The sequence below is a fragment of the Streptomyces sp. NPDC059832 genome (assembly GCF_042731715.1).
In the GTDB taxonomy this organism is placed as follows: Bacteria; Actinomycetota; Actinomycetes; order Streptomycetales; family Streptomycetaceae; genus Streptomyces.
Map to the genome: position 1 here is coordinate 9,823 of NZ_JBHWIY010000028.1, position 57,671 is coordinate 67,493.

A 57,671-nucleotide genomic window follows, 5' to 3' on the forward strand; every position below is an offset into this window, starting at 1 on the left:
CGGGGGCCGGGCTTTGGGGGGAGGAGGGGGTTGAGAGGGGAACACAACAGAAGGCCTGGTTTCTTCGTTCCCCCCCCCTTGTCCGTTGCTTTGGGGGTAGGGGGCGCCGACGGCCAGGGTGAGCGGCAGCGCGGCCGAGCGCCGTGCCGCCGCGGCCACTTGGGCCAGACTCATCGGATTCTCACCACTTCTCCCGCCCGCGCCGAGGTCGGGCGGCCATCTCTTGCCGCGATCCGCCCCGCCACCACGACAGTATCGATGCCCTCGGGTGCCAGCAGGGGGCGGTCGAAGTCGGCGGTGTCGCGCACCGACGCCGGGTCGAGTACGACCAGATCGGCGACGGCGCCGTCGCGGACCACGCCGCGGCCGGTGAGGCCGAACCGCCCGGCAGGCAGTCCGGTCATCTTGTGCACCGCACTCTCCAGCGGGAGCAGTTGCTCGTCGCGGCTGTAACGGCCGAGCACCCGGGCGAAACTCCCCGCCCAGCGCGGATGCGGCCGACCGGGTTTGGGGACGCCGTCCGAACCGATCATCGACAACGGGCTGGCGATGACCCGGCGGACGTCGTCCTCTCGCATGGAATGGCTGATGATGGTCACTTCGCCCTGCTCGGCCAGCAGGAGATCGCACGCCTGGTCGACCGGATGGACGCCGCGCTCGGCCGCGAGGTCGGCGATGCTGCGCCCCTCGGCCTCGGGGTGCGTCTGCGCGGCGGCCACCGAGATGAGGTCCCAGCCACCGTTTCCCACGGTGTTCTCCCACCCCTCGACGCCCCGGGCGATGTCCGTTCTGATCCGGTCGCGCGTCTCGGGGCGGCGCAGCCGTTCCAGCAGGGCACCGACGCCGCCCTCACTCGCCCACGGGGGCAGCATGGCGTGCAGGACGGTGCTTCCCGCCGTGTACGGATAGACGTCGCACAGCACGTCCACGCCTTCGGCGCGGGCCCGTTCCAGCCGGGGCAGGGTGCGCAGCGTGGCGCCCCAGGCGTGCCGTCCCGCGGTCTTGTGGTGGGAGATCTGCAGCGGGGCGCCGGAGCGTACCGCGATCTCCAGGGCCTCCTCCAGGGCGGACTCCACCTGTGACATCTCGTCGCGCAGATGAGTGACGTAGGGCTTGCCGTGCCGGGCGGCGACCCCGGCCAGCGCGACGATCTCCTCGGTGTCGGCATAGGTGCCGGGAGGGTAGATCAGCCCGGTGGACAGACCGGCCGCCCCCTGGGACAGCGCCCGGTCCAGCAGCGCGCACATGGCGTCCAGCTCGTCGGGCCGGGGCGGCCGGGCCTCGAAGCCCATCACTCCGGCGCGCAGCGTGCCGTGGCCGACCAGCGAGGCGATGTGGGTGTGGCGCAGAGCGGGGTCCTGTCCGGCGACGAACGCGTCGAAGTCCACGGCGGGCCGCACCGGTCCGAGCCCGAACGTCACCCTGAGATGCTCGGCGAGCTCCGGCAGCCGCCCGGGGAGCGAGGGGAACAGACTGGTCCCGCAGTTGCCGCAGATCTCCGTGGTGACGCCCTGGAGCAGCGGAGCGAGGCGGAGGACGTCGATCGGCTCCGTGGCACCGCCGGCTCCGTGGGGCGCCGCGAGGGCGTCGGAGTGCGTGTGCACGTCGATGAAGCCGGGTGCGACGACCAGCCCGGTCACGTCCAGGGTCTCGACGGCCGAGGCAGGGGCACCGGCGGGGAGCACGGCGATCCGCCCGTCCACCACCGCGATGTCCGCTTCCCGGGCGGGTGCGCCGGTTCCGTCCACGAGCGTGCCGCCGCGCAGCAGCAGATCGAGGGGGCGGCCCATCACAGCACCGTCGACAGGAAGGCCCGCGTGCGGTCGTGCCGCGGGTCGGTGAACAACAGGTCGGGGCTGCCGGCCTCGACGACGGCACCCCGGTCCATGAACAGGACCCGGTCGGCGACCTCGCGGGCGAAGCCCATCTCGTGGGTGACCACGACCATCGTCATACCGCTGCGGGCCAGGTCGCGCATGACGCCGAGCACCTCGCCGACGAGTTCGGGATCGAGGGCGGAGGTGGGTTCGTCGAAGAGCATGAGGGCGGGTTCCATGGCCAGTGCGCGGGCGATGGCCACGCGCTGCTGCTGCCCGCCGGACAACTGCCCCGGGTAGTGGTCCGCCCGGTCCGCGAGACCGACGTCGGCCAGCAGCTTGCGGGCCTGCTTCTCGGCCTGCGCACGCGGCCGTCCCTTGACGGCGACCGGCCCCTCCATCACGTTCTGCACCGCTGTGCGGTGCGGGAACAGGTGGAACCGCTGGAACACCATGCCGATCCGCTCGCGTTGGCGCCGCACGTCCCGGGCGCGCCGCTCGCGCAGCACCCGGCCGGACGGGCCGTGCTGTTCGTAGCCGACCAGCTCACCGTCCATCCACACCCGCCCCGCATCGATCCGCTCCAGGTGGTTGAAGCAACGCAGCAGCGTGGACTTCCCGGACCCGGAGGGGCCGATGACACAGAGCACCTCACCGCTGCGGACGTCGAGGTCGATGCCCTTCAGTACCTCGGTGTCACCGAATCGTTTGCGAACCCCGCGGGCTCTGAGGATCACGTCGTTCATGCCGCTGCTCCCTTCTTGGCGCGTCCGGGCAGGAGATTGGCCAGGATTCTGCTCCGCAGCACGGGAGCGGTACCGGGGTTGTAGCGTCGCTCGACGGCGTGCTGGCCGATGCTGGCGATCGTGGTGAGCACGAGGTACCAGATCGAGGCCACCAGGAGCAGTGCGACCACTTCGAAGTTGGCGAGATAGAGGTGCTGGGAGACGGTCATCAGATCGGCGCCGGCGATGACCGAGACCAGCGAGGTCGTCTTGAGCATGGAGATGAACTGGTTGCCGAACGGCGGGATGATGACTCGCATCGCCTGCGGGAGGATGATCCGGGACAGGATCTGGCGGTTCGACATCCCGATGGAGGCTCCCGCCTCGCGCTGGCCGGGATCCACGCTCTGAATACCGGCCCGCACGATCTCGGCCATGTAGGCGCCCTCGTTGATGGAGAGACCGAGGAGCGCGGCCACGAATCCGGTGATCACCTGGTTGGACTGCCAGCTGATGAGTTTGGGGCCGTCGAACGGGATTCCGATGCTGATCACGGGGAACAGCAGGGCCAGGTTGAACCAGAAGATGAGCTGGACCAGCAGCGGGGTGCCCCGGAAGAACCAGGTGTAGGCACCGGCGGTGAGACGCAGGACGGGGCTGTCGGACAGCTGCATCACCGCGATGACGACCCCGATGGCGATGCCGAGAGCCATCGAGACGAGGGTGAGCTGAATGGTCACCCCGAGGCCCTTGAGGATCACGCCGTCGAACTGGTACTTGGCGACGATGTCCCAGTGAAGGTTGGGATTGACGATGATGGTGTAGGCGAGCCACACCGCGAACAGAGTGGCGGCGAGGACCGCGAGCCAGCGCCCGGGACGCGGGCGTCCGGTCACCTGGAGGGAGAGATCGTCCTCCTGCGGCGTCCCGTCGGCGGGGGTGGCATCCGGCGCCCGGCCGAGGGCGGCGCCGGGTATTTTCTGGTGGTTCATGTCTGTTCTCACCGCCCGTCGTTGACGGTGGCCTCGGGCACGGCGCTGTCGCCGACTCCCCAGGTGTCGAGGATCTTCTTGTAGTCGCCGTTGTCGATGAGTTCCTGCAGGGCCTTGTGGACGGCGTCGCGCAGTCCGCCCTGGCTCTTCGCGGACGCGATGCCCCAGGGGGCGGTGCCGTACTGGTCCGGCAGGACCTCGTACGCGCTGCTCTTCTTGGTGAACATCTTGGCGACGGGATAGTCGACGATGGTCGCGACCGCGCGTCCGCTGTCCAGTTGCAGCAGCCCGGTCGGTGCGTCCTCGCTCTGCGAGATCCGCATCTTCTCCTGGCACTTGGCGTTCTGTTCCTCGCCGATGTGGAGGTTGGAACTGCCCTTGGCGAGGACGACGGTCTTTCCGCAGAGGTCCGCGAGGGACTTGATGCCCTGCGGGTTGCCCTGCTTCGTCATGATGACGCCGCCGGTGCGGAAGTAGTCGACGAAGTCGACCGCCTGGCGCCGCTGCGCACTGTCGGTCATGGACGACATGACCAGGTCGAACCGTCCGGACTCCAGACCGGGGATCAGTCCGTCGAAGGCGGCATTGGTGAGTTCCAGCTTCAGCTTGAGCCGCGCGGCGAGCGCCTTGGCCAGATCGGGGTCGACACCGGTGAGCCGGGTGGTGCCGGGCGCGTACATCTCCATCGGCGGGTAGCCGACCGCGGTGGCCACCCGGAGCACACCTTTCTGCCGGTGCTGAGCGGGCAGCAGCTCGGCCGCGGTGCGGCCGGAGGCGGCCTGTGACGCGGCCCCGGACGGGGCGTCGCCCTGACCGGAGCGCCCACAGGCGGTGGCCGCGAGAGCCACCACGGCCAGGGCTGCCAGGCAGCGCAGAGAACGGGGACGATTCATCGGATTCTCCCTCACGGGGTGGCGGTGCGCCGATGCTGGCAGTCGCGCCCCGGTGAATGGAAGATGATGAAGCTATTCATGCCTGACCATCGAAATCTGTACGGGTCCGAGTCCGACGGCTGAGCGAGACCCACAACGGGACGGGGCATGGCATGCGACGACCGTTCGGCCGACGTGCACTGCTGCTCGGCACCGGTGGAGTGCTCGGGGGGATGACGGGCTGCCCGGGGGAGACGGGGAAGGCATCCAACGACCCTGACTGCGAGGCGAAGAAGGCCCGTGTCGAGCACCACTGCGCGGTCGCCGACGGCGAGGTCGTACCCGAGCGGAGTGAGCCCGAACTCATCTTGTGCCCGGACGAGTTCGGGCCGCGCAGCCTTCAGTCCCACCCGGGTCGGCAGTGGGCCGAACGCGGCGGCAGGGGCAGGGACCCCGAGCGGGACCCGAGACCGCACCGCCGCGCCATCCACCCCTCCTCACGGAGTGCGGCACCTGTTCGCCGCGCAGGGCCCTGGGCCGAGGCGAATAGTGTCGAGATCGCGTACGCCCCGACCAACTCCTCGTGGCTGAACAGGATCGAGGCCCAGTTCACCGCCCTGTGCTGCTTCACCCTCGACGGCACCGACCGCACCAGCCACAAGAAGCAGCGCAGCATGATCCGCCGCTACGTCATCCGGCGGAACAAGCACGCCGCCGACGAACGCCTTCGGAAGGTCGTCGACCGGGCGAATGTGGCCTGGGCTGCCCTTGCCGCGAGCAGGTTGCAGGGCCCACCGGATCAGCAGGAAATGTTGCCGCCGCCCACGTCGGTTCCGAGAACACCGACGAAATTCTTGTACAGGTTGATCCGGTCGTTGCGCTCGTCCGGGTTCTGACCGTTGCACTCCAGTGCGCCGTTGATGCTGCGGATCGTCTCGCCGAAGCCCTTGCCGTTGACCAACGCGTCGTGCGGGGTCATCGTCCCGGCGCCGCTCTGGGTGTCCCAGAACCACAGGCCGGTCTTCCACGAGACCGCGGCGTCCCGCTCCACCTGGTACGGGTCGTTCAGCAGGTCGATGTGCAGGGCGTCCCCGGCCGCCTTGTAGTTGAAGTTCCAGCTGAGCTGTAGTGGCCCGCGCCCGTAGTAGGCGCTCTGCCCGGCCGGGCAGCCGTACGGCTGCGAGGCGTCGCAGTAGTGGCTGTAGTTGGCGGTGTTCTGCTCGACGACGTACTTCAGGCCGCCGGTCTCGTGGCTGACGTTGGCGAGGAAGGCCGCCGCCTCCCGCTTGCGCGTCGCGTCGTCGCCGGTAGTGGTGAAACCCGGGTACGCGCTCAGCGCGCTGACCAGGCCATCGTAGGTGTAGAAGGGGTTCCGGTTCGGGAACATCTGGTTGAACTGCGCCTCGCTGACCACGAACGACCCGGCGGCGGAAGCAGGCACTGCGGGAGCGGCGACCGCCAGTCCGCTCGCGACTGCTGCGGCGCTCAGCACGGCCAGAACACGGGACCGGGTTCGGGACACGGGACGGGATACGGACATCTGTACTCCTTGGGTGGCGCGGACCGAGCCGCTTGAGTCTCCGGGACTGCTGACTCGGACATTCAGAGAATCGAGAACGAAGCAACGGCCGCAGCGTTGCGCTAATTCGGCACAAATAAGCCTTAAGTGATGAGAAATCGCCTGCTGGAAGAACATCTCATTCACGAGTTGACGGCCCGGCGGTCCTCGTCCCACCGCCCGGACGTCGAGGTGGAGCCGGTCCGTGCTTCGGCGACCGGCGCGCGCAATGCCGTCGCCCCCATCTGCTTCCGCCGACTCACCGAACGCGATGGCTCAAGGAACAAACGGCGGTGCCCTCGGGCGGAACAGGTTCGCTACTCACCGGGCCGGCGTATTGCACGTCGCAGACGCCCTGACCAGGGCCGGAGCCCCGGCACGCGAATGGGGACAGCCCTTAGCGGATATCGGACAGCTGTTCAGCGAAGAATGTGGTCAGCTTCGCGACCGCAGGCGTGACGTATTCGTCCTTGTCGTAAAGGTCGTTGTGCACCGCGCCATCGATCCACAGCAGCTCCTTCGGGCCGCGGGCCTTGCGGAAGGCTTCCACGCTCATCCAGGAGGTCACCGCGTCGCGTCCGACGATCACGAGCAGCGGGCGCGGGGCGATCAGTTCGAGAGCGCAGAAGGCGTCGAACGCAGCGATGTGATCGATGCTGGACCAAGTCAGTGTCCTGGCCGAGCGGGGATGCTGCGCGCGCGGGGTGCAGTAGTACTCCCAGCCCTCGAAGACGTGCGGGCCTCCTCGGCGGGCCTCTTCCTCGGTGTCGGGGAAGAGCTTGAAGCCCTGGACACCCGCACCTCGGGCCTCGGCGGAACGCGCTGCCGCGGCCGACCGGAGCATGCCCTGGATGACGGCCGGATCCTGGGTTCCGTCGGCTCCCGCACGGAACTGCCGGGCGATGTCGACGGCGCTGACAGTGGCGACCGCCCTGATCCGCTGGTCGGTCGCGGCTGCGGCGAGGGCGTACCCACCGGAGGCACAGATGCCCAGCGCGCCGATACGGTCCGGGGCGATCCCCTGGCGAGTGGTGAGGAAGGAGACGGCGGCCTTGAGGTCCTCGACCCGGTGGGCCGGATCCTCCAGACCGCGCGGCTCTCCCTCGCTCTCCCCCTGATAGGCCGCGTCGAAAGCCAGGGTGACAAAGCCCTGCTCGACCAGGCGCCGTGCGTACAGACCGGAAGCCTGTTCCTTCACCCCGCTCCCGGGATGGGCGACGACGATCGCCGGACGCGGACCGGTGGCCGCGCCGTCGGGAATGTACAGGTGACCGGCGAGCTTCAGGCCGGCGCTGAGAAAGGCGACGTCAGTCCGCATGATGGATGCACTCCAGTGGCACGGGGAGAAGGGGCTGATCGGGGCGAACCCGGTGGCCGCCGGGTCGGCCGGCCACCTCCCCACCGTCGTCCCACCGGGCACCCGCTTCCAGGGAGGGCCCTGCCTATGCAGACCAGTACCAGGCGCACAACCATGGCCAAGCGGACACTGGAGCCATGGACCACCGTGCCACTCCCGCCAGAAGCAACGAGCTCGGCGCCTTCCTGCGCTCGCGCCGCGCCGCCGTCGATCCGCACCAGGCCGGGATCCCGGACGACGGACGGCTGCGCCGCGTGCCGGGCCTACGCAGGGAGGAACTGGCCCAGCTCGCGCACGTGAGCGTCGACTACGTCGTCCGGCTGGAACAGGGACGCACCCGCCGCGTCTCCCGCCCCGTCCTCGACGCACTCGCCGACGCCCTGCGGCTCGCGCCGGACGAGCGGGACTATCTGCTCACCGTCGCCGACGCCGGCCCCGTTGCAGCGGCGCGCCGGGCCGGTCGGCCAGAGGTCGACCCGCGCCTTCGGCAGCTGCTGGACACGATGCCCGGCATCCCCGCGATGATCCTCAACCGCCGCACGGACGTACTGGCCTGGAACCGAGGCGCCGCCGCCCTGCTGACCGACTTCGGCACGCTGCCCCAGGAAGAGCGCAACCTGATCCGCCTGACCTTCCTCGACGACAACTTCCGTGCCCTGTACGCGGACTGGCCCCGGGCCGCCCGCGAATGCGTCGCCGTGCTGCGGATGGAGGCCGGCCGTACGCCTCACGATCCCGAGCTGAACGCACTGGTCGACGAACTCGGCGTCCGCGACCCGGACTTCCGTACGTGGTGGGCCGGCCACCAGGTGCGCGGTCCACGGCAGCTGACCAAGACCTACCTCCACCCGGTCGCCGGCGCCCTCACCCTCGACGTCCAGCAGTTCTCCGTCGACACCCACCCCGACCAACAGCTCATCGCCTACACTGCGGAAACCGACTCGGCGTCCCATGAGGCCCTCCGATTCCTCACGCAGTGGTCCGCAGCCGGCCCGGTTCTTCGGGCGGCTCCGGTGGTGCTGTGCCGGGCGAAGCCTCGGGTGGAGGACTGAACCAGGCGTCCCAACAGAACGAGAACGCGCGGGTGACCAGCGTCTGGCGGCGGCGGATGGCGGTGGCGGAGCGGACCTGGAAGTCGGCCCACCCGAGTTCGTCGTCGACCTGAAGAACCGCAGCCGCTGCACCGAGCGGTTCTGGGTCCGACCACCGGTTCCGTCACCGGTTCCGTGCCGCGGTGTGGAGAGCAGGTCATCGAAGCGTGCCGCACAGGCTTCCAGCGGCCCCCGAGCGGGCGGACACGGCAGACGACGGGTCATCACAGCCCCGGGCGGCGAGGTGACGTTCCTTTGCCACCGGCCTACTACGACCCTGCCCCCGTCAGCAAACCGCCGCTAGTGCTCTGACCGCAATCGTTCGCCGGGGTGATCAGCGTCGTCGACAAGGCAGGCGCGACAGCGGCTTCCCGTGCGGATCAGCATGGGCACACACTGGTGTCGATTAGTGTCGAGTCTGTGGAGACGACACATCGGCCCGCCGCGCGGGTGATCTGCCTGGACGCCGCCCACCGCCTGCTTCTTCTCCACTGGCGTGATCCATTTGATGGGGCATGGCTCTGGGAGCCGCCTGGTGGGGGCATCGAACCGGGCGAGACCCCGCTTACGGCGGCGCGGCGTGAACTGGCCGAGGAGACCGGACTGGACCCGGCCATGGTCCTTGACCGTTCGGTGCCGGTCGAGCGTGACGTGTGGTGGAACGGCAAGCGGTACGTCGGGCCGGAACACTTCTTCGTGGCCTATTTCGCCGAGGAGCAACCGGCATTGGTGCGAACCGGATTGCTCCTCGACGAACGGGCCAACCTCCACAAGTACGCCTGGGTCGCGTGGTCCGACCTGGACTCGCTGTCGGATCGGATTGAGCCGCCGCAGCTGTCGGCCGTTCTCGCCGCCCTGGTACCGGAGGGACCTTGGCGCGATCTCGTTTTCTGATCTGGAAGGTTGCCGGATTTCCTGGTCAGGCCACGTTGGCGAGTGGGCGTCCTCCCCAGCGGATGCCCTTCTCGGAGCGGATGCGGGCGCGTTCCTTGCGCTGGGCGGCCGGTCACACTCCGATGAAGCTCACTGTTTCTGTCACGTCCGCCCGTCCGGTGCGCAGTTGTGGCATACCTTCCTTCTCGAATCCCACCGCGACACCGCAGAACAGTACGAGCCCGTCGTCGGCACCGACTGATTGGCTGACGGTCTTGCGATACATCGTCCACATCACCTGGGGGCAGCTATGCAATCCTTCTGCCCTTAGCAGCAGCATGACCGTCTGCAAGTACATCCCCACGTCCCCCCACTGTCCGGGCCCCATGGTCCGGTCGAGGTAGCAGAACAGGACGACCGGCGCTCCGAACGCCTCCGAGTTCAAGGCGGCGATCTTCATGGGCCTGTCGGGATCATCGCGCTCGATTCCCAGCGCTTTGTACCGTTGGGCGGCCGCGGCGGCGAAGCGGTCCATATACGGTGAGGCCAGTCCGGCCGGGTACATCGGATACTCCCTCTCGTCACCCGGGTCGCCCGCCAGTGCTCTGGCCGTCGCGCGCCTCTTCAGTTCGGCCAGGGGCTCGCCGGTCACGACGTACACGTGCCACGGCTGGAGGTTCCCACTCGACGGAGCCCGCGTCGCCGCAGCCAGCACTCGTTCGAGTATCCCTTTGGATACCGGCTCATCGCTGAACGCCCGCACAGCCCGGCGACTGTCCACGGCTTCGTACACATCCACGTCTTCTCGTCCTCTCGCTCAACGGTAACCACCTCTCTACCGTCTCCAGCACGCGCAAGCTGCCAGGCCGAGCGCCGGCGGTGCGCCACGCCGCCGCGGTGGGCTGTCACGGTGTCGGTTCACGGGCAAGACATCCTCGCTAGTGCTCTGACCGGCAACGTTCACCGGTTTGCCATGGATGAACGGAAGGCCAGGCAGGGCGGAACCGATGTCTGGACTACTGCGCACTACTGCGCTGAGGGAGCGCGCTGTGCGGTGAGCACGGGCTGGTAGTACCCGCTGGAGGCCGGACTGTGCCAGGTGATGTTGGTGAAGCCGGCTTCAGCCACGAACTTTGTCAGCTGTGGCGTCGTCAGCGCCCAGCAGGTGCTCCGGCGGACTCGGACATGCCAGGTGTTCTCCGCGGGGATGAGCTGGAAGTGCTCCTGGTCATAGCGCTCGCCGTCTTCGTGCCAGCGCCACAGCTGGAAGGTGATCGCTTGGCCGTCGCGTGTTTCCGTGACCTGGGGAGGTGTCGCCGTGGGTCTGGTCTGGCGCGTCTCGTCGTAGGCCCGGACTGTGATCATCAACAGTCCGTCGTCTCGGAGCACCCGTCTCATGCCGAGGAGTGCCGCCCGGAGATCTTGCCCGGAGAGCAGGTGCGTGAGCGAGTTGTCCGCGCAGAGGACGACGTCGAATGATGTTTCTTTGAAAGGCAGTTGGCGCATGTCGGCCGCAGCGGCCGGAAGCCGGCTGCCCCGGGCCGCCGCCTCGGCGGCGGCGCGCGCGGCGGCGACCGGGCTCAGGTCGCTGCCGATGACCTGGTGCCCGGCCAGGGCCAGGCCGATGGCCTGGGTACCGATCCCGCACGAGCAGTCCAGGACGCTGTGCGGTCCTGCGCCGAGAGATTGGCGCAGGAGCCCGCCCAATACCTCGGCCTGGTAGGCGATGCTCGCGTCCCAGTCCCGGAACATCAGGTGGTAGTCGTGGGCCAGATCGTCGTAGAAATCCCGCACGGAGAGCTCGGACATGTATCCCACCGTAGTGCGTGGCCGCCGGGGGTGCGGGCAGTTTTAGGCAGCGGCTGCCTGTCTTCGGCCACCCCAGCGGATGCCCTTCTCACTGCGGATACGGGCGCGTTCGCGGCGTTGGGCGGTCAGCACGTCGAGGTGGCGGGTGTTCGCGTTGCGCCAGCGGAGGTAGGCGTGCAGGACTCGGGTCTGTGCGGTGTGGTTGGGGTGGTTGGAGTTGGCGATGGTGAACTGCCGCAATGGTCCGAAGTGGGCCTCAATCGGGTTGGTCCAGGACGTGTACGTCGGGGTAAAGCACAGCTCGACCCCGGCGCCACCTGCGCGGGCTTCCTCACCCGCGCAGCCGAGTTCTTCCACGCCCGCGGCATCACCCGCATCGAGCGGGTCATGACCGACAACGCCAAGAACTACCGGCTCTCCCACGACTTCCAGGCCGCCTGCCAAGCACTCGGCGCACGGCAGAAGTTCACCCGCCCGCACTGCCCATGGACCAACGGAAAAGTCGAACGCTTCAACCGGACCATGCAGACCGAATGGGCCTACCGGAAGGTCTTCACCAGCAACGCCCAACGCGCCCGAGCACTCGCACCCTGGCTCGACTTCTACAACACTGGCCGCCGACACACTGCGCTCGGCGGCCAGCCACCGATCAGCCGACTGTCACCAATGTCATGACCGAGTACACCTAGAGCAGCCCGAGTTGCCGTAGGTCGGTGACGTACTTGCGGATGAGGTCGTCCGACAGGTGGGGAATGTCCGTGCCGGGGCCGACCTCGGCGGCTTGCATGGCGGCGCGGAACCGCTCGGCGGGGAGTGTCGGACCGGGGACGCCCTCCTCGGGTTGCGCCACGGCGTGCAGCAGGGGCAGGAGCGAGTGCCGACGCTGCTTCTCCGGCAGGGCACGGAGTGCGGCCGTGAAGCGGGCGAGCCATTCGCCATGGTCGTCGATCCGCTGAATCGGGTGGCCGGCCTCGGTGAGCCAGTCGACGAAGGTGTCCAGCGAGACGCCGTCGTCATGCGGGTTCAGTACGTTGAAGGTCCGGTGACCCTCGGTGGCCCGCCCGCCCAGCGCGGTGATGGCCTTGGCGGTGAAGTCGACCGGCAGACCGTCGTAATGGGCGCGTGCGCCACCGGTCCGGTAGAACGAGCCCGGCGCGATGCCGGTGGCGATCAGGCTGAGCAGCAGGCGGGTGAACATGTCGGGAGCGTTCACCTGCCCGGGATACCTGCTGTGCGCAAGGACCATGTTCGGCCGGAAGGCGACGACCGGCAGGCCGCACAGGTCGTGTGCCTCCCGGAGCAGGACCTCGCCGGCCCACTTGCTGGTCGCGTAGCCGTTGGCGTAGCTCTGGTCGAGGTGCCGCACCGCGCTGGCGCTGCGGATGTCGGCGTCCTCGTCGAGGGCCGCCCGCGCAGCTCCGAGGTGCACGGCGACGGTGGAGACGTAGGTGACGGGCTTCATCCGCGTGGTGAGCGCCAACCGGATCAGTTCGGCGGTGCCGGCGACGTTGGGGCCGAACAACTGGCGGTAGGGCAGCACGTGGTTGACCAGGGCGGCCGGGTGGACGATCAGGTCCACGGAGTCGGCCAGCCCGCGCCAGGTGTCCTCGTCCAGCCCGAGATGCGGCTCGCCGATGTCCCCGGCGAGCACTTCCAGGGTCCCATCGGCCAATTCCCGGTAGCGCCGGAGCAGTTCGCCGTCGCCGCTGTCGAAGGCTGCGTTCAAGCGCCGCGTCGCGACGGCCGTGCTGCTGCCGCGGACGACGCAGACCAGCTTGCCGCCCGAGGGCGCCAGGCGCTCCAGCCATTCCAGGCACAGGAACCGGCCGAGGTAGCCGTTGGCTCCGGTCAGCAGGACGGTTCGCACGGCACCTTCGGGGCGGGGCAGTGCCGGGGCGGCGGCGAGCGTGGCCGCGTCGAGGAACTTGTCCAGGGTGAGGTCACCGGCGCGGACCGCGATGCTGTGCTCGCCGTGCACGGAGGCGAACGTGGGCCGCCGCGCCCCGGAACGCCGCTCCGCCGCGATGTACCCCGCCACCCGTGCCAAGTCATTGGCCGGGCTGATGATCACCCCGACCGGAACCTCGACGTGGAAGATCTCCTGCAGGATCCGGGAGAAGGACAGGGCGGACAGGGAATCCCCGCCCAGGTCGGTGAAGTGCGCCTCGGTGCTCGGGTCGGCGTGCGTGCCGCCCAGCAGTGCCTGGGCGGCCCGGCCGACCGTTTCCACCACGGGCCGGTCCGGACCGGCTTGCCGCAGTGCGCGCAGCTGCTGCGCTTGTCTCTCGGCGAGTTCGGCGTAGCGCCGTTCCAGGGCCTCGCCGTAGCGTTCCTTGAGCCTGGGGCGCAGCAGTTTGTGGCTGTCGGCGAGCAGGCCGTTCTCGGGGCTGAAGGGCTCGGTCTCGATCAGGAAGTCGCGCGGGATTTCGTACGAGTTGAGTCCGGCTTCCTTGGCTACGTGCTGGAGCGATGCGCTGAGCAGCGGCTTGAGCGACTCGACGGCCCCGCCGCACCCGGCCGTTGCGTCCGGGGCGGGCACCACCACCGCGAGCAGGTGGGCGCGTTCGCTGTTGCCGTACACGTAGATCTGCCGGACGAGGGGACTGCCGAGAAAGACGGCCTCCAGGCGTGATACGGCCACGAACTCACCCTGCGACAGTTTCAGGGTGTCCTTGGTGCGGTCGACGTAGACCAGCCGGTCGGGTCCGATCTCGGCCATGACGTCGCCGGTCCGGTAGTAGCCGTCCTCGTCGAAGATCTCGGCCGTGAGCTCGGGGCGCTTGTAGTACCCGGGGACGAGGGTTTCGGACTTCAGTAGCAGTTCGCCGCGCGGATACGGCGTATCGGTGCGGTGGTAGCCCAGTTCCGGGACGTCCGCCAGCTTGTAGTCGATTACCGGCGGACGCTGGACCACCGTGTCCAGCAGCACCCCGCCGGCTTCGGTGGAGCCGTAACCGGTGTACAGATGGACGCCGAGGCAGGACTCGATGAAGACCGTCAGCTCGGCCGACAACGGGGCGGTGCCGACGAACGCCTTGGCGACGCGCCCGCCCAGGAAGTTCTCCCGCAGGTCGGTCTTGACCGCCGTCTCGATGTCACCCGGTTCGCCGGTCCGCCGGTCCAGTTCGCTCCGGTACTGCTGGAACAGCATGTCGCAGACGCGGGGAACCATGGTCAGTTCCGTGGGGCGGACCAGGGCGATGTCCTCGAAGAGGGTGGACAGGTCGCTCTTGGCGGTGAAGTATCCGACACCGCCGCGGACCAGCGAGCCCATCAGCGCGTAGCGGCCGGCGAGGTGGCTCTGCGGCATGTAGAGGACGCTGACGGCGGGCACGTCATCGGTCCCGTAGCTGAACCCGTACCACGCGGTGCCGACCAGCCGTTGCGTGTACATGGCCCCCTTGGGCGCCCCGGTGCTGCCGGAGGTGTAGATGAGCAGGGCCAGCGGATCGTCGCCCGGGGCGGCGGTGAACAGCGGAGGGGGCGGCAGGTCGGACCCGCGGTCGATCAGCTCCGCCAGCGAGTCGACGACCACCGGGCTGCCGGCCTCGGCCAGGCGCCGCCGGGCGGACGCCAGGACGTCGTACCGGTGGGCGTCCTCGGAGTGGTGACCGAACACGATCAGACGCTGGATCGAGGGTGCCCCGAGAACAGCTGCGACGGCGGTGTCCAGGTGCTCGGCGCTCGCGGCGAGCACGCGCGGCTCGGCCTCCGCGATGATCGGCCCGAGTTGGGCCGGCGGCGCGCTGTACTGCAGCGGCACGGCCACGACGCCCGTGTGCAGGCACGCAAGGTCGAGCGTGGCGTAGTCGATGCCGGCGAAGCCCAGGGTGCACAGTCGCTCGCCCGCGCTCAACGGGTACTCGGGGTCGTGGTACCACCGGCCGGCGAGCGCACGGACGCGCGCCCACAGCTCGCGGTAGCTGAGGGTGTCGAACCGCGGGAGCAGGCGCCCCGTCGACGGGTCCTTGGCACGTTCGCCGAGAGCCGGCCGGTCCCCGTGGCCCTCCATGACGGTCGCCATGACCTCGGCGAGTTGCTTGCCCGGCTCGACGGCCGCGAGGGCCTGGGCAAGTCCCGTGCCCGGATCGGGCACCGGCGTGGTGCCCGCCTCCCGTGGTTCGGCCATGGTCAGCCCTCCTGATGGCGTCCTGGTGAGGTCGGCGAGTGGTGCAGGGGCGGGGTGCCGTTGGTGTCGTAAGGCCACATCACCAGCTGACCGGAAGCGCGGCCACCCCGCGGATGAGGCGCTCGGTCCGCCAGGACAACCGGTCGGCCGGAACGGCGAGTCGGAGACCGGGCAGACGGTCGATCAGGGTTTCGAGCACGACGCGCAACTCCGTCCTGGCCAACTGCGCGCCCAGGCAGTGGTGCACACCGTGCCCGAAGGTGACGTGCGGGACGGTCCCGCGGTGGAAGTCGATCTCGTCGGGGTGGTCGAAGACCTCGGGATCCCGGTTGGCCAGGCCCAACTCGGCCACCACCGCGTCGCCGGTGCGGATGAGCTGCCCACTGAGCTCCAGGTCCTCGGTGGCGATCCGGGTGAAGCCGGCGGTCGCGCTGATCGGGATGAACCGGGAGAGTTCCTCGACCGCATCGGGGATGAGCGCCGGATCGGCGGCGAGTTCCCGCCAGAGGCCGGGATGGGTCAGCAGCGTGTAGACGAAGTTGCCGATCTGGTTGGCGGTGGCCTCCTGACCGGCGGAGAGCAGGCTGACCCCGAGGCTGACCAGGTCCTCCTCGCGGAGCCTGTCCTCCTCGTCCCGTACGGCGACCAGTTCACCGAGCAGGTCGTCGGTGGGGTCGGTGCGGCGCAGTGCGATCAGACCGGTGAGGTAGTCGCCGAGGTGTCCGCGGGCCTGCGCGGCCTGTTCCGGGTCGGAGAGCATCAGCAAGCCGTCCACCCAGACGGTGAACCGGTCGCGGTCGGCCGTGGGCACGCCGAGCAGTTCGCAGATCACCGTGATCGGCAGCGGCCAGGTCAGGGCCTGCGTCAGGTCGGCCGGCGGCCCGCCGGCGACCATGGTGTCCAGCAGACCGTGCACGATCTCCTGGATGCGCGGGCGCAGCGTCTCCACGCGGCGCACGGTGAACGCGTTCGCCACCCGGCGCCGCAGCCGGCTGTGCTCGGGCGGGTCCATGCTCAGCATGGAGGTGCGTGGCAGACCGACCGCGACCGTCCGGGGCACGTCGTCGCCCACGGCGGCGGCACGGCTGAACCGGGCATCGGCCAGCACCGTCTTGACGTCCGCGTGCCGTGTGACCAGCCAGGCGTCGCCCCCGAAGGGCAGAGTGACGCGCAGCACCGGCTGTTCGCCGCAGATCTCGACCAGCCTCGGGTCCACGTCGAGCCGGTCGGGTGCCGGACCGAACGGGTAGGCCCGCACTCCGTCCCCTGCTTCGGTCATCGCGTCAGTCCTTCCGGTACGGGCAAGCGGTTGGTTACTGATCCGGCAGAAATACGTGCAGCACAGGACTGCGAGGTCACCTGCCTGCGGGCCTCATCCGGCACCGAGCACCTGATTGCCTCCGTCACCAGCTGACCGGCAGTGCTGCCACCCCGCGGATGAGGCGGTCGGTCCGCCAGGGCACCTGGTCGGCAGGGACTGCCAGACACAGATCGGGCAGACGGCGGGCCAGGGATTCGACCACGACGCGCAGCACCATCCTGGCCAGCTGCGCGCCGAGGCAGAAGTGCGCGCCGTACCCGAAGGTGAGGTGCGGGTTGCTCGGCCGGTGGAAGTCGATCTCCTCAGGGTGGGCGAACACCTCGGGATCCCGGTTGGCCACGGCGTACTCGACGGCCACGGCGTCGCCGGCGCGAACGGTTCGCCCACTCAGTTCCATGTCCTCAAGGGCGACACGGGTGAAGCCGGCCGAAGCGCTGCTCGGGATGATCCGGGAGAGTTCCTCGACCGCATCGGGGATGAGCGCCGGATCGGCGACGAGCTCCCGCCAGTGATCGGGATGGGTCAGCAGCGTGTAGACGAAGTTGCCGAGCTGGCTTGCGGTGGCCTCGTAGCCGGCTGACAGCAGGCTGGACGCAAGGCTCACCAAGTCCTCGTCGCCGGGCCCGTCCTTCTCGTCCGACGCGGCGACGAGAGCGCCGAGCAGGTCGTCGGTGGGGTCGGTGCGGCGCAGTGCGATCAGGCCGGTGAGGTAGTTGTCGAGGTGTTCGCGGGCCCGCGTGGCCTGTTCCGGGTCGGAGAGGATCAACAAACTGTCCACCCAGACGGTGAACCGGTCGCGGTCGGCCGTGGGCACGCCGAGCAGTTCGCTCATCATCGTGATCGGCAGCGGCCAGGTCAGCGCCTTGGCCAGGTCAGCGGGCGGTCCCGCGGCGATCACGGTGTCGAGCAGGCCGTTCACGATCTGCTGGGCGCGCGGGCGCAGCGCCTGAACACGTCGTGGAGTGAAGGCCTCGGCCACCGGGCGCCGCAGCCTGCTGTGCTCCGGCGGGTCCATGCTCAGCATGGTGGTACTGGGCAACGCGGCAGCGACCGCACGGGGCACGTCCTCGCCCGCGGCGGCGGCACGGCTGAACCGGGGATCGCCCAGTACCGTCTTGACGTCCGCGTGCCGCGTGGCCAGCCAGGCGTCACCGTCGCCGCCGTAGGGCAGGTTCACGCGCAGCACCGGCTGCTCGCGGCACATCTCGGCCAGCCTCGGGTCGACGTCGAGCCGGTCGGCCGGACCGAACGCATAGGCCCGCGCGCTGTCCCCTGCTTCGGTCATCGCGTCAGTCCTTCCAGTACGGGCGAGCGGTTACCTGACGAACAACTTGGTGGCCGACCAACTGGGTTGCCGACCCAACAGAAGTTCGTGATCTTGCTGGTAGGCAGCCGCCAGAAGGGCCGGCGTGGCCCATCGGGCGTCACAGTTCACAGGGCCGCGCTCTGCCCGCCATCAATGGAGAGAGTGCTGCCGGTGATCCACGTGGCGCGTGGGGAGACCAGAAAACCAACCGCCTCGGCGATGTCATGTGATTGACCGATCCGCCCGAGCGGAATATCGCCGACCCACGTTTCCGAATCCAGCTCCGTGCTGTCGCCGAGATGCGCACTCATCTTTTCGAGTGCTTCGTCCGCCCCTGGTGTCGCCACCCTCCCCGGAGAGACGGCTACGACACGGATACCTTGCGGTGCCAACTGGACGGCGAGCCCCTTGCCGTACACCACGAGTGCGGACTTGGCGGCGGCATAGTGCAGGAGCAGCGGATGGGAAGAAAGGGTGGCAATGGACGAGAGATGCACAATGACCCCACCTCCGCTCGCGATCATGGACGGCACCAGTGCGGAATTGAGGCGGACAGCAGCGAGGAAGTTTATATCCATCGTGTACTGCCAGTCTTCCTCAATGTCCAGCGCATTAGGAAAGGCGCGGACCCCTCCCGCATTGTTGACGATGATGTCCACGCCACCGAGGATTTGCAGCGCGGCATCCGCGAACTCGCGCACACCGCCGGACGTGCTGAGGTCGGCTCTCACGAAATTTGCTTCGGACGGAGCATCCGCGGTCGGATTGCGGGCAGCGGTGACAACCGTGGCGCCGGCATCGAGCAGGCGCTGTGCGATTGCGGCGCCGATACCGCGACTGCCACCGGTGACCACGGCTCGCTTGCCTTGCAACTCGTCGGAAATCATTTCGGTAAGGCGGCTCTGGTTCACTCCGGACTCCACTTCCTGCCTTGTCCTCGACAACGACGTCCGCGACGCGGATCGGCAACGGAAACCGACTCTCCCGTTGCGGCTCACAACGAGAGTTTCTCTCCAGTCGGCAGTGACGGCGCGGAACCACTATTGGTGATCCCGTTGGCACGGTCAAGCTGATTATTTCGATCCACTGAATCGCATAAATAGATTCATCGGGGTGACGTCTTTCGGAGCGAAAGATATCGGTCACGATGATGGGGGTGATGGTGTCAGGTCGAAGGTGCGAGCGGTTCGAGCCCCTTTCGTCCGCCGGCTGGACGGCTGAAGCGTCGTACCGCGGGACGTTCGACCAGCATGTAGAGGGCCGCCGCGAGGGAGATACTGATCACGACGGTGAGCAGAATATTGATCAGTCTCGTCGATACGGATGCGGTCACTTCGCCCGTGGCGTGCAGGGCGTCGACCGGGCCGTACTGGACGACGAGGTAGTGCACCATGTAGAGGGCGTACGAGATCTCACCCAGCCAGACCATGATTCGGCCACTGAAAGGTGTTCGCGCACCGCGTATGTCGGCGCTGGCGCTCGCTGCGATCGCGAAGGCGACGGCAAGCGCGGTCGGCCCGGAGCGCAGGTGGAACACACCGGGCAGGTAGGACTGGACCACCACACAGGTGATCGTCAGGAGAAATGCCGGCGTCATGCCGAGGCGGATCCATTTCCCGGTGATGACGATGCGTGCCATCAGGATGCCGAGGACGAATTCGAGCATCCTCGGGAGGGGGAAGAGGTAGGCGAACCAGCTCTGCCACTCCGAAGACGTCGGATCCCACGATGTGAATGGCTGCGCCGGCAGCAGTTGGGAAATGAACGGGACAGCGGTACTGGCCGTGACGACGACTGCCACCCATAGCCACAACCGTGAGGGGCGGATACTGCCGATGAGACGGATCAGCCAAGGGAACGCGAGGTAGAACGCCATCTCGCAGCCTAGGCTCCAGCTCACCGCGTTGCTACCGGTAAACCCGCCATTGGGTTCCAGGTAAGGAATCCAGGGCTCGATCAGAAACAGCGCCGGAAACGTATTGATCGCCACGATCTGCACACCGGCGGCGACCATCAGGATCCTGGCGGCCACAAAGGTCACCAAATGGTTCGGATACAACTTCACCAGGCGTCGACGCCAGAACAGCCTCGCGGTGTCGTCCGGATCGGCAACCCAGGTGAGAATGAATCCGCTGAGCACGAAGAAGAAAGCCACCCCGGCCGGCCCGAGGGTCGTGATCACCCGATACGGCGGGTCAGGATGGAATGTTCCTACGATTTGACTGTCCAGGTGAGAGATCAGCACGGCGAATGCCGCGACGAATCGCATGCCGGTCAATGATGGCAATCGGTTCGGACGGGCGGACGGTTCCAGTGTCTGCATATCCGTCTTCCTTCAGTTTTTTGGGTCATGAGCTCGTTTATGGACCCTCAACCGGCAACAGAGTGATCATTGGCGCCAGCATGGAACCGTTGAGGACTACTGTTGGTGATGCCGCTGGTGTGGTCAAACTGATTATTTCGATCCACTGAATCGCATAATTCGATCCAGAAGGCTGGACATATCGATCGGCAAGGTCGATGATTGTGCGCTGTCGATGTCCGGCCGCAGTGGTTTCCATACGACCTCGAAGTGCATTGCCGGGTTGGAAGACAGGCGCACATGGAAGATCTGTGCATGAGCGCTGCCGAAACTAGGGAGGAATAATGGCCAGCCTGGGCGAGCCGTTCATCGTGGGCGATCTCGTGGTCCCCAACCGGATCGTGATGGCCCCGATGACCAGAACGGCGTCCCCCGGCGGCGTGCCGGGCCCGGATGTCGCGGAGTACTACGCCCGCCGGGCGGCGAACAAGGTCGGGCTGATCATCACCGAGGGCACCTACGTCAACCGCGCCGCGGCCGGCGCGTACGAGAACGTGCCCCACTTCCACGGCGAGCAGGCCCTTGCCGGATGGGCCCACGTGCTGCGGCGGGTACATGAGGCCGGCGGCAGGATCATTCCGCAGCTGTGGCACACCGGAGTCGTACGCACCGCGACCGATCCGCCCGCCGAGGGCCCGTCCGGGATCGGGCTGGACGGCGCCCCGGCCGGGAAGGCCATGACCCAGCAGGACATCGACGACACGGTGGCCGCTTTCGCCGAAGCCGCCGCGGCCGCCGAACGACTCGGGTTCGACGGCGTCGAACTGCACGGCGCACACGGCTACTTGATCGACAGCTTCCTGTGGAAGAGCACCAACCGACGCACCGACCACTACGGCGGCGACCCGGCTTCCCGGGCCCGTTTCGGCGCCGACGTCGTGCGGGCCGTCCGCGCGGCCGTCAGCCCCGGATTCCCCGTCTTCTTCCGGCTCTCCCAGTGGAAGCTCAACGCGTACGAGGCACGCACCGCGGAGAACCCGGATGAGCTGGCGCAGCTGCTTTCACCGCTGGCCGACGCGGGTGTCGACGTGTTCCACGCCTCCACCCGCCGCTACTGGCTGCCCGAGTTCGACGGCAGCACCCTCAACCTGGCCGGCTGGGTGCGCAAGCTCAGCGGCAAGGCCACTGTGACGGTCGGCTCGATCGGCCTGGACAATCAGTACGGTGAGGGCGAGTTCACCCAGGGCTTCACCCGGCAGGCCGGCGTGACCGGAATCGACGAACTGGTGGCCCGACTGGAGCGCGACGAGTTCGACCTGGTCGCCCTGGGCAGGACGCTGCTGGCCAACCCGGACTGGGCCGCACTGGCGCTCCGCGGCGAGCTGGCCCGGTCCGTCCCCTACGACCCGGCCGTGCTCACGACCCTGGCCTGACAACAACCTCGGCGGCGTACCGGAACAGCCCGAACCGGATCAGATCACCGTCAGGCAGCGCAGCGTTCCTCGACGGCGGTGCACGCGAGAGTTCATTCTTCTCCGACACTCGGGCGGCAGGCCGAAATCATGACTCCTTGTCCGTCGGCACGGTGTAGACGGCCTCCTCGATCCGGTCGATGAGGCCGCCCTCGAACCGGAAATACACCGCAGCGTGCGCCTCGCGGCGAGAGCCGTCGGCCATGTCCAGGCGGAGCACTTGCTGCTGGAGCACCTCGTTCGCATTCTGGAACTGGCGGATTATGTCGTACCGCAACGAACCGACGGTAGCGGCAAAGGACTTGAAGTGTTCCAGGCTCTCGCCGATCGCCTGCGCTCCCTTGCCGTCGTTCTGCCACACAGCGGCCGTGTCGGTGCACATTTCCTGGGCGCTGGAGAAGTCATAAATCTCCAGAAACCGCAGAAACTCAATCGCCTTGTCGCCGATGTTCTGCTCCACGCCGATTCCTCATCTCTCTCATGGGTACCTGGGGTCTTTCGTTTTCGGCATCGCCCCGGCTTCCGCGGGCGGGCGTTCCGGGCTGCTGGTGCCACGACTGGTCCGGCCCGCCCGCGTCCACGGTGTCGAAGCCGAGCCCGTCGACGAGGACGCGCACGATGCGCTTGGCCGCTGCGTCGTCGATGGCGACGATCCTGCTGTCGCGCTGCTGCGGGTAGTAGTTGCCGGTGTCGATGACCACGGCGCCCGGCGCCGCGCCGTCGAGGAACCCCGAGAGCGGATCGGGTACCGCTTCGAGGGGATGGTCACCACGAAGACCTGAGTGTCCTGTGCTGCCTCCGACGCGGCGGCCGGGGTGGCGCCGGTCTTCTCGGCGAGTGCCGTGAGTGTCTGCGGCCCGCGTGAATTGGCCACGGATATTTCGTGCCCGAGCACGGCGAGCCGCCGGGTCGGGTTGCCGCCGATGTTGCCTGCTCCAATGACGCCGATCTCCATGGATTCGCTCTTCATCGGCGGGTGGCATCGACAGAAATGGCCCCTTGTTGCATGCCCATCTCATTCTGGACGGTCGTATGCCACTCGTCCATCATGTGTCGCGCCGTGGCTTCGGTGAATACGTTTGCGTCGTATTTGAGGAATACCTTGTAGCCTTCACCCTCCCGATAGAATTCCAGGGAAAGTACATACTCCCCGGCATATGGCAGGTCATCGAACGGGCGCAGGTCCAAATCGCCCTCCGCGGCCGGTGAGTCATCGGTGAGCAGTTCGGCGCCCTCGAAGTTCTGGAACAGGAAGTTCGTCAGGACCAGCGGTTCGTCGTCGGTGCCCAGCGCTCGGGCGATTTCCCGCAGTGGGTAGGCGCCGTGTTCGATACCGGCCACCATCGTGCGCTGCACGGACGCGAGCAGCTCGGGGAAGCTGCCGGTGGCTGTGCACCGAAGGGGCAGGCAGTTCGCGAACTGGCCGACCACGTCCCGGAACCGCTCCTCGTAGCGGGCAGCCGCAGTCATGCCCAGGACCAGGTCGTCCTGTCCGGTCAGCCGGTGCAGGAACCGTACGAACGTCGTGAACAGCACCGTGGCGACACTGACCCGGTGGTCCCGTGCCGTGCCGGCGAGTGCGGCGGCCAGCGCCGGCGACAGCTTCTCCCGCATCACCTCCACTCGGGGCAGCCGCTTTGGGTCGTAAGGACGGTCGTAGGGCAGCGCGAGCGCCGTGCGAGGTCCCGCCAGCTCACGGAGCCAGTAGTCCCGGTGCGGCGCTGCCCGTACACCGTCGAGCAGCGCTTCTTCCCAGGTGACGAAGTCGCCGTAGGGGGTGCGGCCCGGCCCCCCCTCGCCCCGGTAGGCCGCTTTGAGCGTACGGATCAGGACGGCCGTCGACGTGCCGTCCAGCAGGATGTGGTGCGCGGTGAGCAGCAGCAGCCGTCGTCGTCCGGGGAGGGAGACCAGGTGGGCCCGGACCAGTGGACCGGTCGCCAGGTCGAACGGGACGTCGGCCAGGTCCCGCAGCGCGGCCAGTTGAGCCTCGCGCGAGGTGGCCGTGAGGGTGACCCGGTCGAACGACGGGGCCCTGGTCGGGACGATGTCCATGTACGGCATGCCGTCCCGCTCACCGAAGAGTGCACTCAGCACCGGGTGGATCTCCGTCTGCGCGCGGACCGCCCGTTCCAGGGCCGTCTCGTCCAGGTCGCCGTGGAGCTCGAAGAGCAGCGGGAGGTTGTAGGCGGCCGACTCCGGTTGGCGTTGCTGGTCCTGGTACATGGTCAGCTGACCGCGGGAGAGGTTCCACCGTTCGCTTGCCGGGCCCGCGAAGTGGGAGGTCAGGCCGTCGATGGAGACGATGTCGAAGAGCAGGGTGGCGGGGATGTCCGCGCCGAGGTCCTCGCGCAGGGCGCTGGTGAGTTGGAGGACGAGGAGGGAGTCCAAGCCGTAGGCGGTGAGTGGGGTCGAGGGGTCGATCCGGTCGGCGGGGATGCCCAGGACGGCGGCGGCCTTGTCGAGGAGGAGCGTGCTCAGGCCGGATCGCGTCGTCGGTGCGGGGGAGGGGGCGGGCCCGGTCCGCTCGGTCGGGGGGCTCACGGCCGTGCCGCGGGGCCCGGACATCGGGGCGGCCGCAGGACGTGTGGACGGGGGATGCGGCGAGGGAGTCGCGGCGGGTGTGGGCTGCGGTTGCGGCGCCGGCCGCTCCGCGCCACCGGCTGCGGGCCGCGCGCTTCCCTCCGCCACGGCCCGGCTCCGCTGCCGGGCCACCCCGTCGCTCTCCGCCGCGATGATCTGCTGCCCCAGGGGGAGCGCCTGCGACAGCGGGAACACCACGGTGCGGAAACCCTCGCCGGCCAGCACCTCCCGCCAATTCTCCGGCGAGAGCGCGGGGGAGCCCGGAATGCGCAGCGACCGGTCGTCGAACAGCCACCAGCCTTCGAGCAGTCCGAACGTGACATGGCTGAACAGGTCGAACGCCGACAGCTCGTTCAACAGCAGCCATCCGCCGGCCCGCAGGGCGGCCTTGGCGTTGCGCAGGGTGGTGCGGGTGTCCCTGGTCGCGTGCAGCACGTTGGCGGCGATCACGAGGTCGAAACGCCCCTCGGCGATGTCCTGCCCGGCCAGCGGCTGTTCGATGTCGAGCAGCCGGCAGTCCAGGTACGGCACGTCCGGCCCGTAGGTGGCACGCGCGTGGTTGAGGAACGCCTTGGACAGGTCCGTGTAGAGGTAACTCTCGATGCTGTCCTGGTACGGCTTCAGCGCGGCGAACATCCCCGCGCTGGTCCCGCCGGTACCGGCGCCGATCTCCAGGATCCGCAGCCGCGCGCCGGGTTCCCGGTGCAACCGCTCCGAGACGACGGTGACGGCGGCCCGTGCCATGGCACGGTTGAACACGTCGGCGACATGATTGTCCCGGTAGCAGCCCTCCACCAGTTCCATGGAACCGCGCGGGAAGATGACATCGGTGGGCCGGGTCCGGCCGGTGAGGATGTCCGGCAGCGTGGTGAGCGTGGCGGAGGCCAACCGCAGCTCGGCCCTGCGGTCGGGGTCGGCCGACCACAGCGTGCACTGCCGGTCCCACTGCCCGAGCACCTCGTCCACCGGCCCGGCCGGCACCAGGACGCGCCGGGCGTGCTCCCACCACGCGGCGTAGGACGGCAGGACCGTCGTGGGGTCGAGAAGCGCCACCTGCGCCGAAAGGACCTTGGCCAGCCACGGATCGCGCTCGGTCCGGCGCCACCGCACGACCTCGTCCATGCGGTCGTCCGCGCCGTCGGACGCGGTCAACAGCTCGCCGCTGACCCGTGACGGCGTCGGTTTGTGCACGGTGACCTCGGTGGCGCGGTCGAAGTGGGACAACGTGTTGTGCTGGTTCGTCTTGACGAACGCGAGCTGCCGCTGGTCTCCGCCGAGCAGCGCGTCCATGGCGGCGAGCCCCTCATGCGGCTCGATCGACACCAGCCCCGCCCGGCCCATCCGCTCCCGGTAGAACGCGGACGTGACGCTCCCCAAGGTGCCCCACCAGCCCCAGTTCATGACCCTGACCGGTGTGTCCCAGTGCGCGCCGAGCGCGTGTGCATAGGCGTCGCTGAAGGTGCACCCGGCCGCGTAGTTGCCCTGGCCGGCCGCCGTGGTGAAGGACTGCATCGACGACAGCAGTACGGCGAAGTCCAGTCCCGCACCGTCGAAGACCTCGGCCATCGCGGTCGTGACGTCGACCTTGGCCCGCAGCGCAGTGCGGAGCGCGGCCTCGTCCATCCTGGCGAGCGTGCTGTCCCGCAGCACGAGGGCGGCCTGCACCACCCCGTGGATCTGCGGATGGCGCCGCCTGATCTCCGCGACGGCACGGCGCAGCGCGGCCGGGTCCCCGGCGTCGGCGCTGAGATAGCCGACCGTGCCGCGCCCGGTGACGGAGCGGAGCTTCTCCGTCACGGACGCGTCGTGCGGGCTGCGGCCGATCCACATGACGTGTGCGCCGTAGCGCTGCACCATGTGCCGGGTCCAGGCCGTGCCCAGGCCGCCGGTACCGCCGATCACGACGTAGACGCCGCCCTCGCGGTACACCGGTTGTGCCGGTGCCGCACACGGTGCCCAGCGCCGGGTGAGCCACTGTCCGGCCCGTCGGACCCACGCGTCGTCGGGTGACCGGGCGGGCAGGGCCGCGAGGTCGGCGGGCCACTCGGGGCCGTCGAGGTCGACGCGGCGCACGGTCCACTGCGGGTACTCCCGTCCCAACGACCCGAACAGGCCGTGCAGTCCGGCGTGCGCCGGCTGGACGGCGTCCTGGGCGTGGGTGGCGAGCGCACGCGTGGTGATCAGGGTGATCCCCAGTGGCCGGGCGTCGTACCCGGCACCGATCAGTGCCTTGATCATGCGGAAGGCCGGGACGACGCCCTCGTCCTGGGCCGCCGCGTACCCGGCGGCGTCGGTGGGGTCGAGGGCGGGCTCGGGCGCGGCCCAGACCAGGTGGTCGACCGGCCCGAGGTCACGGAGCGCATCGGTCACCTCCTCGACGGTCGCCGATGGCGGCAACGGCCAGGGCAGGGCGGTTTCCAGCGCGCCGGGCCGGCCGACGACCAGCACCCGGTCCGCCGCTTGCGGCACGGGCGCCTCGGACGCGGTGACCGGATCCCACACGGGCGCGAACAGCGCCGCGGGCTCGGCCCGTCCGGCCCTCGGGGCGGTGCGGCGCGCGGAGTACCCGGTCAGCCGTACGCAGACCTCGCCGTCGGCGTCGACCAGGTCGACGTCCAGCTTGCCCAGCGGCCCGGACGCGACGCCCCGCACCACTGCCCACATCGTCGGCGTGCACGGCGCGAACAGGTCGAGCTGTTCCAGGGCGAACGGCACGGCAGTGTCTTCCAACGCGGTGAGGTGGGCCGCGACCGACGCCTGGATCGCCGAGTCCAGCATCGCGGGCGTCAGCACCCCCGGCTCCGCCGACCCGGGCAGCACCAGTTCGGCCAACACGGTCCCGGCGCCGACGTGCGCCTGCCGGATCGCTCGCAGGGTCGGCCCGTGCTCGATGCCCTTCGCCGCCAGGGCCTCGCGGATCCGGTCTGCGGACACGGTGTCCGGGCAGTCCGCGCGCAGTGCGGCGAGGTCGACCCGTGCCGGGCGCGGGGCGTCGGACGGGGCGATGCCGCCCTCACAGCAGACGGTGTGGCCCGTGGTGATCGCGAATCGTCGACCGCCCTTGCCGGCCGCGCGTACCTCGACCCGTACGTCGACCGGATCGTCCGCGACCTCCAGCGGCTGCACCCACGTCACGTGGCGCATCCGCACCGTCCGGGCGCCCACTGCCATGCGTGCCAGTTCGAGATGGGCGACCGCGGGCAGGATGTGGCGGCCCTGCACCACGTGGTCGCGCAGCAGGCCGTCCGTACGCGTCAGCGTCACCCGTGCGACGCCGGTCGCGGGCCAGTGCCGGTCGCGGGCGAAGGGGTAGGTCGGCAGCGGGATGCGCCGGCCCCGGGCGGGCATCCGGTCGTCGTCGGGCCTGCGGGCCGGGAGCGTCCCGTCGAGGACCTGGAGCAGTTCGCCGGGATCACGGACCACGCAGGCGAACCGGTGCGCGAGACGCGCCCTCCCGACAGCCAGCGTGTACGCGAGGTCGCCGAGGTCGAGGGGCGCCTCGGCGCGGATGTGCGCCGCCAGCCGGCTCCGCTGTTCGGCGAGTTGCTGCTCGGTGCCGGCCGACAGCACCACCACGTGTTCGGCCTGCTGCGTCGTGGCGCGGGCCACGGGCGGGGCCTCTTCGAGCACGAGGTGCGCGTTGGTCCCGCTGGCGCCGAAGGAACTCACCACCCCGCACCGCGGCACGCCGGCGGGCGACTCCCAGCGCCGGGTGCGGGTGTTCACGTAGAACGGGCTTCCGGCGAGGGAGATCGCCTCGTTGGCCGCCTCGAAGTGCAGCGAGGCCGGGATCTGCCCGTGCTTCATCGCCAGAAGCACCTTGAGCACGCCGGCGACACCGGCCGCGAACTGGGTGTGGCCGATGTTGGTCTTCAGCGAACCGAGCGCACAGTACTCCGACTTGTCGGTGCGGGCGCGGAAGGCCCGGTCGAGCGCCTGGAACTCGATGGGGTCGCCGAGCTTGGTGCCGGTTCCGTGCGCCTCGACGAGTCCGATGCGCTCCACGTCGACGCCGAACTGCTCGTACACCTCGCCGAGCAGGGTCTCCTGGGACACCGAACTCGGCGCCGTGATGCCGTTGGTGGCACCGTCCTGGTTGACCCCGCTCGCCTTGATCACGCCGTGGATGTGGTCGCCGTCGGCCAGCGCGTCCGCCAGGCGTTTGAGTACGACGACGCCGACGCCCTCGCCGGGTACGAACCCGTCGGCGCGGTGGTCGAAGGTGTGGCAGCGGCCGGTCGGCGAGAGCATCCCGGCGCGGCCGGCGAGCCCGTACAGCCGTGGCGTGGACTGGAGGAACACCCCGCCCGCCAACGCCATCGACGTCTCACCGGACCGGAGGTCCTTGCAGGCCAGGTCGATCGCCACGAGCGAGCTGGAGCACGAGGTGTCGACGGCGATGGCCGGCCCCTTGAGGTCGAGGAAGTAGGAGACCCGGCTGGGGATGACCGACGTCATGTTGCCCCACAGGGCCTGCGCCGGTGCGTCCTGGTCGAGGAGCCCCTGGTAATCGCCCGCCCACGCCCCGACGTAGACGCCGCAGCGCTGCCCGCCCGTCCGGCCCGCGTAGCCGGCGTCCTCCAACGCCTTCCAGGACTCTTCGAGCAGCAGCCGCTGCTGGGGATCCATCACGGCGGCTTCGGTGCCGGAGATGCCGAAGAACATCGCGTCGAACTCGTCGATGCGGTGCAGGAAGCCGCCCCGGGTGCAGGCGCTCAGACCGTCGAGGTCGAACCGGGTCGCCTCGGTGACCAGGTCGTCGCCGTTGACCAGATGCGTCCAGAGTCCGTCGAGCGAGTCGGCGCCGGCGAACCGGCCGCTCATGCCGATCACCGCGATCGGTCCGCGCTCCCCGTCCGCCGAACGGCTTTCCCGGTGCTCGTTCCTCATGGAGGCGGGCGCCACGACCGGTTCCGGGACGGTCTGTGGACCTGACGTCGAGTCCGGGACGTCCTCGGTACAGACGATGGTGTCCCCGTACTCGGCGAGCAGATGCGCGGCCAGCCGGTCGGCCGAGCTGAAGTCGAAGACCACGCTCGTCGGCAGGTCCAGCGACAGTGCGTCGTTGAGCTGGTGCACCACACGGATCGCGAGGATCGAGTCCAGGCCGTAGTCGGCGAACGCCTGCCCGCCGTCGATCTCGTCGACCCGCAACGCCAGCGCGCGGGCGATCTTGTCCCGCACCACGGCGGGCACCAGTTCGTCCGGACTCCGGTGCGTGACCACGGGTTCGGGGACCGGAGCAGGCACCGGAGCAGGCACCGGCGCGGGCCCCGGGCCGGTCAGGTCACCGATCCAGAAACGCTCCTTGGCGAACGGGTACGTCGGCAGGGACACCGGTCGGCGCGGCACCCCCTGGTGCAGGCGTGCCCAGTCCACCTCGGCGCCCGACGCCCACAGCGCCGCGACCTCGGAGAGCTTGCCGGCGGCGAGCCACCGCTGCACCAGCAGTTCCTGGAGATCGCTGTCGCCGGTGAGCTCCGCGAGCAGACCACCCTCGGCCTCGACGGTGCCCCGGTGCCCCCGGCCGGCCCTCAGACCACTCCTCAGCTCAGCGGTCGAGGACACCGCGAGCGCGTACCGCTCGGGCATCGCCTCCCGGCCGACCTGGAGCGTGAAGGCCAGGTCGGCGAGGTCGGTGTCAGGGCGGCGGTCGAGGAAGGAGGCCAGCCTGTCGACGGACGCGGTGAGTTGCTCGGGCGTCCTCGCCGAGAGGACGACGATCTGCGCCGCGCTGCTTGTCGCACCGTCAGTGGGCTGCACGGGATACTCCTCGACGATCAGGTGCGCGTTCGAGCCGCCGGCACCGAAGGAGGACACCGCCGCGATCCGCGGGCCGTCGGAGTGCCAAGGGCTCAGCTCACGCTGGAGCCGGAACGGGGTCGATGCGAAGTCGATGTTCGGGTTGGGCTCGTCGGCGTGCAGGCTCGGCACGAGCTGCCGGTACCTGAGCTGGAGCAGGACCTTGGTCAGACCGGCCACCCCGGCCGCGGCTTCCAGGTGGCCGATGCCCGACTTCACCGAGCCGATCGCGCAGTACTGCCGGTCCGCGGTGTCCTGTTCGAACGCCCTGGTCAGGCCCGTGATCTCGATCGGGTCGCCCAGTTCGGTGCCGGTGCCGTGTGCCTCGACGTAACCGACCTGCCGGGCGGAGACACCGGCCCGGTCCAACGCCTGCCGGATCAGGGCGGCCTGGGCGACCGGGCTCGGCACGGTGTAGCCGGTGGTGCGGCCGCCGTGGTTGACGCTGGAGCCTCGGATCACCGCGAGCACGCGGTCCCCGTCGGCCTCCGCGCGCGACAGCGGCTTGAGCAGCACACACCCGACGCCTTCACCGGGGACGAAGCCGTGACCGCCGGCGCCGAAGCTACGGCAGCTGTGGTCGGGCGAGAGCATGCCGGAGCGGCACAGTTCGACGTAGTCCAGCGGGTGCGTGTAGAGGTTCACGCCGCCGGCGAGCGCCACCTCGCACGCGCCGCGCCGGAGTTGCTCGCATGCCTCGTGGATAGCGGTCAGCGACGCCGAGCACATCGTGTCGATCGTCTGACTCGGTCCGCGCAGGTCGAGCAGGTAGGAGGCGCGGGCGCTCAGCGAGGCGAACGACAGGCCGGGCACCACGAGTTCGCCGGAGGGCAGCCGGCCCACGCCGTGCCGGGCGTGGCCGACCTTGGTGACGCCGGCGAACACCCCGACCCGGTGGTCGTGGCGTTCGGCGAGGCGTGCCCTGGTGTAGCCCGCGTCCTCCAGCACCTCCCACGCGGCCTGCACGAAGAGCCGCTCCTGCGGGTCCATGGCGTACGCGTCCCGGGGGGCGATGCCGAAGAACCTGGGGTCGAACGCCGCGAAGTCGTCGAGGAATCCGCCCCACTTGCTGTAGCTGCGACCGGTGGCGACCGCGGTGTTGCGGTCCGGTTCGAAGAAGCCGTCCAGCGGCCAGCGGTCGATCTCACGGATGCCGTCCAGGCCCGCCTTGAGGTTGTCCCAGAACTGTTCCGGGCCGGCGGCGCCCGGGTAGCGCCCGCTCAGCCCGATGACCGCGATCGGCTCCTCGGCGCGGGCCGTCGGCATGTCCGTGCGGACGGCCCGCCGCTCGGCGCCGACGGCGCGTTGCTCGGTAGGGACGGCCCGCTGCGCGGTGCCGGCCACCGGCTGTCGGGTGTGGACGTGCGGTTCGCCGGTGGCGGCCGGCCGTGGGTGCGCCGGCTCCGCGCCGTGGCCGGCGAGTCGGTCGGCCACTGCCCGCAGCGTCGGCTGCTCGTAGAAGAGCGTTGAAGAGACGTGGGGACGGGTCTCGGCCAGCGCCCGGTTGAGCTGGAGGACCATCACCGACTCCAGGCCGATCTCGGCGAGTGGGCGGTCGGGATCCACCGCCTCCGGCGCGAGTTTGGTGACCTCGGCGAACAGGGTGAGGAGGTGGTTGAGGACGGTCGTGTCAGTGGTGGGCGCCGCGGGCGTCGCGGGCGTCGCGGGCGTCGCGGGCGTCGCGGGCACCTCGGGCGTCGCGGGCACCTCGGGCACCTCGGGCACCTCGGGCGCCGCAGCCGGCGCTCCGGTCGGCACGCGGTCCGGATCGCCGTGGTGCACCCACACCTGGTCCGCTCCCGTGTGCCAGGCGTCGCTCAGCGCCCTGAACCCCTCCTCCGTGGGCATCGGCGCGAGCCCCCGGTCCGCCCACAGGTACGCCCGCGTGCGGTCGCTCACCCGCATGCCGCCGTCCTGCCACAGCGGCCAGGCGAGGGAGAGCGTGCGCCCGCGGCGACGTCCGTCCGCGACCCAGGTGTTGCGTACCGCGGCGAACGAGTCGAGGCAGGCGTTGGCGGTGGCGTAGTCGGACTGCCCGGGGTTGCCGGTGATCGCGGCGCCCGAGGAGAACGCGAGCACGAAATCCAGCGGACAGTGCTCGGTGGCCCGGTCGAGGTGGACGAGGCCGTCCGCTTTGGCCGCGAGCACGTCGTCCCACTGTTCGGCGGTCTTCTCCGCGAGCAGCGCATCCCGCACCACGCCGGCGGCGTGCACGATTCCGTTCACCTCGCCGGCCTCGGCGACGAGATGGCGCACTTCTTCCCAGCGGGAGACGTCGGCGCGCACGTACCGCGCCACCGCTCCGGCCTGCCGCAGGTCGGCGAGAAGGCGCTCGATCCGGTCGTCGCCCGGTGACCGGCCGGCGAGCACGAGGGTCGGCCGCCGCACGTCGGCGGCAATCCGGCGGGCCGTCAGGGCACCGATGCCACTGGCGCCGCCCGTGATGAGATATACGCTGCCGTCCCGCCAGGGTGCCGAGGAGCCCGTGCCGCGAGGCGCCGGGTCCCAGGTCAGCGTGTGCCGGACACCGCCGCGGTGGACGACGAGGTCATCCGCGGTGGTCGCGTTCTCCGCCACGACAGCGGCCACGTCGACACCGCCGTCGCCCTCGGCATCGTCGATGACGATGACCTGGCCGACGATCCGCGGGTTCTCCTTGGCGACGGTCCGCAGCAGCCCGGACAGGGCGGGGGTGTCGGTGACGACCTGGACCAGTGTGGTGCCGTGCCGGTCGTCGAGGCCCTGGAGGGCCTTGGCCACCTGCCACGACAGGTCACGGAACCGGCTCTCCGGCCGCTGCTTGGCGGTCTCCAGGCGGATGGCTCCGGGCACCGAACCCGCACCCCCGCACAGGATGACGACGCGCCGGTCGTACCGTTCGGTCGAGGCGGCGGGCGTCGGCGTCCACCGCGGAGTCAGCAGGACCGTGCCACTCGCCCTCCCGGTGCTCTCCCCCTTTTCGCCCTCCTCCTGCTCCCTCTCCTTCCCCGTGCTTTCCTTCTCCGTGCTTTCCTTCTTCGCGCCTTCCTTGTTGGTACCGGGGAACCAGAACCGGTCGCGGGCGAAGGGATAGCCGGGCAGGTGCGCGCGACCGGGCGTCGGGCCGTCGGACACCGCACGCCAATCGACGGTGGCGCCGCCGGTCCACCGCCCGATCAGGTCGCCGCCGTCCCCACGGTCGCCGGTGGTGACGAACGCCCGCAGCCTGTCGACGAGTTCGGCGCGCGAGGAGACGACCCAGCCGCCCCGCTCCGCCATCTCCTCACGGCCGACCTGCAGGCTCCACGCGACGGACCGGAGCGGTACCTCGTCCGACTCCTCCAGGTAGGCCAGCAGATCCCGGGCGCGCTCGGTCAACTGCCGCGCGGTGCGTGCCGAAAGCGGCACCGCCACACTCCCGCCGGCCCTCTCGTGCTCCGTGTCCTGGCCGCCGGGCACGTACTCCTCGACGACGACGTGGGCGTTGGCGCCACCGAAACCGAAGCTGCTCACCCCGGCGCGCCGCGGTGCCACACCGCCCTCACGGTTGCGGGGCCGCGGCCAGGACGTGTTCTCCCGCACGATGTGGAACGGACCACCGTCCAGTTCGATGTACGGGTTGACCTGCCGGAGGTGCTGAGTCGCCGGCAGCACCCCGTGCCGGAGCGCGAGCAGCACCTTCAGCAGCCCGGCGATGCCCGCGGCTGCCTCCAGGTGACCGATGTTGGTCTTGACCGAACCGAGGCCGCACGCACCGTCGTCGCTCCGCCCCAGCCGGCGGAACGCCGTGCGCAGCGCACGCACCTCCACCGGATCGCCGAGGGCCGTACCGGTGCCGTGTGTCTCGATGTAGCCGATGGTGTCGGGATCGAGGTCGCCGACGGCGGTTGTCACGAGCTCGGCCTGGGCATCGGCGTTGGGCGCGGTCAGCGAGTTCGCCCGGCCCCCGTGGTTGAACGCGCTTCCCCTGAGCACTCCGAGGATCGCGTCACCGTCGCGCTCCGCTGCCGCCAAGGGCTTGAGCACGACCGCCCCGACCCCTTCGCCCCGCACATAGCCGTTCGCGTCGGCGTCGAAGGTCTTGCACAGGCCGTCCGGGCTGAGCATGCCCGCACGGTGCGCGCTGACGAACGTGTCCGTATGGAGCAGCACGTTCACCCCGCCCGCGACGGCCATGTCGCACGCGCCGGAACGGATCGCCTCCATCGCGCGGTGCACCGCCACCAGCGAGCTGGAGCAGGCCGTGTCGATCGGTTCGCTCGGGCCGCGCACGTCGAGCAGGTACGAGATGCGGTTGGCGAGGATCGAGTGCGTCGTCCCGGTCGAGGTGAACGCGTCCGGTGCCACTCCGAGCGCGGTCAGGAGGGTCGCGTAGTCGTTGCCCGTGACGCCGATGAACACGCCCGTGCGGGCCGGCAGGTCGGCCGGCCGGTACGCGCTGTCCTCCAGCGCCTGCCACACCGTCTCCAGCGCCAGGCGGTGCTGGGGGTCCATCAGCTCGGCCTCGCGCGGCAGGACGCGGAAGAACTCGGCGTCGAAGGCGTCGACGTCTTCCAGGGCACCGATCCGCTGGGGGAAGTCCTGGGCCTTGAGGGCCCTGCGGTGGTCCGCGTCGTACCGGTGCCAGGGGAACGCGGTGACGGAGTCCTTGCCCGCCACCAGGTTCGCCCAGTACGCGTCCAGATCGCGGGCGCCCGGGAAGCGCCCCGCCGCGCCGATGACGGCGACCGGCATGCGCGGATCGGACGCGGCCCGTCCTGGCTGCGGCTGCTCGACCTCGCTCCGGACAGGTGGCGTCTCCGCCTCGACCAGGACAGGCCGGGACTCCACCTCCACCGTGACACCGTGTTCGTCGGCCAGGTGGGCGCCCAGCCCTTCCAACGTCCTGACATCGAAGAAGACCGCCGGGCTGACCTTGACGCCGAACCGCTCGTGGATCTCCTGCGCGAAGGTCACCAGCGAGATCGAGTCAAATCCGAACGCGTCCAGACCGGTACGTGGATCGAGCTCCTCCGCCTCGAACTTGAGGAGGCCGGCGGCGATGGAGCGCAGGGCCTCGACCAGCGCGGACCCGTCCGGTGCGGACCCGTCCGGCGCGGACCCGCCCGGCGCAGCCGGCCGCGTGACCGCCGCTCCCCGGGCGGCCGGCTCCGGGGCGGTCCGCGGCACCGGCCGTACGGCCGGCTCCGCGCCGTCGACGCCGCGCCGCACCCCGCGCAGCTCGCCGACCACCTCACCCGTCTCCCCGACCAGCTCGATCCGGTCGTCCCCGAACACCACATGGGTGACCGCCGCCCCGGCCCGCACGTGGATCTCCGCGATGTGGTTGAGCGCGACCCGGGGCCAGTCCGGCACCCCGGTGCGCTTGGCCTCCCACTGCACACCCTGCGCGATCACGACGAGCACGAACGGCTCGACGGTGATGTTGCGCCGGACGTGGTCCTGCTGGAACGCGGGCCGGCCGACGCTCAGCACGGTCCGGCCGTCCGAGGCGCGGAACACGCCGTCGACCGCGCACGCCGTCGTATTGAAGTCCAGCCCGCCGGTGGCCAGTTCGGCCAGGAACTCCTCCCGCGTGCGGACCGGCCGCAGCCCGGACAACTCGATCCGGCCCGACGGCGCCGTGGCGGCCCGCACGGTGAACTCCACAGCCGCCGACCCGTCCTCGGTCCGGACGGTGCCGTGACCGTCGGCGAATTCCGTGACCAGCCGCTCGGTCGCGGACCAGTCGATCGGCCGCAGCACGCGGAGGTCGTGGACGGACGCCGGCTCGGCGAACCCGCTGACCTTCGCGGTGGCCAGCGCGAGGTCCACGGCGAAGGCCGGCGCGATGGCGGGCACCTTGTCCAGGCGGTAGCCGTAGTCGAGCAGGTCGGCGAGGCGGACGTCCACGCCGTAGCGCAGGCCGCGGACATCGGACTCGTTGCGCCCCAGGAACGGGTGCAGCCGCTCCCGCAACGCCAGCGGGGCCAGCACGGTCGGCGCGCCGTCGGTCGGCTCGACCCAGCAGCGCACCTTCTCGAACGGGTACGGGGGCAGCGACACCCGGCGCTCTGCCGGCAACCGTTCCCAGTCGACGCTCCTGCCGGCGACCCAGGTCGCGGCGAGCTCGTGCGCGGGCAGGTCCCGCCGGCCGGCGAGATAGCCGTCCACGGCTGCCAGCGCCGACCGTTTGTCCGCTGCTACGAACGCCCAGCGGTGGGGCAGCTCGTTCTTGCCGACCCGCAGGGTGAACGCGATGTCGGGCAGGTCGGTCTCCCGCGCCCCGCCGAGGTAGGAGCGGAAGGCGGCCAGGTAGCGCCCGAGCGCTGCTTCGTTCATCGCCGAGAACACGAACAGCTGCTCGCCGAACGGCTCCCGGCGCACCGGGCGTTCGGGGTATTCCTCCAGGATGATGTGCGAGTTCATCCCGCCGGCGCCGATCGAGGTGACGCCGGCCCGCCGGGGCAAGGGCACCTGCCGGCCGTCGGCCGAGGTGACCGTCGGCCTCCAGTCGGCCACCGACTGCTGTACCCAGAACGGCGTGTCGGCGAAGTCGATGTCCGGGTTGAGTTCCGCGCTGTGCAGGGACGGCAGCAGCTTGCCGTGCCGGAACTGGAGCAGCACCTTGGCCAGACCGATCATGCCGGCCGCCGCGAGCAGGTGCCCCATGTTGGACTTGACGGAGCCGAGCGCGCAGAACTGCCTGGCCGCCGTGTACTTCCGGTACGCCGACGTCAGCGCCCGGACCTCGATCGGGTCGCCCAGCGCGGTGCCCGAGCCGTGCCCCTCGACGTAGCTGATCGTCCGCGGGTCGACACCGGCGTCGTCCAGGGCCTTCTCGATCGCGCGCGCCTGCATCACCGGGTTCGGCACGGTGAAGCCGTTGCGGGTACCGGAGTTGGACAGGGCGGTGCCCCGGATCACTGCGTACACCTGGTCGCCGTCGCGCTCGGCGTCGACCAGCGGCTTGAGCACGACCGCGCCGACGCCCTCACCGAGGATGGTGCCGTCCACACCGTGGCCGTAGCTGCGGATCACGTCGGAGGTGCCGGTGGTGAAATGCTCCTGCGACGAGGTGATGAGGTTGTACGGGTGCAGCATCAGGTTGATGCCGCCGGCGACCACCATCCGGCACTCGCCGGACCGCAGCATCTGCACGGCCTGGTGCACGCACGTGGACGAGGCCGAGCACATGGTGTCCACGAAGATCGATGGCCCGGTCAGGCCGTAGAAGTAGGACAGCATGTTGGGGATCGTGCCCGTGTAGCTGCCGCTCTGCGGGGCGCCGCGGGTGAGACTGTTCTGGAAGCCGTACAGGTTGTAGTGGTTGCTCATGGTCCCCACGAGCACGCCGACATCGCCCTGGTAGCGGCGGTGGATGGTCTCCCGCGAGTAGCCGGCGTCCTCCAACGCCTGCACGCCGGCTTGGAGGAAGAGCCGCACCTCCGGGGACATCTGCTCGGCCTCGCGCTTGGAGATGCGGAAGTACCGGGGGTCGAACGTGTCGATGTCGCGGAGGAACGTCCCGGTCCTGATCACGGTCTTGCCCGGCACGGCCCGGTCGCGGTCGTAGACGGCCTCGTGGTCCCAGCGGTCGGCGGGGATCTCCTCGAACACGTGCCGGCCGCTCTCCAGCAGCTCCCACAGCTCGTCCAGGGTCTCGGCACCGGGGTAACGCCCGGACACGCCGACGATCGCGATGTCGTGCCGGTCGTCGCGCTCGGGTTCGCGGACGACGGGAGCGGTGGACTCCGTCCTGCCGGGCTCTGCTGCTTCCGGAGCCACGTCGCCGGACTCCGCCCTGTCGGGCTCTGCTGTTTCGGGCGCCACGCCGCCGGACTCCACCCGGCCGGACTCGACTGCGCGCGGCTCCGCCCGGCCCTCGGACCACGTGGCCGGAGCCGCTGCCGGGACGGCCGGCGCGCCGGCGCCTCCGCTCGCCCCCAGCACGGTTGCCAACTGCTCGGGCCGTGATTCCACGAAGTGCGCCGCCACGTCCGCGATGTTCAGGTACTCGAAGAAGATCGTCTTGGACAGCGGCCCGAACACCTTCTCCAGCCGCGCGGTCACCCCCAGGATGCCCAGCGAGTCGATGCCGTAGTCGATGAGGTTGGCGGTCGTGTCGAGGTCCTCGGGGGCGTGCCGGAGGACCTCGGCGATGATCCCCGTGAGCAGCTCCTCGGTCTGCTCCTGCAGGTTTCCGTCGACGGCGCCACCGGACGACGCCGGGCGGGCCGGCGCGGGGCGGCGCGGCCCGGCGAGGGAGGCCTCGGTGCCGTAGGCGACGACGACGTGGGCGGGGGCGTCGGCGCGCAGGGACCGGCCGAAGGCGCGCAGTCCGTCCTCCGTGGGCAGCGGCTCCCACCCGCGCTCGCGGCGCTGCGACTCGCGGGTGACCTCGTCCGCCGTCATGCCGCCGTCGGCCCACAGCGGCCAGCTGACGGCCACGGTCCTGCCACTGCGCTCGCCCGCGTCGACCAGCGCCTGGCGGTGCTCGGCGAAGGCGTCCAGAAAGGCGTTGGCCGCCGCGTAGTCGGACTGCCCCGGGTTGCCGTAGACACCGGCGACCGAGGAGAACAGCACGAAGAAATCCAGGTCGAGGTGGCGGGTGGCGGCGTCGAGGCAGAGCGCGCCCCGGACCTTCGGCGCGGTCACGCGGCGGACGTCGGTGAGGTCCTTGCGCAGCAGGTACTGGTCGTGCAGCACCCCGGCCGCGTGCACAACGCCGTGGAGCGCACCGTGCTCCCGCAGGATCGTCTCGACCGCGGCGCGCACGGTTCGGGCGTCGGTGACGTCGACCGGCAGGTGGTGTGCGTCGACCCCCTCGGCGCGCAGGGACTCCACGGAGCCGTCCGCGGACCGTCCGCTGAGGACGACTGTCGCCTCCGCACGGCTCAAGTAGCGGGCGAGGTGCGGGCCGATGCCGCCCAGGCCACCGGTCACCCAGTACACGCCCCCGGTCCGCAGCTCCGGCACCTGCGGACCGGCGCCGAGCGGCGTCTCGACGGGCTCGCGTACCTGCCGGGCGCCGTCGGCGGTGTAGCGGACGTCGGTGTCGGCGGAGCCGTCGGCGCACTCCTCGCGCACGATCCGCGCCACCTCTGCCGGGGACGTCGCCTGAAGGCCCGGGATCCGGACCAAGCGGCCCGAGACGAGCGGGTTCTCCAGCGCGACCGTGCGGAACAGGCCCACCAGCGGTGCGTGGAAGTGCGCCGGTACCCGGGCGTCGACCAGTACCACGAACCGGTGCTCGTCCTTGGGACCGGCCGCCAGCAGCCGCTGGACGTCGGCGAACGCCTGGTCGGTCACGGCGTCGATGCCGTCGGCCGGGCGGGCCGGCGCGATCCCCGGCAGGGCCATGGTGTGCGCGGTGCGGGAACCGCCGTCGGCGTTCAGCGGCCGGTCGATCCACCGGGGGATCGCCGTGACGACGCGCGGACCCGCGTCGGTGGTGCGCTGGGCGAGCCCCCGCAGGCCGACGCTCAGTACGCCGTCGCGGTCGCACAGGTCGATGTCGAACGTGGCGAGCGCCCCGGAGCCCCCGCTCCGTCGGACCCACGCCCATGTCTCGGACGGGCAGGGCCGGTGGACCTGGAGCTCGTCGAGGGCGAAGGCCAGCGTCGGGCCGGACGCCTCGCCCATCAGGACCACGGATGTCTGGAAGGCGGCATCCAGGACACTCGGCGGCAGCACGTACCCGCCACCCTCCGTCGGACGGATGCGGACGAGCGCCTCGTCGCGCCCCACCCGGACCTCGCGCAGCGCGCGCAGGGCCGGCCCGTACTCCAGATGCTGGGCACGCAGGCGCGCGTAGATCTCGCCGGTGTCGCGCGAGGTGTGGCAGGACACGCGCAGGGCGTCCAGGTCCAGCGGCGACGGTTCCGGCACCGGGACGACCTCGGCGGATCCCGTGCTGTGGGTCGTCTCACCCTGGAGGAACGCGAAGTCAATGGCGTCACCGCGCGGCGTCAGCCCGATGTGCACCTCGACCGGTTCGTCGACGACGAGCGGCCGCCGCCACGCGACGTCGCGCAGCCGGACCGCCCCGTCCCGCGGCGCCGCGCACTCCACGGCGGCCCGCGCCATCTCCAGGTAGGCGGCCGCGGGCAGCACCCGACGGCCGTGGACCCGGTGTGCGGCGAGGAAGGGCTCGGAGCCGGTGAACACGGAGGTGTAGCGCTGCTGCGCCAGATCGGAGGTGTTCCGGTGGACGAGCGGGTGCAGCGTCGCGGTGTCCGGCATCCCGGACCGCGGCGCCACGTACCAGTGCCGGTCCCGGGCGAAAGGGTAGGCCGGCAGCCGCACGCGGTGCGCCCCGGGGTGCCGGGGCCAGTCGGCGGCCCCGCCGCGCACCCACGACTCCGCCGCGGCCAACACCTCGTGCCCGGCCCCGGCGGGGTTGCGCACCTCACCGTCCGCGACGGACTCCAGCGCGGCGACTAGCTGTTCCCGGTCCGCGACGACGAACGCGGCCCTGGCCCGCATGGGTTCGCGGCCGAACTGGAGCGTGTGGGCGATGTCGGCCGCCGACTGGCTCGGCCGTAGCGTGTGCTCCGGTGCCCGCAGGTGGTCCCGCAACCGCTCGGCCAGCGCGCGCAGCCGCTCCGGAGTCTTCGCCGAGAGCGGGACGACGTGCGGTCCCGGCCTCTCGACGGCCGGCCGCGCGCCGACGTGTTCCTCCAGCAGCACATGGGCGTTGGTCCCACCGAACCCGAACGAACTGACGCCCGCCCGACGCGGCACGCCCTCGCCGGCCGGCCACGGCCGCGTGTCACCGACGATGTAGAACGGACTGCCGTCCAGGTCGATCAACGGGTTCAGGGCCTCGAAGTTGACCGTCGCCGGCAGCACTCCGGCGGCCATCGCGCCGATCACTTTCACCACACCCGCCACACCAGCGGCCGATTCCAGGTGACCGATGTTGGTCTTGATCGACCCGATGCCCGTGCTGCCCGGCCGCGGCCGGGTTCCGTTGGCGTCGTGCAGGCTCTGGAAGGCGCGCTTGAGGCCGACGACCTCGATCGGGTCGCCGACCGGTGTGCCCGGCCCGTGTGCCTCGATGTAGCCCACGGTGTCGGGCGCGATGCGGGCGCGGGTGTGGACCTCCTCGATCAGTGCGGCCTGCGCGGCCGGGTTGGTCACGGTCAGCGAGTTGGTCTTGCCGCCGTGGTTGGTGCCGACGCCCTTGACCACCGCGTGTACCAGGTCGCCGTCCGCCACCGCCTTGGCCAGCGGTTTGAGCAGCAGGACCGCGCCGCCCTCGCCGCGGACGAACCCGTCGGCGCCCTGGTCGAAGGCGTGCGAGGTGCCGGTGGGGGAGAGCATGCCGGCCTTGCTGAACGCCACGAACAGCTTCGGCGACCAGCACAGGTTCACCCCGCCGGCCAGCGCCAGCTCGCAGTCGCCGTTGCGCAGTGCGGTGACGGCCTCGTAGAGCGAGACCAGGGAGCTGGAGCAGGCGGTGTCGTTGGCGATGCTGGGGCCGTGGAAGTCGAAGAAGTAGGACAGCCGGTTGGCGACGACGGAGAACGCCGTGCCGGTCGGGAAATAGCCGTCGGCCGGCACGTCGTCGCGTTCGATCAACTCGGCGTAGTCGGCGTGGGAGACACCCATGAACACGCCCGTGCGGCTGCCCGCGAGCTCGCCCGCCCGGTAGCCCGCGTCCTCGATGGCCTGCCACGCCAGCTCCAGCGCGAACCGCTGCTGGGGGTCCATCGTCTCCGCCTCACGCGGGGAGATGTTGAAGAAGGCGGCGTCGAAGCGGTCGGCGTCCTCGATGAACCCGGCCCAGACACTGTTCGTCTTCTCCTCGTCCTCGCGCGGATCGCCCAAGTAGCGTTCCTTCGACCACCGTTCCGCGGGCACCTCGGTGATCAGCGAGCGTCCCGCCGAGAGGTGGTCGAACAGCTCGGCCAGCGTGTCGGCACCGGGGAACCGCAGGGCGAGACCGGTGATCGCGATGTCGTCGGCACTCATCGGCTCTCCTCCGCTTGCTGCACGGCACGACGGTTGTCCACGGTCACGCGCAGGTTCAGCGTGGCGGTCGACGGGCGGCCAGGCCGACTGCCGTCGCCCCGCACGAACTGCCGATGGAGTACGGCGGTCGTCAGCAGGTAGAGGAAGGCATGGTCCTCCTTGGTGCTGATCTCCTCCACCGGCGACGCCATGACCTTGTTGACCAGGCGGCGGGCGAACTGCTGGTCCACGAAGCCGAGCTCGGCCAACTCGTGGTCGGACAGCAGCAGTTCCAGGTAGTCCGGGCGATTGTCCTTGAACACGGTGCTGCCCGGTGCGCGGTAGGGCTGTTTGGGGCGCCGCGTGGTCCACTCCGGGAGCTCGGCACGGAATGCCTTCTTCAACAGGGCCTTCTCGACCTGACCGTCGTCGTAGCGGAGATTCACCGACGCGGCGGCGCGCACCACGGCCGGGTCGAGGAACGGGCAGCGGTTCTCGACGCCGTGCGCCAGGGCGGCGCGCTCTCCCTGCGTGGACAGAAGGAATCCGGCCAGCAGTGTCTTGTACTCCAGCCACTGGGCCTTGTGCACCGCGGGCATCTGCGCGTAGCCGGGAGTCCCGGCTACGAGGGCAAGCAGGTCGCCGAACGGTTCACGGCCGTCGGTGAGCAGGCGCGCGGCGAACAGGCCGTTCTGGTAACGCATCTCGTGGGAGAACAGACCTGGCAGGCGTTCCACCGAGAACTGCTGGTAGAGCCCGAGCAGGTGGGCCTGGTGGGCGGGGCCGAAGTGCGTCAACTCCGGGTGCAATCCGGCCAGTCGGGTACGGCGCTCGTCATCGGGGAGTTCGTTCCACCGCCGGCGCAGCAGGGTCTCGCGGAAGAGCGAGTAGCCGAGGAACGCCTCGTCGGATCCCTCGCCGCTGAGGATCGTCTTGATGCCGGCGTCGCGGACGTGCCGGGACAACAGGAACATCGGTACGAACGAGGTACGAAAGGTGGGTACCTCGGCGTGGTACACGGCGGACTGGAAGTTGTCGGTGATGTCCGTGCCGGTGATCGCGACGCCGGAGTGCCGGGTGCCCAGGTGCTCGGCGACCAGGCGCTGGCTGTCGGACTCGTCGAAGGTCTTGTCCTGGAACGCCACGGAGAATGTGCGGACCTGGTGCGGGGAGAGCTGGGTGGCCAGTCGCGTCACCACCGAGGAGTCCAGGCCGCCGCTGAGGTAGACGCCGACCTCGACGTCGGAGCGAAGGCGCATCTCCACGCTGGTGTGCAGGGTCTCCCTGATGAGCTCGATCGCCTCGGCCTCGGACCCGTCGAAGCCGGGCACGTCGAAGGAGAGGTCCTCGTAAGGGCGCAGCGAGCGGCGACCCGCGCTGAGGGTCAGCACGGAGCCCATCGGGAGCTGGCGGATTCCCTGGTACGGCGTGCGGTCGGGCAGCGGCGTCCACGTGGCGTAGATCGTGGCCAGTTCCCTCGGATCGAAGGCGAAACGGAACCCGGGGAAGGCGTGGAACGCCTTCATCTCGGACGCGAACAGGAAGTCGCCGCCGTGGTCGGCGTAGAACAGCGGGCGTTTGCCGTAGCGGTCGCGGGCCAGTACGAGGTCGCCGCCGACCGCGTCCCTGATGGCGACCGCGAAGGCTCCGTTGAACCGGGTGAAGCAGTCCGTTCCCCACTGGATCCAGGCCTGGAGTACCACTTCGGTGTCGGAGTGGTCGGTCCGGAACGGGCGGCCGAGGGCTTCCAGTTCCGCGCGGAGCTCGATGTGGTTGTAGAGCTCACCGTTGAAACAGATCCAGTAGCGCTGTGAGGGGTCGGACATGGGCTGCGAGCCGTCGGCGAGGTCCACGATCGCCAGCCGCACCGCCCCCATGGCGATGCCGTCATCCAGGTAGTAGCCGGCCTCGTCCGGCCCGCGGTGACAGATGTTCGACAGCATCGAGGTGATGACCTCGGTGGTGGCACCGGAGTGCAGCGAAGTCGAAAGGAAGCCGGCCAGCCCGCACATGTCCCGTCCTTCTACTTCGAGGAGATCTTCTTCTGTATGAATGCGTCGATCGTGGTGAGTGTTACGAAGACGTTTTCGAGTATGTCCTCCGCACTGATCTCGACCGAGAACTCGGATTCCAGGAAACTCATCATCCTGACGTACCCGAACGAATCGATGACACCTGCCTTGAACAGGTCGGTGTCCGGTGTGATCACGTCGTCGAACTCGAAGAGGAAGCGTTCCTCGAGGTACTGCCGGATCTTTTCCGTCGTCGCCATATCTCATACTCCAACCTTGATTTTGTGCACCATCTGCGTAAGGGTGAAGCCCCCGATTTCGGTGAATTCGAGCCTCTCGTCGCCGTCGAGGAGCGCGCGGACGCTGTCGGTCCAGCGCACCGGGGCCACCAACTGCTCGGTGAGCATGTGTGCCACCTGCCCCGGCTCGTAGGGCCGGGCTGTGACATTGGAGATGACCGGTGTGGTGGGTTCGGAAAATCTGAACTGCCCGAGGAATGCGGCGAATTGCACGCGGGCCGGCTCCATGTACCGGGAGTGGAAGGGTGCGCTCACCCTGAGCGGCACGAAGCGGACGTCCCGGTGCTGCAAGGAGGCGTGCGCCGCGGTCAGTACGGGCGCAGTGGCCGCGATGGTCAACTGCGATCCGGTGTTGAAGCCGGCGATGTCGACGCCGTCGACTCCGTCCTCGGCGAAGATTTCCCGCAGCTGTTCCGCCGGCGTATCCATCACCGCGGTCATGCCGCCGTCGGAAGCCGCCGCCATCAGTTTCCCGCGCTTGGCGACCAGTCGCAGTCCCGTTTCGAAGTCGAAGACACCGGCCGCGAGCAGGGCGTTGTACTCGCCCAGACTGTGCCCCAGATAGAAATCCGCCGGCCGGTCCTCCTGGTGTACCCGCTCGAACGTGTGCAGCGCGTTGACGACGTACAGGGCCGGCTGCGTGTACTCCGTGCGGGCCAGCAAGGAATCCGGGTCTTCCGTGCACAGAGAAACGATGTCGTATCCCAGCACATCCGAAGTGAACTGCACAAGGCCCGGATAACGCCCGAAGACGTCGGCCCCCATTCCTTTTTTCTGACTTCCCTGCCCCGTGAACATGACCGCTAGCACGACACTCCTTCAAACTGCGATAACTTGTGCCGGGAAAATCATGGGTGGAAGCGTGCAAAATGCCGGTACTGGTCAGGCTGTCGAGTGCACGGCATGCCTTATCGAGATAACCGATCGAAGCATGTCCAAGAAGGCTCTACCGCGGCTGCTCATGACCAGATCGGGCATCATGGCGACGCCGAGTGACGAAGGGGGCAGGACATCGGCGATCTCGACTGCTCGGACGCTCCCTCCGTCGAAAGTCGCCCCGCTAGCAGCGCGTTGGTACATCAACGCGAACCCGGAGCCGGCAGCCACGAGGCCGCGCATGGTCTCCAGGCTCGTCGTCGTGATCACCTGCGGCATGCGGACGCCGGCGTTGGCGAGCAATTTATCGAAATGGCGGAGAGTGGCCGGGGTGTTCAAGGTGATGAGCGGTCGAGTGGTCAGTTCGTCCAGCCCCACCGAGTTGGCCCTGCCCAGTGGGTCATCGTCTGCCAAGAGGGCGTAGGCAGGCAAGTCGACCAGCGGGTGAAACCTGGAATCGCCCGACAGGAAATCGTATGTCACAGCTAATTCGCAGCGACCGTCCTGCAGTAAGCCCAAAAGGTGATCAGCGGATTCCTCATGGACGTTCAGTTGTAGCCCCGGATGTCGTTCTCTGGCCATCCGGTAGGTCAAAGGCAGGAGAAACGGGGCGATCGTAAAAAAGAATCCGACGTCGAGCTGTCCGACGGTTTCGCCCGCCAGGGCGTCGCCCCGTGCCTTGAATCCCTTGGCGTGCCCCAGCAATGCACGAGCCTCTCGAAGCAAGTGCCGGCCGCTGGGCGTGAGGGAGACGCCACGGGCATGATGACGGAGAAGCAACTGCACGCCAAGATGGCGCTCCAGCCGTATAACGGCCGCCGATACTGTTGACTGCGAGGCGCACAGCTTCTCTGCCGCCTCTGAAATGTTGCCCAGTTCGGCGGACACCACAAAATACCGCAACTGCGTAAGACTGAAGCCCAAGTGATCGGTCACAGTTCACATCCGGAGATCTTTTCCTGGAGTCTGACCATTCTGATTTTGTGTTCAGTGGTGAGCAGGTGGTCTCTTTGCCGGCAAGGGTCGGCCATCCTTGCCAGGGCGAACGGTGGTGCTCTTGCGATCCTCGGAGCGTCGAGCTCTCGGCCGCGTTCCCCGGTCGGTGTCCGGTGCTGTGTGCATCTGGATGACGAACAGGACGTTGCCGCAGCCGGATTGGCCGCGGTCTGTGAATAGTGATGGCGACGCTTCGGGAGGAACATGGTATTCGCGAGGGTGTACGAATCCGGGGAGGGTCCCATCTCTCCGTGACGGCATGACGGAAGTGCCACGAGAGCCGAACCCGGCAGTCGACCCGGTCGAGAGTGTCGTTCCGCCACCCTCATGGGGCTTTCGCATCCTAGAGCGCTCAACCTTCTCGACGCGCTCTACGATTTGGACAATCACCAGGTGGCCAAAGGTCATCATCGATGGCGGTGGTCGAGGGTCGACTGAGCACCCCTCACCGGAGTGCTCAGATGATTTTCCCCGCATGCCCGGACCGCTTGAAGGGCGGGCTCACCATTGACGATGCCCTCCCCCCGCGAACGCACCCCAACTTTCACCGGGAATCCACGTCCCGGCTGTGCGGCCTGTGCCGTCGGCCGGCCCGTCGCCAAGGATATTCCGGCCAGCCGCGCCACGCGCCGTCGTCGGGGCGGCTGGCCGGTAACCGCCGGTGTCCCCGATATCGTTTGGACAACTGGACGGGAAATGTGAAGTCCCGGCCCGGCCGGCCCCGCCCGTCGCACGCCCCTCGACGGCGTTGGCCGGGCAGCGCGGTCCACTCCGACCTCCCCTGCAGCGTCCGTCACCTCCCGAACGCTCCGGCCCCCTGGACCGGACGGGGCGTTCCGGACAAGGCCGGGAACACCGCAAGATCCCGGCTGGGCAGCCCCGTTCGCCTGCGCTCGTGAGCCCCGGCCCGCTCGGCGCCCGGCCTGGTGCCCCACCTGACGGACGAGATGGCCGACACATCACCGATGCCCGCGCCCAGGCCGTGGCCCTTGCCCAGCAGGGCATCCGCTACGAGACGCAGCCGGACGGCCGACCTGCCACGTCGGCAAACTGCTCTCCGTCTCCGCCGGTGCGGCCATGCCGCCGGCCGTTCCCGCGGTGATCGGCTTTTTCCTCTCCCGAGGCGTCCTCGCCACCGCTCCAGAAGGTCGGCGCCCGGAAGTGGGTCCATCGGCAGCGTCAGTCGATCGAGCTCGCCGAGCTCGCCCCGGGCGCCGGGTTCGTCGCGGACCCGGCGGTGGAGCTCGGCCCGCACCCCGGACTTCGTCCACTCGGCGAAACGCCGGTGAGCCGTCGGTCCGGACGGCGCTGACGGCAACTGCTGCAACGTGCAGCCCGAGGTGGCCACGCACATGATCGCGGCCGGCACCTCCCGGTCACCATGCCGGCTCCGGCCACCGCTCCGAGGCCGCGACGGTGGCTCCGGCATCACCCGCTGGAACAACTTCTGCAACGCGTCCGGCGCCGGCCGCTCAACGATCCCCACCACGACCGACATCGCACCGAGTCCGCCGATCGGGATGACCTCTCAACGGTGTAACTGGTGTGGTGGGTGAGTCCGATGCGGGCTGCTGAGAGGCGCCCGTCGAAGGTGAGGTCGAACGCCTGGAGGGCTCGCTTCCAGCGGCAGTTCCATCGTTTGCGGCCCTTACCGGCTCGGTGGGGGCGGTGAGGACAGGCGTGAGTGCCTGTCCTGGCCTAGGTGATCGGTCATCTCACCGTCAAGCGCGGACTCCAGCAGCCGCGTGATGAGCTGCCGGAGCAGCCCGCCCTCGCCGGTCACAGGTGCAGTTCTCCATGATCGGATTCACACCGTTCTATTCACACTTCCTTCTCATGACGTGGCCGTCCGATGGAGCACGGTGTCGACGATGAGGTCGATCTCCCGCGGACTCGGTGGCTCGCCGGTGAGCAGAAAGGTCTGCAGTATCAGAGCGGGACCGGTGCGAGCGGCCAGCGGGTGCACGATCTCAGGGCCCAACTCGCCGCTGCGCATGCCCTCATGCAGGATGGCTTCGATGCGCTCAAGACGCGGCGCGATGACCCTGTCGGCGAACATGGCACGCAGGTCCGGCTCGCGCAGCAGGTCGACGATGAACTCGATGCCCGGTACGAGAGTCCTGCCGGCCAGCACACCACTGAAGGCGGCGAGGGCGTCGGTGAGGTTTTCCCGGGTCGAGTGCTCCGGGTCCGGCTCGGGCAGCGGGGGCAGGGCGTAGCGCAGGGCGTCCAGAACCAGTGGTCGCTTGCCGGGCCAACGCCGGTAGAGCGCGGCCTTGCCCGTGCCGGCACGGGCGGCGATGCCCTCCATGGTGAGTCGGCCATAGCCGTTCGCGGCGAGCTCGTCGAGCGTCGCGACATAGATCGCGTGTTCCAGTTCCGCACCTCGGCGACGGCCGGGTGTTGCGCTCTCTGTCATGGATCCAATAGTAGACGCTGGCGTTCCTTTCTGCCTATAGTGGCTTTAGTGAACAACCCCGTCTACTAGAAGAGGTGAGGGTTGGATGGCCGATCTGCATCCTGCGCGTGACCACCAAGGCAGCCGGGAGCCGGCGCTGGATTTCGAGGCGGTGTACCAAGGGCGCGAGATCTCCTACGGAGCGGACGACCGCCGGTCGGACCTGATCCCGTGGGCACTGGACGCTCCCCAGCCGCTGGTCGTCGAGCTGGAAGCGGCGGGCGAGATCGCCGGCCCGGTTCTGGAATGCGGCTGTGGGCTCGGGGACAACGCCCTGTTCCTGGCCGGCCGCGGCTACGAGGTGACCGCCTTCGACGCCTCGCCATCCGCGATCGAGCGCAGCCGGGCCAAGGCCACCGCCGCCGGCAGCCCGGTGACCTTCACGGTCGCCGACGCGACGGAGCTGCACGGCATCGGTGTCCCCGGAGGCTTCCGCACTGTCGTCGACAGCGCCATGCTGCACTGCCTGGACGCCGATCAGCGGCGGGTGTACCTCGCTGGGCTGCGTCGGGTTTGCGCGTCCGGTGCGAGGCTTCATGCGCTGTGCTTCCGCGACGAGTTGGCCGCTCGCCTGAAGATGCCGGCCAGCATGGACGAACGCAGCCTGCGCGAGGCTTTCCGTGAGGACTGGACGATCCGGCGCATGGAGCCTCGCCATTACAGCACCGGTTTGACCCTGCAGGCATGGCAGAACTTGGCGCCCGCCGTATCGGGCGGCCCGGAGCGAGACGACGCCATGGCCGTCGACCAGAACGGCAGAGTTCTGCTGCCGTTCTGGCAGATCACCGCTGAACTGACCTGATCGGCCACAGCCGGGCGGGGTCTTTCTCGGCGTGTCCGAGGAAGCACCCCGGCGCCGGATGGGCGGTCGCCTGGAGTGCCGGTCGGTTGCGAAGCGCTGACCAGCATGGAGGGGTGCCGACGGGGTGCGGGGGAGTGGCCTGGCGGGTAGTGCCGTGCGTACTCCTTGGACTTCCGCCAGTCGGCGCGGTTCCTTGAGGCCGGTTCCGCCGGTGAAAGCCACCGGCATAGACGGGCCTGCGCAGTGGATCGGAGAAGTGTGCAGCCTGCGCCACAGGTGCCGCCGGCTGTCCGTCGTTCTGCCGGTCTCCTGCTCAGGAAGCCGTGCCTCCGGGAACCTCGGGAAGGTGGGTGCGGTACACCAACTCGTCGGGGGTCGGGGTGCCGGATGACCCTGGCCGGCCGCCAGACGGCGTCGTACGACATGAGTCCGTGGCCCAGGCGCGTCGATCCGGTCCGTCCGCGGGGTCTACGGCCTGGTGGGCGCGCCGGCCAGGACTTCCACCTTGCCTGTGTCGAGCGAGTAGTAGGCGCCGGCCACGGCAAGGGTGCCCTTCGCCACGAGCGGGGCCAGGTCCGGGTTGGAGCGCAGGTCGGCCGCGGTCAACTCGACCTGCGCGCGGGCCATGGTCTCGACCGGATCGGAGCCGCCCTCCCGGACTGCCTGCTCGTAGGCCGGCCGCAGGGCCCTGACGATCGCATTCAGGTTGCCGGGGAGTGGCTTGCCGTCGCGGATGGATTTGTAGGCTGCCGCGACGGCGCCGCAACGCTGATGCCCGAGGACCACGATGAGCGGAGTGCCGCTCGTCATGGGCCCGTACTCGACCGACCCCGTGACCACCGGGCCGACCGCCTCCCCTCCCGTGCGCATCACGTAGAGGTCACCCAGTCCGGTGTCGAAGAGGAGTTCCGGCGGCACCCGGGAGTCGATGCACGAGAGGATCGCCCCGAAGGGTTCCTGCTTCTGGGCCACGAACTCGCGTCGGTTCGGATCCCGGTCGGGATGCCGAAGGTCTCCGCTCACCCAGCGTTCATTGCCGTCCATCAGTCTCGCGAATGCCTCGGTGGGCGTGCTCGGCCGCGCGTTCGGCGAAGTGCCGGCCGCCAGGGGTGTGGCGCTCGTCGATGAGCACCCCGTGAGCGCGACCGAGGCGACCACGAGTCCGCCGGCGAGCAGTGTTCTGCGATCCGGATGTTCTGATCCGCCCATCGGCGCTGTTCCCTTCAGTCCGCTGAGATGGGTCCGTACATCTCGACCAGGGCGATTGTTCAGCGTTGTGTGGGAGCACGGCGACAGGCGCGAGCGGGTGCGGCCCGCTGTGCCACCGACGGCCCACAGAACCGGCTCGGGCGGCTGAGTGCCTGATGCGCGTGCCGAGGACATGCGGGTCCAGCGGCTCCGTGCTGTTCTCTCCGTGCCCCGGCCCGTCGGCAGGCGTAGCCGCAGCAGGCCGGACCTTGCTGCCAGGTTGTGCCGTCCATCGGTTGCTCCGCCCGGATCACCTTGCCCTTTGGCGTGCAGTGAGTGCCCCAGCGGTGCGTCATCTGCGGGATCGGGAGGCTCCGGGGGCGCTGAAGATCTTGCCTATTGTCAGGTTCACGCCAGATCACCGGACGTCAACCGGTATGAACCGATGCGAGGCGGGCGCGATTTCAAGATCTTCAGGGCATTTCTATTCGGGCAGGTGGTAGATGGCGAGGGCCGCGGTGTCGTCGTGGAGGTGGTTGTTGCTGTAGATGAGGAGATCGTGGTGGAGGCGGTCGAGGAGTTCCCGGGGCTGGAGAGGGCCCCAGGAGAGGACACGTCGGCGGAGGGGGTAGAAGGCTCCGCTGCGGTCGCGTGCTTCGGTGACGCCGTCGGTGTAGAGCAGCAACTGGTCGCCGGGGCCGAAGGGGTACTCATCGACCCGGTAGGCCTCGGTGAGGTGCATGCCCAGGTTGAGGGGCGGTGCGGGGTCGGCCGTCTCCAGTTCAGTGACCCCGTCGGAGCGGATGAGGAGGGGTGGGGGGTGGCCGCAGTTGACGATGCGGACCACGTGGCGGCGGGGGATCTCCGCGAAAACAGCGGTGACGAAGCGCTCGCCCACGTCGTTTCCGGCCAGGCGGGCGGCTCTGCGATTCATGCTCGTCTCCGCCCGGCGGGCAACGGCGGCGAGGTCGGGCTCGTCGTGGGCGGCCTCGCGGAAGGCGCCGAGGAGGGTGGCGGCCGTCTCGACGGCGGGGAGTCCCTTGCCGCGGACGTCGCCGATGACAATGCGGAGTCCGTACGTGGTGGGGACGGCCTCATACAGGTCACCGCCGATGCGTGCTTCCGCAGCGGCGGACAGGTAGAGGGTTTCAACCAGAAGTGGGCCGATGCGGTGCGGGACCGGGCTCAGCAGGACGTGCTGCGCGATCTCGGCCACGAAGCGCACGTTGGCGAGGGTGCGTTCCCGGCGCACGCGGTGGGCGGCCAGGAATGTTCCGAGGACGCCGACCACAGCGGTGCTCAGGTAGGTGGCCACGTAGTGGCGCTCCCACACGTAGGTCACCGGGCGGCCCGCGCAGCACGGGGTGCCGGCCAGGACTCCTTCGAAGGTGATCGCGAACACGGTGACGGCGGCGACGGCAGCGGGGCCGTGGGCGAAGGCTGCGATCACGGGGAGGGCGATGAGCAGGAAGCTCACCGGCCACTGCACGGGCGTAAGGGGTTCGAGCACCAGGATGCCCGCGACGTAGAAGGCGGGCAGCCACCGCATCCACGCGGGCGCGGGCGGCACCTGCGGGCCCCCACCGCCGGGCGGCGCTGCCCAGCCACTCGCCGCCCCGGGGCGGCCCGGCCACCTCACTGCTCACTCCGTCGCAGAGCGAGCGGCGCGAGCGTGGACGCTGCCCAGTCGGGGGACGAAGCCGCCGTGTGGGCCTGCATGCGGACGTTGCTCCTGGCGGCTCCACTCAAACAGCCTGTACACGCGGGACTCCTGGCACATGATGTGGGCAATACGTCCATCCTGCTGCCCCGCAACGCTTCGGGCCGACCATTGCTCCAGCCAATGGCATGTCAGGACCTTCGCGCGGGGGGCTCTATGCCCTTCGGCAAGTCCGGGGTGGTCGCGCGGCAGCTGCCTCGGGCAGGCCTGATTCGTAGAAGGTGCCGTCGCGGGGTGTGGCGGACAGGACGCTGACGCGGTGGCGGGCGAGGTGGAGGGGGGCCTGGGTGTTGGCGTCACGTCAAGGGCGGCGCAGCGCCCGGGGCAGAACGAACCGAAGGCCGGCGAACGTGGCGGACGTGGCGGCGGCGATCGTGAACGCGGCGGTACGGCTGAGAACGACATTCATGAGCAGCAAGACAGCGCCGTTGAGCGCGAGGGCGAGAAACACCAGTCCGACTTCGGCGAGCCGGGCGGAAAGAGCGACGATGCGGATCTTGGCGCCTTTGTGGAACAGGCCGCGATGCAGTGCGACCGGGGTCGCGAGAACCGCGGAGGAGACCACGGTGAGCAGCAATGTGACGACATAAGTATTGCGCTCGAAGGCGTCAAGCTGTGGAAACCTGCTGGTGAAAGCCACACCGAGAAGAAAGGCGAAGACGATCTGCACACCGGTTTGAACGACCCGCAACTCCTGTAGAAGCTCCACCAGGTTTCGGTCGGCCCGCTCCTCGGGTGTCTCGCGGCTGAGTGGACGCGGGCTGCTATTCGGCTGCTTGGGCACGTATTTCATTGTCTCTGCCAGTGGGGCCGCCGTGCGGCTCATCCGAGCCGGCACTGTCATGCGTCACGCCCGGTTTCTCAGCGTGCTTGACGCAATGTCAATGCGGCGGCACGCTGCGTGTTCATGGCGTCAACTCTGTCGTCCTGGCCACCGGAGCACCGTCATTCTGGCTCTCAACTTCCTTCCGGCCCCCCTTTACAGACTCAGCCGGTACGGGAGGAGGCAGACGACGACATCGGTACGTGCTCGCAGCGTGGTGGCCAGCAGGATGCCGCGCTGGTTCTGAAGGATCTTGTAGCGGCGGTGGCGCGGCTCGACCTCCGGGATGAGAACGGCGATCTGCCGTCCTCTCTCTGCCTCCCGCCGGACGTACTCGACGACGGGCTGCACCAGCGAGCGCTGCGGGCTGTCGATGATGTCCAGACGTACCTCCGGATTCCAGCGCATCCAACTCTCCCTCAGGCTGTGGACTTCGGCGGGATCACTGTGCACGGCGACCGCGACGACCTCACCGCCGAGGGCGCGGGCCGCCGTCAGCGCATACTGGGTGAGCTTGCTGACTTCGCCGACCGGCACGATGACCAGGGAATCGGTGTGCCGCACCGGCGGCGGGATCTCGCCGAGCCCGAGTTCCGCGCCAACCACTGTGTAGTAACGCTGGACACGGGCGAACAGCAGCATCAGCAACGGCACCGCGACGACCACCACCCAGGCTCCTTCGAGGAACTTGGTGGCCAGCAGGACCAGCAGTGCCACGGCGGTCAGCACCGCGCCGACGCCGTTGAGCACCGCACGCCGGAGCCAGCCGGGCGGCCGCTGCCCCGCCCAGTGCCGTACGAGCCCGATCTGGCTGATCGTGAAACCGATGAACACGCCAATCGCGAACAGCGGGATCATCCGGTGCGTGTCGGCGTTCACAGCGATCAGCAACAGCGCCGCGAGCAGGGCGAGTGCCACCACGCCCCAGCGGTACACCGGGCGTTCCGTGCGCAGCCCGAAGAGGTGAGGCAGCCGGTGATCCCTGGCCAGCAGGCTCATCAGGACGGGCAGGCCGCCGAAACTCGTGTTGGCGGCGAAAAGAAGGGCCAGGGTGACGACAAGGTTGGTCGCGTAGTACGCCCAGCCCGTCCCGTACGAGCCTGCGGTCAGCTGGGCGAGGACGGTCACACCCTCGCGCGGGGCCACATGGTCGCGGCGGATCAGCACCGCAAGGCCGATCAGCATCAGCCCGAGCAGCGCGCCCAGCATCAGCTCGGTGCGCTGCGCCCGCTTGACACGGGGCTGGCGGAACGCGGGCACCCCGTTGGCGATGGCCTCCACTCCGGTCAGCGCGGAGCAGCCGGAGGAGAACGCCTTCAGAAGCAGCAACAGCCCCAGTGCTTCGGTGGCATGGACGGGGTGTGCACTGCCGACGACGGCCGCAGGGTGGTCACGCAGCAGTCCCAGAATGACGATGCCGAGGATGCTCACGATGAACAGCATGGTGGGCAGCATGAGCACCCGGGCGCTCTCGGCCACTCCCCGCAGGTTCACTGCGGTGAGCAGGGCGAGTCCGATGAGACAGACGGCGAGCAGATGCTGCCCGAACCAAGGGAAGGCGGAAGCGAGACTTGCGGCGCCAGCGGCCAGGCTGACGGTCACGGTCAGCACGTAGTCGACGACGAGGCTGGCCGCTGCGAGCAGACTCGGTGTGGGGCCGAGGTCCTTCTTCGCCACTGCGTAGGCGCCGCCGCCGTCCGGGTGTACGGCGATCACCTGGCCGTACGAGACCACCAGCACGGCAAGCAGAGCGGCGATGACCAGCGTCACCGGCAGCGTCGCGGTCAGCGCCCCGGTTCCGGCAGCGATCAGGACGAGCACGATTGCCTCGGGTCCGTACGCGACCGAGCTCAGCGCGTCCAAGGACAGTGCGGCGAGCCCCTCGATGCTGGTCAGGTGGTGCTTGTTGCCCTCTCCGTGCTGCAGCGGAACTCTCGGCCGCAGCTCTCGGCGGGCAAGACCGTACGCCATGGGAAACCTCGCGGTGCAGGGTGCGGGAGCTGTCCAGGGACAGTGTGGCGGGACCACTGTGGCGCGGGACGTCAAGGACGCGCCGAGGCTTCGCGTCGATCGCTCAGAGAGCCGTCAATGCGGGGGTATGACGCTCGTGGCACCCCACACCGACGGTCGCCCTTCGGGGACGTGCCCGCGGACAGCAGGTTCGCAGTGTCTTCGCTGCGGTGAGGCGCGGCCGCGGCGTGCACCCCGGCATCGAGGCGTGCCGATATGCCCTCCGACAGGTGGTCGCTGCGCGGACTGGCCGTGAAGCACACGTCGCGCGGACCGCTGTCGTGGATTGCAGTTGACGCCCGGCATGGAGTGGAGCGAACAGTCGCGCGGCGCTGACGCTTGCCTGGCTCGGCGGCTGCGTACACCTGCTGCCCAGTTCCGGTTCAAACGGGCCTACGCATTCCACGGCACCGTCACAACCGCAGCCGTCCGACTGCGGCTCCGGGGCTGAGGCACCTGCTGTCTCAGTCCCCGAGGAACCACAGATACAAGTGTTGTCCGTCGAGAACGGTCTGGCCCAGCTCAAGGAGCTCGCGCGCGAAATCGTCGGTTAGCACGCCCGGAGGCAGCTGCGGTATCTCCTCCAACAGGGTGGACACCTGCCGGTGGTTGAAAACGGTATCCGCGTACGGCAACAGGTGCCCCAGCATCGGAAACACCGACTGGTCCAGGCCGGCCAGCTCGGGACCCCAGACCACACCATGCTTGGCGCGGACCTCGATCGTGCCGCTCTCGCCGCGTACCTGCACATTAATCATGGCCAGACCTTATTGACCTCGTGATCCGCCGGACAGTTCCTGGTCGCTGCCCGTGGAGACAGCTGCCGGGAGTCGTCGCCGACCTCGCAGCGCAGGATGCAGGTCCGCAGAGGCCGACGTTGCGCCGAGACGTTCAGATCGCGCCTGTACCTCGTTCGCGTTGAAATTCCGACGCCTGGAAGACCAATGGGCTGCGCCGGGAACAGCCGGTCGGGCCGGTACGGTTGCATCGACCGAGGAATCGGCGCCGCACGGGCGGAGACCACAGGGCCGGCCGCCCCACCGGGGTCCGGGCTCCAAGATCGCGGCGCGCCCGCCGAGCACTCGGACCAAGACGTATTTCTGTGGAGGAATGTTTCATGACTGACCGGCCGTTGACGCTCATGGCAGTGCACGCTCACCCCGACGACGAGGCGACCGGAACCGGAGGGGTCCTCGCGCGGTACGCGGCGGAAGGCATCCGCACCGTTCTCGTGACATGTACCGACGGTGGTTGCGGTGACGGAACGGGGGGCGTCAAGCCGGGCGATCCCGGGCACGATCCGGCGGCCGTCGCCTCGATACGCCGCCAAGAACTCAAGGCGAGCTGTGATGTCCTGAAGGTCAGCGATCTGGAGATGCTGGACTATGCCGACTCCGGGATGACGGGCTGGCCGAGCAACGACGCCCCCGGATCCTTCTGGCAGACCCCCGTGGAGGAAGGCGCTGTCCGACTTGCGGAACTCATGCGGCTCTACCGACCCGATGTGGTCGTCACCTATGACGAGAACGGCTTCTACGGCCACCCCGACCACATCCAGGCCAACCGCATCACGATGGCGGCGCTGGAGATGATCGCGCTGACACCGAAGGTGTACTGGACGACGATGCCCCGCTCGATGATGCAGCGGTTCGGGGAGACCGTGCGCGAGTTTCATGAAGACATGCCGGAGCCGGATCCTGCCGAGGCCACCGCGATGGCCGAGATCGGCCTCCCCGACGATGAGATCACCACGTGGGTGGACACCACCGCATTCAGCGGTCAGAAGTTCGATGCGCTGGCTGCGCACGCCAGTCAGGGCGAGAACATCTTCTTCCTCAAGATGGGCAAGGAGAAGTTCGGCGAGCTGATGGGCATGGAGACCTTCGTACGTGTCAAGGACGCCACCGGCGCGGCCGTACCCGAGAACGATCTCTTTGCCGGACTGCGCTGATCCCTTTGTCCGACCGGGGCGCGGGAAAGCTCATCGGCCGCACGGCGCGATCGAGCGGGACAGCCCTTAGCAGGGGCTTTGTCAGGTGGTGTCGTAGGGCTGCCATGCCTGCTGCTTGCGGAAGTCGGCCAGCATCAGCTTGCCCACGAGGTCGTCGCGTGTGCGCTCGGGCTGACGTGACTCGGTGGAAGGAGGCCGCGCAAGCCCACGGCGAGCGGTTCACGTCAGTCCGTCCAGCATGCACCTTTGTTGAGGTCTCGCACTTCAACGATCCCGACTGGCTCGTCGAGGTAGAGCTCGACGCCGTCCTCGAATAGGTGGTGAAAGTGCTGGTCACAGCCCTTCGTCGGTGATCGCGGCGAGGACGATTGCTTCGCAACGCAGGGCGGGATCTCCACATTTCGGGAACCGGGGACGTCGTTACTTCGGTGGCAGGGCCAGCCGGAACAGCGCGCCGCCGCCGGGCGCCCGGTGTGCCGTCAGGTCGGCGCCGTGGGCGCGGGCGATCTGGCGTGCCATTGCAAGGCCGAGGCCTGAGCCGGGCAGTGAACGGGCCTGTTCCGCACGGTAGAAGCGGTCAAAGACATGGGGCAGGTCGTCCTCCGCAATGCCGG

33 protein-coding genes and 4 pseudogenes (1 of these 37 running past the window's edge) are annotated in these 57,671 nt (G+C 69.2%); 7 read left to right on the forward strand and 30 right to left on the reverse strand.

Translation table 11 applies throughout. The features are described from left to right. Positions 1-170: 170 nt before the first annotated feature. The 4 genes from ACFV8T_RS34215 to ACFV8T_RS34230 are packed head-to-tail and all read right to left on the reverse strand — an operon-like array spanning position 171 to position 4,427. On the reverse strand, positions 171-1,790 hold the full coding sequence (locus tag ACFV8T_RS34215) for an amidohydrolase family protein (protein WP_385335197.1): 1,620 nt from the start codon (positions 1,788-1,790) through the stop codon (positions 171-173). Then, entirely contained in the window at positions 1,790-2,563 is a 774-nt protein-coding gene (locus tag ACFV8T_RS34220; protein WP_266430867.1) for an amino acid ABC transporter ATP-binding protein, read from the reverse strand. The genes ACFV8T_RS34215 and ACFV8T_RS34220 overlap by 1 nt, the downstream gene beginning before the upstream one ends. After that, positions 2,560-3,534, reverse strand: a complete 975-nt coding sequence (locus ACFV8T_RS34225; protein ID WP_385335199.1) for an amino acid ABC transporter permease — start codon at positions 3,532-3,534, stop codon at positions 2,560-2,562. The genes ACFV8T_RS34220 and ACFV8T_RS34225 overlap by 4 nt, the downstream gene beginning before the upstream one ends. Positions 3,535-3,542: 8 nt before the next feature. Next, positions 3,543-4,427 (reverse strand): ABC transporter substrate-binding protein, encoded by an 885-nt coding sequence (locus tag ACFV8T_RS34230; RefSeq protein ID WP_385335201.1) that lies wholly within the window; start codon positions 4,425-4,427, stop codon positions 3,543-3,545. 152 nt (positions 4,428-4,579) lie between these two features. Between ACFV8T_RS34230 and ACFV8T_RS34235 the strand changes: the two genes are divergently transcribed. Beyond that, entirely contained in the window at positions 4,580-5,302 is a 723-nt protein-coding gene (locus tag ACFV8T_RS34235) for a hypothetical protein (RefSeq protein WP_385335203.1), read from the forward strand. On the opposite strand, the gene ACFV8T_RS34240 is transcribed toward ACFV8T_RS34235, so the two are convergent. Together ACFV8T_RS34240 and ACFV8T_RS34245 are read right to left on the reverse strand one after the other, a co-directional pair. After that, positions 5,206-5,946 (reverse strand): chitinase, encoded by a 741-nt coding sequence (locus ACFV8T_RS34240; RefSeq protein ID WP_385335205.1) that lies wholly within the window; start codon positions 5,944-5,946, stop codon positions 5,206-5,208. The two genes, ACFV8T_RS34235 and ACFV8T_RS34240, sit on opposite strands and share 97 nt — an antisense overlap. 415 nt (positions 5,947-6,361) lie before the next feature. Further along, positions 6,362-7,282, reverse strand: a complete 921-nt coding sequence (locus tag ACFV8T_RS34245) for an alpha/beta hydrolase (protein WP_385335207.1) — start codon at positions 7,280-7,282, stop codon at positions 6,362-6,364. 176 nt (positions 7,283-7,458) lie between these two features. On the opposite strand from ACFV8T_RS34245, the gene ACFV8T_RS34250 reads away from it, so the two are divergent. After that, on the forward strand, positions 7,459-8,373 hold the full coding sequence (locus tag ACFV8T_RS34250) for a helix-turn-helix transcriptional regulator (protein ID WP_385335209.1): 915 nt from the start codon (positions 7,459-7,461) through the stop codon (positions 8,371-8,373). A 369-nt stretch (positions 8,374-8,742) separates the two neighbouring features. Next, positions 8,743-9,306 carry an NUDIX hydrolase gene (locus tag ACFV8T_RS34255; RefSeq protein ID WP_385335211.1) on the forward strand — a complete coding sequence of 188 codons (564 nt, stop codon included), beginning with the start codon at positions 8,743-8,745 and terminating at the stop codon, positions 9,304-9,306. 25 nt (positions 9,307-9,331) lie between these two features. Here the strand turns inward: ACFV8T_RS34255 and ACFV8T_RS34260 are convergent. The 4 genes and pseudogenes from ACFV8T_RS34260 to ACFV8T_RS34275 all read right to left on the reverse strand — a co-directional run. Further along, positions 9,332-9,415 (reverse strand): annotated as a pseudogene (locus tag ACFV8T_RS34260) (IS630 family transposase); the annotation flags it as partial. A 3-nt stretch (positions 9,416-9,418) separates the two neighbouring features. Beyond that, positions 9,419-10,084 (reverse strand): nitroreductase, encoded by a 666-nt coding sequence (locus ACFV8T_RS34265; RefSeq protein ID WP_385335213.1) that lies wholly within the window; start codon positions 10,082-10,084, stop codon positions 9,419-9,421. 227 nt (positions 10,085-10,311) lie between these two features. Further along, positions 10,312-11,094, reverse strand: coding sequence for a class I SAM-dependent methyltransferase (locus tag ACFV8T_RS34270; protein ID WP_385335215.1), 783 nt, complete (start codon positions 11,092-11,094; stop codon positions 10,312-10,314). Positions 11,095-11,136: 42 nt separating this feature from the next. Further along, positions 11,137-11,400: pseudogene (locus ACFV8T_RS34275) on the reverse strand (IS630 family transposase); the annotation flags it as partial. Between ACFV8T_RS34275 and ACFV8T_RS34280 the strand changes: the two are divergent. Beyond that, positions 11,398-11,769: pseudogene (locus tag ACFV8T_RS34280) on the forward strand (integrase core domain-containing protein); the annotation flags it as partial. The pseudogenes ACFV8T_RS34275 and ACFV8T_RS34280 sit on opposite strands and share 3 nt — an antisense overlap. 10 nt (positions 11,770-11,779) lie before the next feature. Here the strand turns inward: ACFV8T_RS34280 and car are convergent. The 5 genes from car to ACFV8T_RS34305 form a co-directional block, all read right to left on the reverse strand. Continuing rightward, the gene (car, locus tag ACFV8T_RS34285) at positions 11,780-15,223 is read right to left on the reverse strand and encodes a carboxylic acid reductase (protein WP_385335217.1); all 3,444 of its coding nucleotides are present in this window, start codon (positions 15,221-15,223) and stop codon (positions 11,780-11,782) included. 79 nt (positions 15,224-15,302) lie between these two features. Then, positions 15,303-16,502: a cytochrome P450 gene (locus tag ACFV8T_RS34290; protein WP_385335219.1), complete on the reverse strand. Its 1,200-nt coding sequence runs from the start codon at positions 16,500-16,502 to the stop codon at positions 15,303-15,305. A 124-nt stretch (positions 16,503-16,626) separates the two neighbouring features. Beyond that, positions 16,627-17,829: a cytochrome P450 gene (locus ACFV8T_RS34295; protein WP_385335222.1), complete on the reverse strand. Its 1,203-nt coding sequence runs from the start codon at positions 17,827-17,829 to the stop codon at positions 16,627-16,629. A gap of 146 nt (positions 17,830-17,975) precedes the next feature. Further along, on the reverse strand, positions 17,976-18,761 hold the full coding sequence (locus tag ACFV8T_RS34300) for an SDR family oxidoreductase (RefSeq protein ID WP_385335224.1): 786 nt from the start codon (positions 18,759-18,761) through the stop codon (positions 17,976-17,978). A gap of 254 nt (positions 18,762-19,015) precedes the next feature. Next, positions 19,016-20,173 carry an acyltransferase family protein gene (locus tag ACFV8T_RS34305; protein ID WP_385335226.1) on the reverse strand — a complete coding sequence of 386 codons (1,158 nt, stop codon included), beginning with the start codon at positions 20,171-20,173 and terminating at the stop codon, positions 19,016-19,018. A gap of 323 nt (positions 20,174-20,496) precedes the next feature. Here ACFV8T_RS34305 and ACFV8T_RS34310 point away from each other — a divergent pair, with 323 nt between their 5' ends. Next, the gene (locus ACFV8T_RS34310; protein ID WP_385335228.1) at positions 20,497-21,585 is read left to right on the forward strand and encodes an NADH:flavin oxidoreductase; all 1,089 of its coding nucleotides are present in this window, start codon (positions 20,497-20,499) and stop codon (positions 21,583-21,585) included. 127 nt (positions 21,586-21,712) lie between these two features. On the opposite strand, the gene ACFV8T_RS34315 is transcribed toward ACFV8T_RS34310, so the two are convergent. The 9 genes and pseudogenes from ACFV8T_RS34315 to ACFV8T_RS34355 all read right to left on the reverse strand — a co-directional run bounded on the left by ACFV8T_RS34315 (position 21,713) and on the right by ACFV8T_RS34355 (position 48,524). Beyond that, on the reverse strand, positions 21,713-22,084 hold the full coding sequence (locus ACFV8T_RS34315; RefSeq protein WP_385335230.1) for a nuclear transport factor 2 family protein: 372 nt from the start codon (positions 22,082-22,084) through the stop codon (positions 21,713-21,715). Next, a pseudogene (locus ACFV8T_RS34320) lies at positions 22,053-22,579 on the reverse strand (NADPH-dependent F420 reductase). Before ACFV8T_RS34320 ends, ACFV8T_RS34315 begins: the two are co-directional and overlap by 32 nt. Before the next feature lie 11 nt (positions 22,580-22,590). After that, complete coding sequence (locus ACFV8T_RS34325) at positions 22,591-41,943, reverse strand: SDR family NAD(P)-dependent oxidoreductase (RefSeq protein WP_385335232.1); 19,353 nt, start codon at positions 41,941-41,943, stop codon at positions 22,591-22,593. Next, a complete protein-coding gene (gene asnB, locus ACFV8T_RS34330; RefSeq protein ID WP_385335234.1) occupies positions 41,940-43,934 on the reverse strand; it encodes an asparagine synthase (glutamine-hydrolyzing) in 1,995 nt (664 codons plus the stop codon). The genes ACFV8T_RS34325 and asnB overlap by 4 nt, the downstream gene beginning before the upstream one ends. Before the next feature lie 11 nt (positions 43,935-43,945). Then, on the reverse strand, positions 43,946-44,194 hold the full coding sequence (locus ACFV8T_RS34335) for an acyl carrier protein (protein ID WP_385335236.1): 249 nt from the start codon (positions 44,192-44,194) through the stop codon (positions 43,946-43,948). A 3-nt stretch (positions 44,195-44,197) separates the two neighbouring features. Then, entirely contained in the window at positions 44,198-45,031 is an 834-nt protein-coding gene (gene fabD, locus ACFV8T_RS34340) for an ACP S-malonyltransferase (protein WP_385335329.1), read from the reverse strand. 84 nt (positions 45,032-45,115) lie between these two features. Continuing rightward, the gene (locus ACFV8T_RS34345; protein WP_385335238.1) at positions 45,116-46,045 is read right to left on the reverse strand and encodes a LysR family transcriptional regulator; all 930 of its coding nucleotides are present in this window, start codon (positions 46,043-46,045) and stop codon (positions 45,116-45,118) included. 853 nt (positions 46,046-46,898) lie between these two features. Then, positions 46,899-47,603: a transposase gene (locus ACFV8T_RS34350; protein ID WP_385335240.1), complete on the reverse strand. Its 705-nt coding sequence runs from the start codon at positions 47,601-47,603 to the stop codon at positions 46,899-46,901. Between the two features lie 336 nt (positions 47,604-47,939). Then, entirely contained in the window at positions 47,940-48,524 is a 585-nt protein-coding gene (locus ACFV8T_RS34355) for a TetR/AcrR family transcriptional regulator (protein WP_385335242.1), read from the reverse strand. An 85-nt stretch (positions 48,525-48,609) separates the two neighbouring features. Here ACFV8T_RS34355 and ACFV8T_RS34360 point away from each other — a divergent pair, with 85 nt between their 5' ends. Further along, on the forward strand, positions 48,610-49,365 hold the full coding sequence (locus ACFV8T_RS34360; protein ID WP_385335244.1) for a class I SAM-dependent methyltransferase: 756 nt from the start codon (positions 48,610-48,612) through the stop codon (positions 49,363-49,365). Positions 49,366-49,833: 468 nt separating this feature from the next. On the opposite strand, the gene ACFV8T_RS34365 is transcribed toward ACFV8T_RS34360, so the two are convergent. From ACFV8T_RS34365 to ACFV8T_RS34385, 5 genes are all read right to left on the reverse strand, one after another. Next, the gene (locus ACFV8T_RS34365; RefSeq protein ID WP_385335246.1) at positions 49,834-50,574 is read right to left on the reverse strand and encodes a carbonic anhydrase; all 741 of its coding nucleotides are present in this window, start codon (positions 50,572-50,574) and stop codon (positions 49,834-49,836) included. Between the two features lie 463 nt (positions 50,575-51,037). Next, positions 51,038-52,192, reverse strand: a complete 1,155-nt coding sequence (locus ACFV8T_RS34370) for a PP2C family protein-serine/threonine phosphatase (protein ID WP_385335248.1) — start codon at positions 52,190-52,192, stop codon at positions 51,038-51,040. A 382-nt stretch (positions 52,193-52,574) separates the two neighbouring features. Beyond that, positions 52,575-53,066 (reverse strand): DUF6328 family protein, encoded by a 492-nt coding sequence (locus tag ACFV8T_RS34375; RefSeq protein ID WP_385335331.1) that lies wholly within the window; start codon positions 53,064-53,066, stop codon positions 52,575-52,577. A 186-nt stretch (positions 53,067-53,252) separates the two neighbouring features. Then, positions 53,253-55,067 carry an APC family permease gene (locus ACFV8T_RS34380; protein ID WP_385335250.1) on the reverse strand — a complete coding sequence of 605 codons (1,815 nt, stop codon included), beginning with the start codon at positions 55,065-55,067 and terminating at the stop codon, positions 53,253-53,255. A gap of 503 nt (positions 55,068-55,570) precedes the next feature. Further along, positions 55,571-55,864, reverse strand: a complete 294-nt coding sequence (locus tag ACFV8T_RS34385; RefSeq protein WP_385335252.1) for a hypothetical protein — start codon at positions 55,862-55,864, stop codon at positions 55,571-55,573. 359 nt (positions 55,865-56,223) lie between these two features. On the opposite strand from ACFV8T_RS34385, the gene ACFV8T_RS34390 reads away from it, so the two are divergent. After that, positions 56,224-57,057 carry a PIG-L family deacetylase gene (locus ACFV8T_RS34390; protein ID WP_385335254.1) on the forward strand — a complete coding sequence of 278 codons (834 nt, stop codon included), beginning with the start codon at positions 56,224-56,226 and terminating at the stop codon, positions 57,055-57,057. 420 nt (positions 57,058-57,477) lie between these two features. Here ACFV8T_RS34390 and ACFV8T_RS34395 read toward each other — a convergent pair whose 3' ends face one another. Then, positions 57,478-57,671 carry the 3' end of a sensor histidine kinase gene (locus tag ACFV8T_RS34395; RefSeq protein WP_385335256.1) on the reverse strand. Its footprint extends 1,210 nt past the window's final position, so only the last 194 of its 1,404 coding nucleotides appear in the window; its start codon lies off the right edge, out of view; the stop codon is at positions 57,478-57,480.

Bases quoted from the DNA above. Each gene is read 5' to 3' on its own strand.
- ACFV8T_RS34215 (WP_385335197.1), bottom strand. From the start codon at position 1,790: ATGGGCCGCCCCCTCGATCTGCTGCTGCGCGGCGGCACGCTCGTGGAC.
- ACFV8T_RS34220 (WP_266430867.1), bottom strand. From the start codon at position 2,563: ATGAACGACGTGATCCTCAGAGCCCGCGGGGTTCGCAAACGATTCGGT.
- ACFV8T_RS34225 (WP_385335199.1), bottom strand. From the start codon at position 3,534: ATGAACCACCAGAAAATACCCGGCGCCGCCCTCGGCCGGGCGCCGGAT.
- ACFV8T_RS34230 (WP_385335201.1), bottom strand. From the start codon at position 4,427: ATGAATCGTCCCCGTTCTCTGCGCTGCCTGGCAGCCCTGGCCGTGGTG.
- ACFV8T_RS34235 (WP_385335203.1), top strand. From the start codon at position 4,580: ATGCGACGACCGTTCGGCCGACGTGCACTGCTGCTCGGCACCGGTGGA.
- ACFV8T_RS34240 (WP_385335205.1), bottom strand. From the start codon at position 5,946: ATGTCCGTATCCCGTCCCGTGTCCCGAACCCGGTCCCGTGTTCTGGCC.
- ACFV8T_RS34245 (WP_385335207.1), bottom strand. From the start codon at position 7,282: ATGCGGACTGACGTCGCCTTTCTCAGCGCCGGCCTGAAGCTCGCCGGT.
- ACFV8T_RS34250 (WP_385335209.1), top strand. From the start codon at position 7,459: ATGGACCACCGTGCCACTCCCGCCAGAAGCAACGAGCTCGGCGCCTTC.
- ACFV8T_RS34270 (WP_385335215.1), bottom strand. From the start codon at position 11,094: ATGTCCGAGCTCTCCGTGCGGGATTTCTACGACGATCTGGCCCACGAC.
- car (WP_385335217.1), bottom strand. From the start codon at position 15,223: ATGGCCGAACCACGGGAGGCGGGCACCACGCCGGTGCCCGATCCGGGC.
- ACFV8T_RS34290 (WP_385335219.1), bottom strand. From the start codon at position 16,502: ATGACCGAAGCAGGGGACGGAGTGCGGGCCTACCCGTTCGGTCCGGCA.
- ACFV8T_RS34295 (WP_385335222.1), bottom strand. From the start codon at position 17,829: ATGACCGAAGCAGGGGACAGCGCGCGGGCCTATGCGTTCGGTCCGGCC.
- ACFV8T_RS34305 (WP_385335226.1), bottom strand. From the start codon at position 20,173: ATGCAGACACTGGAACCGTCCGCCCGTCCGAACCGATTGCCATCATTG.
- ACFV8T_RS34310 (WP_385335228.1), top strand. From the start codon at position 20,497: ATGGCCAGCCTGGGCGAGCCGTTCATCGTGGGCGATCTCGTGGTCCCC.
- ACFV8T_RS34325 (WP_385335232.1), bottom strand. From the start codon at position 41,943: ATGAGTGCCGACGACATCGCGATCACCGGTCTCGCCCTGCGGTTCCCC.
- asnB (WP_385335234.1), bottom strand. From the start codon at position 43,934: ATGTGCGGGCTGGCCGGCTTCCTTTCGACTTCGCTGCACTCCGGTGCC.
- ACFV8T_RS34335 (WP_385335236.1), bottom strand. From the start codon at position 44,194: ATGGCGACGACGGAAAAGATCCGGCAGTACCTCGAGGAACGCTTCCTC.
- fabD (WP_385335329.1), bottom strand. From the start codon at position 45,031: ATGTTCACGGGGCAGGGAAGTCAGAAAAAAGGAATGGGGGCCGACGTC.
- ACFV8T_RS34350 (WP_385335240.1), bottom strand. From the start codon at position 47,603: ATGTCGGTCGTGGTGGGGATCGTTGAGCGGCCGGCGCCGGACGCGTTG.
- ACFV8T_RS34355 (WP_385335242.1), bottom strand. From the start codon at position 48,524: ATGACAGAGAGCGCAACACCCGGCCGTCGCCGAGGTGCGGAACTGGAA.
- ACFV8T_RS34360 (WP_385335244.1), top strand. From the start codon at position 48,610: ATGGCCGATCTGCATCCTGCGCGTGACCACCAAGGCAGCCGGGAGCCG.
- ACFV8T_RS34365 (WP_385335246.1), bottom strand. From the start codon at position 50,574: ATGGGCGGATCAGAACATCCGGATCGCAGAACACTGCTCGCCGGCGGA.
- ACFV8T_RS34375 (WP_385335331.1), bottom strand. From the start codon at position 53,066: ATGAAATACGTGCCCAAGCAGCCGAATAGCAGCCCGCGTCCACTCAGC.
- ACFV8T_RS34380 (WP_385335250.1), bottom strand. From the start codon at position 55,067: ATGGCGTACGGTCTTGCCCGCCGAGAGCTGCGGCCGAGAGTTCCGCTG.
- ACFV8T_RS34385 (WP_385335252.1), bottom strand. From the start codon at position 55,864: ATGATTAATGTGCAGGTACGCGGCGAGAGCGGCACGATCGAGGTCCGC.
- ACFV8T_RS34390 (WP_385335254.1), top strand. From the start codon at position 56,224: ATGACTGACCGGCCGTTGACGCTCATGGCAGTGCACGCTCACCCCGAC.